Source organism: Palaeococcus ferrophilus DSM 13482 (genome assembly GCF_000966265.1).
In the GTDB taxonomy this organism is placed as follows: Archaea; Methanobacteriota_B; Thermococci; order Thermococcales; family Thermococcaceae; genus Palaeococcus; species Palaeococcus ferrophilus.
Genome location: NZ_LANF01000014.1, coordinates 1 through 57,156, shown reverse-complemented (window position 1 = coordinate 57,156; position 57,156 = coordinate 1). Strand labels below are relative to the sequence as shown.

The following is a 57,156-nucleotide window of genomic DNA, read 5'->3' as shown; positions in this document are numbered from 1 at the left end:
CTTTTCAGCGGTAGTCTCGATGCCGAACTTCTTGATGATCCCGAGGAGCTCAAGGGCGCGCCTCGTGGTGAGGAGGACGTGTATAGGGCCGTGGTCGTTGAAGCCGTAAACGTTCAGCACTATGTAGTTCGTCGTGTCAAAGTAAGGTTTGTACTTGAAGTAAGCATCCTCGTAGAGGGCGTAGAGCTCGTCGTTGTCCATCAACTGTTGTATCTCGGCCAGAAGGCCTTCCTCCGTGTACATGCTTTCACCCCCATATAGAAACGACGTTGAGGATTTAAAGGTTTTTAAAGGAAGAAAAAAGGGTCAGTTCTCCCTGTACTCGTAGGCCACTCCATCCTCCACGATGACGTAAACGTCGCCATCGTCCCTGTAATGGATTATCGGCCTGTCCAGGAGCTCAAAGGTCTTTCTGAGGTCTTCAAACGACTTCAGGTGCACCTTCTTGTCCACAAACGGCGGTGCCCCCTCCACGGTGTAAGCCTCAAGCCCCGTGTGCCTCTCGCGTGAGGCCGTTATGGTGTACACTCCCCCGAGCAGGGGCGTGAGGAGTATGAAGCTTAGTATCGGGAACAGTATTTTCGCGGTGGCGGTCTTCACGTTGACCCCGAGCACGCTCATCGTGGTTGGCCTTACGCTCGTCTCGGTTACGCTTCCACCCTTGCTCTTCTCCGTGTTGGTGAAGTAGTAGAGGTTAGCCGATACATCCTTGGCAAGGGACATGTCCTGTGAAAAGCTCTCCTCGACCGTGTTGCCCGCGATGATTCCTATGACATTGACCCTGACGCTGTAGGTAACGTCCCTCACAATCCTGCGCATGTCAAGCTGCTCCGATATGGCCTCCGTTTCGTTGGTGAGCTTCAGCATGTCGAGGGTAAAGTCCTTCGAAAAGCCCCCTTTCTCAAGTTCGCCGCTCTCGTAGAGCAGTGGCTCTTCCCAGAGAATGACCTTCTCCTTACCCTTCGTCACGTAGTACGTCACCTTCCCGCTTATGGTGTAGTTCCCTCTGACGACGTCGCCGGGTGTGAAGCGATAGCGGTAGTTCAGAACGAACCCCTCAACGAGGGGCGCGGGGTAGTATTGCCTCGATAGCGTAGGGCCGTAGAGGGTGTTGTTGCCCAGAAGGGCGGTGTGAGTCAGCGTTCCCACCGACGAGTAGCCCGCAGTCTTTACGGTTGTTTGAAGTGTATCCCGGGCCCCAAGGGCCTTCAGGGAGTAAAAGGAGGTAAAGATCAGGAGTACGATGAGTACCCCCACAACCTCTTTTCTCGAAAGGAGTTTCACAATATTTTCCATCCTAATGCTCATAATTCATTTCCTCCAGATTATCTGCTCTCAAACACGTGAACCTTTAGGGAGCTTCCGCTGTTGCCGCAGCCGCCCACCTTGGGGGTTCCCGCCAGAATGAAGTTGCCCTTCTTTCCTATGCCGTCCGTGTGCTCGTTTATCTCAAGCGTGGCAACCTCCCCGTTTGCAAGGTAGAGGTTCCAGACAATCCTTGTATTTCCGTTGTTGAGGACCACCACTGCAACCGTTCCCTTGGACGGCGTATAAGCGGTCACGTTGAAGTGTTCCCCTATGTCCTGGGTTATGCTGATCGCCCGTCCCGCGCCGTTGTTGATGGCGGTGAGCCTCGTGGTGTAGTCCATGGGAGTGTTGAGGGGCAACGATAGGGACGGCGGATCTACTAGGGTGTTATTGACCTCTATCTCACACTCACCGCAAACAGACTCCACCTCAAGCGAGTTGCTCACGATGTCCGTACCCACAACCCTCGCGCCGTCGTTGAGGGGATAGATGCCGCAGTCCGTGAACTCCTGGTTGCCCCCGCCGTTTATCCTTGTCGCTATCGTGACGTTCACGTGTGCCGTCTCGCCGGCCTCGAGGTGGACGCTCCAGAGGAGCTCGTGCGAGTAGCCGTGGGGCGTTAGGGTGTGGGTGCCCTTGCTCGGGGTCACGTCGAGGACGTCGAACTCCCCAGGTATGGTGTCCTTAACCACGAAGTCGTCCTCCTCCCCCGGATTCGTGAGCACTATCTGGAAGGTCCACTCCTGATAGGTGTGGCTCAAGACCGTGGTGTTGCCGGATAGTAGAACCTTACGGAGGGGTGGGTCCTTGACTATCACGCGGATCGGGCACGTCTCAACAACGGCATCCCCCCCGTCCCAGCGTGCGTAGAGTGTCACGGGAATGTAGTACTCGCCCTGCGGAACGGGATCAACGGTTACCAGGCCCGAGAAGCTGTACTCCGTACCGAATGGCACAGCCACCTCAGTCCCATCCTCGCTCTCCACCCACACGTCCAGGCCCGGTGGGAGGCCACTGTAGTCGGGGCTCAACCATATCCACACGTTCCCCCCGCTGAGGAGCATGTTGGTGATGTTGAGAGCGCTAAAAGCGGTGCTCGAGTCAGGGGGAACCTCCACAGTTGCAGCGTAACCTTCCCTGCATGTGAAAGAAAGATACTCGTCATCGTGGGACACCACATCCACCCTTATGGGCCTCTCCGCGGAATAGCCCCTAAAGTTTCCACTGGAGCCCACCACCACAAGGGACCCTATACTCAAAATAAGCAGAATTGCCAGTAATTTCTTCATAAGCCAACAGCCTCCCGGAGTTTGTTAAGTAGCCCTGATTTTCTGCGCCTGTACCGTATTACATCCTCGTTCCCAAGGCCCGATACCGAGTACAGGAACACCAAGAACGCCCCCGTCTCCAAGATATACGCGACGAAGGGAAGGTAGGGGTTCCTATTGTAGAGGTAGGCTATGACACCCTCGGGAAGGATTGGAAGGTATGCGTAGACCTTTATCGTCTCCCTGTAAATCCTCGTGTCCTCTGGGACGTGAACCTTTACCCCAATCCTCTCCTCAGTGTTGCCGGACAACCGGAAATGAGTGTCCGTCGTCACCTCAAAACGCTCCCCCTGGGGAACTATAAAGTAAACGAACGGGTATACAGCGGCATTTTTCAGCGTTATCTCGTCCTCAAAGACGCTTCCCGGAAGGTACCATCCTTCCCTCTGTCCGCCTGCCAGCGTGGAAGAGTACGTGAAGGTTACGTCCCCCCACGACAGCATCATTGAAATCAGTAACAGTGCGATCATGAGGGCACCCGTGGCGGCGTAGAGTGTCTTGAACTTGACCCTGAAGAATAGCTTCCTGCGGTGCCTTGACCTGTGCTTCTTCCCACTCTCGTCCGACGTGATGACAAGGGCCCCCATTATGAGCAGGGCTATGGCGGCGTACAGGGCACTCCCCCTCTGGGAGAACTCGCTTATGTATCCCCCAACGCCCGGAACCTTTATGGGCCGGTCTGCTATAGTGAGCACCGTTCCGGCGACGTCATTCCTCTTTATCGGAGGCGCCCGCCCCTCCTGCTGATCCGTGGCCACGTTAGCGTCGCCCTTGGTTATGTAGCCATCCTCCCCCTCGGCGTATATCCTGTGAACCGTCCATGAGCCCGCCATCTTAAAGACGGCTATATCGCCGGGCGAGCCCTTTGAGAGGGGGTTTATGAAAAACATGTCCCCCCGATTCAGCGTGGGCTCCATGCTGTCAGAGGTAACGTAAGAAACTAGGATTGGCCTGTCAAAAAAGAATCCTATCAATGACACAACGAGAAAAGAGAGCACGATGAGTGTGAAAACGTCACTTAGCTTCATTTTGGTACGCATCCTTCAATATCAATAAACGGGGCAAAGGCCCCTAAAACGAAATCATCTCCCTAAACCTTCAGTCCTGGGGGCACTCGCCAGCTTCTGCGTGGATGCTCATCTGGAAGTTGTGCATCCCCATGTCCATGCCGGTACTGTCAAAGACCATACCGATCTTGACGGGATCGCCGTGGTAGACCGTAAACTGGAGTGTGCTCGCGGTGGTTCCGTTCCACTCACCAACGAAAAGCTCTGCCTGAGGTGGTGCCAGTATGCTGACACATATCGGGTAGTCAGTCTCGTTGTTCTCCCAGAGGTCGTTGCTTACCTCAAACATCTCCTCGAAGACGTAGGTGGTGTTCGGGCTAAGGCCTATGCCCCATCCGCGGCTCTGGTTGTAGTTCGGGTTGGTGTCGTCAATCTTGATGGTGAGCTTACCGTTGCTCAAGTATGCGTAGGGCTGAAGTGGTGTCAGGTCTATGAACTCGCTGTCATCTGCGACGATGGCAACGGTTATGTCCCTGTCAGCCTCGTAGTACCTGAAGTTAGCTCCTGCGCCAACTGCAAGGACCATGCCGACCATAAGTAGTGCAAGTCCCATTAGCTTGTTCATATTAACATCCCCTGTCCGCAGTCCGCCAATTCAGCAGGCTCAGTGCCCAACCTGTAGGCTTCGATGTGCATGCTCTCCTCCCAAACGTCACCAGGGCTGTCGCCGTTGGCGCTCAGGTCAATGCCGATCTTAACCGCATCGCCAGGGTCGACAACAAAGCACACGTCGTCCCTTGCGCTGTCCGAGGCGGTTGCCTCTTCTCCGTCGTACACCGAGTAAACTCCGCCCTCGTGTCCATAGAACTCCACGTGGGTGTTGCTCGAGGTGATCCTAACGACTATCGGGAACTCCTCCCAGAGGTCGTTGCTTACCTCAAAGACCTCGTCGAAGTTGTACTCGCTGGCCGGGCTTATACCCATGCCGTAGCCCTCTCCCGGATAGTTCGGGTTGTTTACCGAGAAGTCAACTACGAGAACTCCTCCATCGTTTATGTAAGCGTAGGGCTGGAGGGGGGTTAGGTCGATGAGCTCATTGTCATCGGCGACGATGTTCCAATGTACACTTCTGCTGGCGTTGTAGTCGCTGAAGTTAGCGCCGACGCCGAGCACAAGGCCCGCGGCCACTAGAAGGCCAAAAATACCAAGTGCCATTTTTTTCACGATTTTTTCCTCCCTTGAAATTCAGGGTGTCTCACAAAAACTTTCCCAATTAAGGGAGGCTTCCATGAGGCACTCGGACTAGGGTTGCCCCTCATGATATATAGACAATTCCAGCTTACTCGGGTGGTAACCATTCATTACTCCCCCACCACAACCTTGTAGTTCCTTCTACGGTTCACAATGCCAACGATCAGGTAAACAACGGAAGCTCCAAGCAGGGGCATGTTATCTATGACCAGTGCGGCCACGGCAAATATCAGGGACATACCTATGTAGAAGCTGCTCCAGCTGATGTCGTTCTTCTTGACCATTTCCATGTAAACGGTAACGTTCTCGGGTACCTTAACGAGGGTAACAACACCGGAATGGTAGGAGATTATGCCCTCCCTCTCCATCTTGGGTATGTGCGTCTGAATAAGGCTCACGTATATGCTCTTCCTGTGCTTCCGATCCGTGTTTCCTTCCTTCTCGGCGATGAACTCCACGGCATCCCGGAGCTCGGCCTTCCCCTCCTTACTCTGGAGGTACTCTATTAGGAGCATGCGCCTCTCATTGCCCAGGATGGTTGTACTCTTCAAATTTTCACCAGCCGGTAATGTCTGCGATTGTTGAAGTTTAAAGTGAACGTCACCTCTCCGTTTTTCACCATCTCCCTGAGAACCCTCTCCACCTTCTGACGGGAGACCTCAATCCCGCGCTCGTTCAGGAGACGGGTGATGAAGGAGACTGGAAGTTCGTCGTTCTCGCTGAGAATTTTCCGTATCTCATATGCTATCCCCACAATAAACACCCCCTTCGTGATGTGGCGTGATTAGAAGACAAATTATCTCATATCGAAAGAACTTGTCGTGTAATAAACTACAGCATCATACTATAAAAGGGTTCGCATAGAGTTCGATTTTCGAGTTTGAGGAACATTAAAGCAGAATTTTGAACCCGGGCTTAGATATCGGGACATAACTGTTCAAAGGCAATCTGAACGTGTTTCCCAATACGGGGTTAGGGAATAGGTTTTGAAATACATGGATATTTTCCAACGCATCCCAAAACAGGCCACACCAACAGGCCATACCCCCATAAACTGAGAGAAGTTATACCCAAAAAAAACGGCCTTGGCATAATATACTCCATAGAGTAATAAGAACCCCGTGGTATCCATAAGGTTTCAAAATCGTTTTTAGAAAAAGCGGGCGGGCATTAACAAGAGAATGCCAAAAAATTTCCCGGGGAAGGCAGGAGAACGTTTTGATTATTTCACTTCAACAAATAATGTACGGAATGGTTGGAGGGTATTCAAAAGTGTGACTTTTAAAGGAATTCCCGGCGGGAATGTTGTGGTAGCCCCGCGGGGATTCGAACCCCGGTCCCCGGATCCAAAGTCCGGGATGATTGACCACTACACCACGGGGCTGCCCCTTCGTTAGGTAATGGGAGAAACTTATAAGCTTTGCTTTGAGGTGTGGAAAAGAAAAGGGCTGCCTGCGGCCCGAGGGATACGGCACCGGAGAGTGAGCTCTTCAATCCTCGTTCTTCCGGTTCATGGCCTCTTCCCAGGTGAGTATCATGTGGGTGAAGGTTCCCTCGTCCTCCTCCGCTATACCGCGCTTTATCTCGGAGACGTGGGCGTACTTGGCCCTGAACTGCTCGAGGATGTAATCAACGGCCTTCTCCGGGTTGGCCTTCTCACCGCAGGTGTAGACGTCGAGAGCTGCATAGCCCTTCTCGGGCCAAGTGTGGACTGAGATGTGGCTTTCCGCCACGATAACGACGCCGCTCACACCCGTGGGTGAGAACTTGAAGAAGTAGCTCGACTTCACCTCCATGTTGCTCACTTCGGCCGCTTTAAGGAATATCTCCCTTATCTTTCCTGCGTCTCCCAGAATCTCCGCGTCGCACCCAGCGGCCTCGACCACGTAGTGAAACCCTATCGTGTCTATCATCGTGACCACCTCCTGTGACCTAAGTTAAAGGCTCGGAAGTAAGCTTTTAAATTTATCGTTTTTGGGAGTTGGTCGGAGATAACATGAAATGAACATCAGCTTTCGGCCCAGAACAATAACTCCCCAATAATAACCGATTATTTCAAAATCGGCCAGTTAATCACGAAAAAAAAGCAAAGAACTCCGTTCAAAACGAGGCTCTCTGAGAGTTTATGGGAGCGATGTAGAGGGTGTAAAAAGCCCGCAGCTTCCTCGTATGCTCTTCAACCCATTCGCCGCTCACTTTTCTCCGCGCCAGGCCCTCCTTCAAAGCCGCTTCCGCGACGGCCCTGGCCTCCCTCGGGTAGACATCGGGGTGGAGCGGCGAGGGGATTATACGCTCCTCCGAAGGCTCCTCCACGGTTGATGCTATAGCCTCCGCGGCGGCGAGCTTCATGGACGGGCTTATGCGCGTGGCTTTAACGTCCAGGGCCCCCCTGAATATCCCCGGGAAGCCGAGAACGTTGTTTATCTGGTTGGGGTAATCGCTCCTCCCCGTGGCGACGACCCTTGCACCTGCCCTCTTGGCCCTCCCGGGGAGTATCTCTGGCTCCGGGTTGGCGAGGGCAAAGACTATCGCGTCATCCGCCATCGAGCGAACCATGTCCTCGCTCACCAGCCCACCGACACTAACCCCTATGAAAACGTCTGCCCCGGCCATCGCCTCCTCTATGCCTCCCTCAACGTCGTGGACGTTGAACTCCGCAATCTCGCGTTTGTAGGGGTTGAGATCGCCCCTGGAGCGGTTGATAATCCCCCTCCTGTCCGTCATCACGATTTCCCTCACGCCAACGTCGTGGAGGAGTCTCGCTATGGCTATGCCCGCAGCGCCGGCACCGCTTACGGCCACCTTGATATCCCCAAAGCGCTTCCCCACGAGCTTAAGAGCGTTTATGAGGCCAGCAAGGACCACAACGGCAGTTCCATGCTGGTCATCGTGAAAGACGGGTATATCGAGCGCATCCTGGAGTCTCTCCTCAATCTCGAAGCACCGGGGAGCGCTTATGTCCTCGAGGTTTATGCCACCGAAGGAGGGGGCTATGCGCTCCACAGTCCCGACGATAGTGTTAACGTCCCTGGAGTCAACGAGTATGGGAAAGGCATCAACCCCCGCGAGGGCCTTGAAGAGGACGCACTTGCCCTCCATCACGGGCAGGGCGGCCCTGACCCCTATGTCCCCAAGGCCGAGGACGGCGCTCCCGTCCGTGACAACCGCGACCGTGTTGTTTACGGCCGTGTACTCCCCATAGTCCTCACCCCCCATTATCGCCCTGCAGGCCTCCGCAACGCCCGGGGTGTAGGCGAGGGTGAGGTGCTCCCTGGTTGTGAGCTCCACTTTGGGTATCACTTCTATCTTCCCGTTTCCGGGGAAGTTGTCCCTGTGATAGGAAAGCGCGCGCCTTTTAAGTTCATCAGAGGACACGGAAGTTCACCTGCGCAATCTTTTTATCACCCAAGATTTTAAATAGTTGCCAGCAACACCTTGACCAGAAAGATAAAAAGGTTTATCCCCAAAGGACAACCACATCGAGGTGGAAGTATGAGACGCGAATTCCTGAATAAACTGGCCCGGATGGAACACAAACAGATGATAATCTACCCTCTCGCGGTCTTTGTTTTGGCTTTAATCGTTCTCGCGGTAAAGCCCCCCGGACTTGGAATAGAGCTTCAGGGGGGTGTAGTCGTCACGGCCCAGGGGGTAAACGACAACCCCGATGCAATAGCGAACTACATACACGACCAGACTGGTTATGACGTTAGGGTTGAGCGCTTTACGAGCCTTGGGGGAAGCGGCGTGAACGTCTACGCCCCGGCAGGAAGTTCAGCCGCTGAAATAATCAAGGCACTGCAGGAGAAGTACCCCGAGGCGAGCTACGCCCAGAGCGAGGTTCAGCCGAGCTTTGGGGCGATGGCCCAGAGGCAGAGCATAAAGGCCATAGGTTACGCCTTCCTTGGAATGGCCGTCGTGGTGTTCCTCTTCTTCAGGATATTCGTGCCCTCGATAACGGTCATATTCTCCGCCCTCTCGGACATGGTGATAGCCCTGGCCCTCATGAGCGTCACCGGAATAGACCTGAGCCTCGCCACAATCGCGGCCCTCCTCATGCTCATAGGTTACTCAGTTGACAGCAACATCCTCCTAACCACGAAGCTCCTCAGGAGAAAGGAGAACACCGTTGACGAGGCGTATCTCTCCGCCGTCTCCACGGGCTTTACAATGAGCACCACGACCCTCGGTGCCCTCTTCTCACTCTGGCTCGTCTCCACCGCCCAGGTTGTGGATGAGATAGCCGCGGTGCTCATCTTCGGTCTCCTGGCGGATTTCATGAACACGTGGGTTCTCAACGCCGGAGTTCTGAAGTGGTACCTTAAAAGGAGGGGAGAGGAATGAAGTGGTCTAAAATACTCTTCAACTGGCGCGTCATGCTCCTCATAATATTCCTCATCGGCTCTTTCACCACAATACTCTCGCAGGGGCTCACCTTCGGTCTCGACATAAGCGGTGGAACCGCCATAACGGTAAGGCTTGACAAACCCGTTGACCAGGACACCATGGAGAAGGTTGTCACCTCGCTCGAGAACAGGATCAACCGCCTCGGTGTGGCCGATGTCAAGGTCGAGCCCTGGGGCAACGAGTACATAATAGTCAAAATCGCCAACACCAGCGCCGAAACGGTTGAGAGCATAAAACAAACCATAGAGAAGCAGGGCGTCTTCTACGCGGCCTTCAACGGCGAGGTGTTCGCCACGGGACAGGACATTGTGCAGGTCTTCGCCTTCAGGGTGGAGCAGAGCGGAAGATGGAACGTCCCCTTCCAGCTCTCCCAGAGTGCCGCCGAGAAGTTCGCCCAGCTCGCCCTTGGAAAGCCCAACTACCCCGTGGACATGTTCCTTGACCCACCGGTTAACTCCCTCTTAGTGGTGAGCCCGAGCGTTCACGACTCAATGCTCAACGACTTCAACACCGCCGCTCCGGATGCCCTCCCCCTCCCGGAGCGCGTGAAGAAGGCCTTCAACATTGACACCCTCGTCTACACCAACCAGAGCGCCGAGGAGATAGCCAAAGCGGCCGAAGGGAAGGAGCTCGTGGTGCTCGTTGGGGTTGACGGAGACCTTGAAAAGGCGCTCAAGGAGAAGGGGCTCAACGTCAGGGTCGTCGAGAGGAAGGAGGGCGAGACGGATAGGGAGCTTGTGGCGAGAACCCTCGGCCTCTACGGCCCGTACAGTGTCAGCGAGAGCCTCACCACCGGCCAGGCCTCAACCAACGTCGAGATAACGGGTTCCTCACCCAACGTTTTCCTCGCCCAGCAGGAGGCCAGCGTCATAGCGGTCGTTCTCGCGAGCGGTTCACTTCCGGTAAAGGTTCACGTTGAGGGCGTTCAGTTCATATCGGCCGAACTCGGTGAGAACTTCAAGAGGCAGGTTCTCCTCGCTGGCTTGATAGCCCTCCTCGTCGTCGGTGGAGTGGTTTACGTACACTACAGGCGCTTCAGGATAGCCATACCCGTTCTCTCGACGAGCCTCAGCGAGGTCATAATAATCCTCGGTATAGCCGCGCTCATCAAATGGAACCTCGACCTCCCGAGTATCGCGGGTATCATAGCGGCGATAGGTACGGGCGTTGACCAGCAGATAGTCATAACGGACGAGCTCCTCGGAGGGACGAGGGAAGGAAGGATAACCAAGAGGAGCGGCGTCATGAAGAGGATGGGAAGGGCCTTCTTCGTCATCATGGCCTCGGCAACGACCACGGTGGTGGCGATGAGCTTCCTCTTCAAGTTCTTCGTTGGGGGACTGAGGGGCTTCGCCTTCACCACGATACTCGGCGTCCTGATAGGAATCCTCATCACGAGGCCGGCCTACGCCGAAATCGCCAAGGTACTCATAGGGGGGAAGAGGTGAGTAGATGTTCGTGGTGATCATGGGGGCGGGGAGGGTTGGCTTCCTCGTCTCCAAAATGCTGGAGAACGATGGACATGATGTGACGCTCATCGAGAGGAACAGGGAGATAGCCAACGAACTGGCCAACGAGATAAACGGTCTCGTGATAAACGGGGACGCAACGGACCAGAGCGTGCTTGAGGAAGCCAACATAAGGCAGGCGGACGCCTTCGCAGCGCTCACAGGGGAGGACGACGCCAACATACTCGCGTGCATACTCGCCAAGAACATCAACCCCGATATAATCACCATACTCAGGGTCAGCAACATCCAGAACAAGAGGGTCTTCGAAAAGGTGGAGGATCTGAAAAAGTACTTCGACTACATCGTCTCGCCCGAGGAGATGGCGGCGAACTTCATAGTGAGAACCATAACCACCCCCGGCTTCAACAGGGTGATGATACCCAAGGAAGGAGCAGAAATCGTCGAGTTCAAGATAGACGAAGGCAGCGATGTCTCGGAGAAGCTAATAAAAGACCTCAAGCTCCCGAAGGACTCGCTCATCGTGGCGGTCTACGACGACAAGGGCAACCTTGTGATACCCTCCGGTGACACGAAGCTCCCGCAGAAGGGCCAGGTAATAATCTTCGGAAAGGACAACGCCCTCGAGGAGATAAAGAAGCTCTTCGAAAAGAAGAAGGAAGAGTAACCTTTTAACCTCTTTTCTCATATTCATTATTATGCTTAAGTGCACGCGCTGTGGAAAAACGTACCGCGAGTTCCGCACGGTCTGCGACTGCGGGGGAACCCTCGAGGTGGTAAACCGCTTTGAGGGACCCTTTGAGGCGCTCGTTGGACGGGAACCAGATATAAGGAGATATCGGGCTTTTCTACCCGTTAAGCATCTCCCCGACCTTCCCGTCCCTGTTACTCCGCTCGTGGGTCCATTCAAACTCGAGTACGTCACGCCAACGGGCTCCTTCAAGGACAGGGGGAGCTTCGTTACCGTTGGAAAGCTCAGGGAGGATGGCTTTAGGGAGGTCTACCTGGACTCCTCGGGCAACGCCGCCATAAGCATGGGGGCATTCGGGAGCAGGGAAGGCCTGAAAGTCCACGTTTTCATTCCCTCAGGAACCAGCGAGGGGAAGAAGGCGGTGCTCAGGGCACTGGGCGTTGATGTTCACGAGGTGGACGGGGACAGGATGGAGACCCACAGGGTGGCGAGGGAGCACGAGCCATACGTTTCCCACTGGTACAATCCCTATTTTCTAGAGGGGACGAAGACAGCGGCGTTTGAACTCTACGAGCAGCTCGGAAAGGTGGAACAGGTGTTCGTGCCCACGGGGAGCGGGAGCCTATTCCTCGGCCTCTACAAGGGCTTCAGGGAGTTGAGGGGAATGGGGGCCATCGAGGAACTCCCCAGGCTCGTGGCCGTTCAGGCCGAGGGGTTCGAGAGCCTCTGCGAGAGGAGCGAGAGGGTTAACAGACTGGGGGAAGGCATAGCCATACCTGAACCGCCGAGAAAGGAGGAAATGGTGAGGGTCCTAAGGGAAACTAACGGTTTCTGCGTCTCCGTCGGGGAGGAGGAAACGCGGAAGGCACTCAAGGAACTGTACTCAATGGGGCTCATAGTGGAACCGACCTCCGCCCTGGCCTACGCCGCCTACCTGAGGGAGGGAGAGCGCGGAAGGGTAGTCGTTATGCTAACGGGCTCTGGGCTCAAGTCGTCATTTCCATGAAAACTTCGAAAGGTATTTGAAATGAGCTTCACCTTTCCGAAGCTTTTTTAAAGGGCATAAAATATTTAAACTCGTTGGAGCAGCCAGAAATGGTGTGCATTTTCACCCTCACAGGAGATGATGTTCATGGAGGACGTAATTAAGCAGATCGTCGAGGCCGAGAAGGAAGCAGAGAGGAGGATCGAGGAGGCCAAAGGAAAAGCAAAGCTCATCGTCCAGGAAGCCAGGGAAGAGGCAAAGAAAATCGAGAGGGACATCGTGGAGGAAGCGCAGAAGAAGGCCGAGGTCATGATCGAGGAGAAGAAACGCGAGGGGGAGGAAGAGGCCAAGGCTCTTCTCGCCCAGGGTGAGAAGGAGATTGATGAACTAAAGGTCAAGGCCATTGAGAACTTTGAGGTCGCGCTTAACGAGGCCCTAAAGGTCGTAAGAGGGATCTGACATGTTCAGGCCCAACGAGATGCTTAAACTCGAGGTAATAACCTTAAACCGCTATAAGGACTCCCTCCTCACGTATCTCCACGAAACCGGAGTTGTGGAGCTCAGAGAGGTGAGCGTGGAGGTTGCCCAGAAGGACACCCCAAACGAGTTCTACAGGAAGGCCGCTTCCTACAGCATAGGGCTCTCGCGCCTCGTCGAGTTCCTCGGTTCCTTCAAGGAGGAGAGCGGCGGGGGAATCAAGGGGTTCATATTCCCCGAGGAGCCCAGGAAGGAGAACTACAGGTACAGGGGCATAGAGGCCATCATAAAGGACGTGGAGGCGTTTCTCGAGGAGGCCGAGCCGGAGATAAAGAGCCTCGAAGGAAGGATAAACGCCGTCAGCACCGAGATAGACAGAATAAAAACCGAGATAAACATCCTTGAACTTCTCGCGGAGCTCAACATTGATGTCTCCTACCTCCGGGGGACGGATTTCCTTGAGATAGTTGCCGGAACCGTCGAGAAGGACAAGTACGGACCCATGATTGACGAGATAACCAGAGCGCTCGAGGGTAAGGTCGCCTACGTGAGCAGGGAAACCAAGGGGGCCTACCTGGTTGTGATAGCCACCCTCAGGAGGGACTTCGACAGGATAAACCCGATTCTCGCCAAGTACTCCTTCTCGAGGCTCGAGGTGCCCGAGGGTAAGGGAACCCCCAGAGAGCTCATCCGCGAGCTCGAGGGAAGACTCGGGGAGAAGGAGAGGGAACTCGACGAACTCAGGAAGGAGGGTAAAGAACTCGCCAGGAAATACTACGACAGGCTCGCATTCTACCAGGAGATCACGGAGAACGAGAGGGAGAAGGCCAACGCCCTCGGGATGCTCGCGAGAACCAACATGACCTTCGCCCTCAGGGGCTGGGCGCCCAAGGAGGAGGTGTCAGCCATAGTTGAGGGCATAAAAAAGCTCACGGACGGAAAGGCCTACATCAAGACCAGCGAGCCCGACGTCGAGAAAGAGCTTGACGAGATCCCCATAAAGCTCAAGAACCCAGGATGGGCCAGGCCCTTCGAGATGCTCACGGAGATGTTCGGCGTTCCCAAGTACAACGAGTTCGACCCAACGCCCATACTGGCATTCACCTATTCGTTCTTCTTCGGCTTCATGCTCACGGACTTCATGTACGGACTGCTGATGGGAATTGTGGCGTTCCTCCTCGTCAAGGGACACAGCCGCTTCAACGACGGAACCTACAAGTTCGCCAGGGTAATGCTCTGGAGCGCCGTCTTTACAATGCTCATGGGAATAGTCTTCGGGAGCTACTTCGGTGATGCGCTCATAAAGGTAGGAAACGCCCTCGGATTCAGCGTGCCCTACGCCATAGACGCCATGCGCGGGGCCCTCACAGTGCTCATCATGGCGCTCGCAATAGGTCTCGCCCACCTCTTCGTGGGCTACACCATGGGCTTCATCAACAGACTGAAGAACGGCGATACGATGGGAGCCCTAACGGAGCAGCTCTCCTGGATGCTCATAATCCTGGGAGTTACGCTCCTCGCACTCAGTACAGTGAACGCACCGCTTAAGAGCGCGGGGATGGGGCTATTCGCCATAGGTTTCCTCCTCTTCGTGGTGGCGGAGCTCAGGAGCGACCTGCCCGTGCTCATGAAGCTGCTCATGACGATATCGGACTTCTTCGGCTTCGTGGGCAACTGGCTGAGCTACGCCCGTCTCATGGCCCTCGCGCTCGCGACCTCTGGAATAGCCATGGTCATCAACATACTCGTGGGAATGATATGGGGCGTCAAGCTCGGGCCCGTGCCCCTCGGAATCCTCATAGGGCTCGTGCTCTTCGTGGGCGGTCACATATTCTCGACCGCCATAAACGCCCTCGGAGCCTTCGTTCACGCTTTACGTTTGCACTACGTTGAATTTTTCAGCACCTTCTACTCCGGAGAGGGTAGGAGGTTTGAGCCCTTCAGGGCTAAAAGAAAGGTTTCAAAACTAGAGTTGGAGGTGTGAAAAATGGACCCGATAGTTTACGTTGCACTTGGTGCGGCACTCGCCGCCGGCATAGCAGGAGCCGCCTCATCATTCGGTGTCGGTGTCGCGGGTGCGGCAGCGGCAGGAGCTGTTGCAGAGGACGAAAAGAACTTCAGGAACGCCCTCATCCTCGAGGGTCTTCCAATGACACAGAGTATCTACGGTCTGATTACGCTCTTCCTCATACTCCTCGTCTCGGGGATACTTGGAGGAGGCTTTAAGTTCGCGGAAGCCACCAGCGAAAACCTGATTAAGAGCGCCATACTCCTGGGAGCGGGTCTCACCGTCGGCCTCACCGGTCTCTCCGCCATCCCGCAGGGTATCATCGCGAGCGCCGGCATAGGTGCCGTCAGCAAGAACCCCAAGACCTTCACCCAGGGAATCATCTTCGCCGCTATGGCCGAGACCATGGCCATCTTCGGTCTCGTCGGTGCCCTCATCATGATCGTTACGGGAGTCGGCTTCTGAGGCCGCTCCCAAAACACAATTTTGGGAGGAAAGGCAATGGAAGGGGCAAAGCTCATCATCGAGGAGATCAACAGGGAAGCGGAGCAGAAGATCAAATACCTCCTCGACGAGGCCCAGAAGCAGGCTGAGGAGATAAGGCACGAGGCCGAGGCGAGGGGAAAGGCCAAGGCCGAGTGGATACTCAGGAAAGCCGAGACCCAGGCGGAGATTGAAAAGCAGCGCATAGTCGCGAGCGCAAGGCTCGAAGCAAGGAAGAAAAAGCTTGAGACTCAAGAGGAGCTCATAAATGAGGTCTTCCAGGGCCTCAAGGACAGGCTTGCTTCCCTCCCGGATGAGGAGTACCTTGACACCGTAAAGGCCCTCCTCCTCGAGTCGCTGAGGGAACTCGAGGCGGATTCCGTTGTCCTGCACTCAAACGAGAGAACGCTCACGCTCATAAAGGAGAAGAGCAGGAGCATCAAGGCTTACATCACCAGGAACCTCGGCCGGAAGGTTGAGATAGAGCTTGGGGAGCCCATCCACACCATGGGGGGCATCCTCGTCGAGAGCGCCGACGGCAGGGTCAGGGTTGATAACACCTTCGAGGCCAGAATTGAGAGGCTTGAGAGCGAACTGAGGGCAAGGATAGCCAAAGCCCTCTTCGGGTGATGAAAGTGGAAGTCGGAACGATAACAGCAATCCTCGATACAACCCTCGCCGTGATATTCACATGGGTGGGCTACAAGACCAGCGCGCTCATCTACAAGTACACGCCCTACTCCTACCCGAACGCAAGGATAAGGGCCATGGAGGCGAGGCTCTTCACAGAGCACCGCTTTGGAGAGCTGGCGGAGAGCAAGAACCTCGAGAACTTCGTGGTAAACCTTGAGGACAGCGACTACAAGGCCTACCTGGCCAACCTCGGGGAACTCAACGCCGAGACCATAGAGCGAGCCCTTGATGTGGCCCTCGCGGATACCTACTCCCTCATGCTCAAAATCATGCCCAAGCGCGTTAACGCCTTCTTCGGCCTTCTCCTCGAGGGATGGGACGTCAGGAACATAACCAGCGTCGTCAAGGCCAAGATGATGGGGGAGGTTGCCAGGGACTACGTGGTCGAGCTGGGAACCATGGTCGAGAAGGTCAAGGCGATGGCGGAGGCAAAAACGCTCGAGGAGATACTCGTGATACTCGAGGGGACGGAGTACGAAGGGCCCTACCAGAAGCTGCTGCTCAAGGAGATAAGCCTCGAAGAGTTTGAAACCGAGCTTTACAGGCTGTACTACACCAAGCTCCTGGACTACGCCACCTCAAAGAAAGGGGAAGAGAGGGTTATCTTGGAAGAGTTCGTTAGGCTCAGCATTGACAGGCTCAACGTCCTCACCATCCTCAGGGGCAAGGCCAAGGGACTGAGCGCCGAGAAGATAAGGCCTTCAGTAATAGAGGGCGGAACGCTGAAGGGCAGGGCACTCGAGACGCTTATGAACGTTGAAGACCTCAGCATGGCGCTTGCGGAGCTCGACTCGACGAAGTACGGCCCGCTTCTCAGGGAGAACAGGGAGGCCCTCGAAACCGGCGACCTCGGGGCTCTCGAGAAGGCCTTCGACAGGTTCATCATGGAGAGGATGAACGAGCTCACGCGCTTCTACCCGCTGAGCGTTGCGGTAGCCCTCAACTACATCCTGCTCAAGGAGAGGGAAATCAGGAAGCTCAAGGCCATAGCAAAGCTCCTCGAAGACGGCATAAGGGCGGAGAAGATAAAGGAGATAGTGGGTGAGATGGCATGAAGATCGTCCTGATGGGGGATAGGGACACTGCCCTTGGCTTCAAGCTCGCCGGCGTCCACGAGGTTTACGCCTTCGAGGAAACAGCACTCGAAACCGACAGGGCAAGGAACAAGCTGAAGGAGCTTATAGAGCGCGAAGACGTCGGGATAATCCTCATAACCGAGAGACTGGCCGATAGGATCGGCCTTCCGGAGGTAACCTTCCCAATCATCCTTCAAATACCCGATAAGTTTGGCTCCCTCTTCGGTGAGGAGCAGATTAAGGAGATCGTTAGAAGGGCAATAGGTGTCGAGATAAAGAGGTGAAGAAAGATGGGAAAGATAATTCGTGTTACCGGGCCCCTTGTGGTTGCTGATGAGATGAGAGGCGCCAGGATGTACGAGGTCGTTAAGGTGGGTGAACTCGGACTCATCGGAGAAATCATCCGCCTCGATGGAGACAAGGCCATCATCCAGGTTTACGAGGAAACGTCTGGCATAAGGCCGGGCGAGCCGGTTGAAGGGACCGGGGCTTCGCTGAGCGTTGAACTCGGTCCCGGACTGCTCACGGCAATGTACGATGGAATTCAGAGGCCGCTCAACGTTCTCAGGGAGCAGAGCGGGGACTTCATAGCGAGGGGTCTTACCGCCCCGGCCCTCCCGAGGGACAAGAAGTGGCACTTCACGCCCAAAGTTAAGGTCGGCGACAAGGTCGTTGGTGGAGACGTTCTCGGTGTGGTTCCCGAGACAAGCATCATCGAGCACAAAATCCTCGTGCCCCCGTGGGTCGAGGGTGAGGTAGTCGAGATAGCTGAGGAAGGGGACTACACCATCGAGGAGGTCATTGCAAAGATCAAGAAGCCCGACGGAACCATCGAGGAGCTCAAGATGTACCACCGCTGGCCCGTCCGTGTCAAGAGGCCCTACAAGAACAAGCTCCCGCCGGAGGTCCCGCTCATCACCGGACAGAGAGCCATAGACACCTTCTTCAGCCAGGCCAAGGGTGGAACCGCGGCCATTCCGGGCCCCTTCGGTTCAGGAAAGACCGTCACCCAGCACCAGCTCGCCAAGTGGAGTGACGCACAGGTGGTCGTTTACATCGGCTGCGGTGAGCGCGGTAACGAGATGACCGACGTTCTTGAGGAGTTCCCGAAGCTGAAAGATCCAAAAACCGGGAAGCCGCTCATGGAGAGGACGGTTCTCATAGCAAACACCTCAAACATGCCGGTTGCAGCACGTGAGGCGTCCATCTACACAGGAATCACCATAGCGGAGTACTTCAGGGACATGGGCTACGACGTGGCTTTGATGGCCGATTCAACCTCGAGGTGGGCGGAGGCCCTGCGTGAGATATCCGGCCGTCTCGAGGAGATGCCCGGTGAGGAAGGTTATCCCGCGTACCTCGCCTCGAAGATAGCGGAGTTCTACGAGAGAGCCGGCAGGGTCATCACCCTCGGAAGCGAGGATAGGGTAGGAAGTGTCTCGGTCATAGGAGCCGTTTCACCGCCCGGCGGTGACTTCAGCGAGCCGGTTGTGCAGAACACCCTCCGTGTCGTCAAGGTATTCTGGGCGCTGGACGCTGACCTCGCGAGGAGGAGGCACTTCCCTGCCATCAACTGGCTCACCAGCTACTCACTCTACGTTGACTCAATCCAGGGATGGTGGGAGAAGAACGTTGACCCCGAGTGGAGGATCATGAGGGACAGGGCAATGGCGCTCCTCCAGAAGGAGGCCGAGCTCCAGGAGATAGTCAGAATCGTCGGTCCCGACGCTCTCCCCGAGAGGGAGAGGGCCACGCTCCTCGTGGCGAGGATGGTCAGGGAGGACTACCTCCAGCAGGATGCCTTCGACGAGGTTGACACCTACTGCTCACCCAGGAAGCAGGTCACCATGATGCGCGTCATCCTCAACTTCTACGACAAGACGATGAAGGCCGTTGACATGGGCGTCCCGGTCGAGGAGATAGCCAAGCTCCCGGTCAGGGAAGAGATAGGCCGTATGAAGTACATCGCGAAGGTTGAGGACGTTGAGGCCCTCATAGGGAAGACTGACGAGCAGTTTGAAGAGCTCTTTAAGAAGTACGGGGCGTGAGGAAAATGGTCGGAAAGGAGTACTCCACGATAAGCAAGATTTACGGTCCTCTGATGGTCGTTGAGGGCGTTAAGGGCGTCGCCTACGGTGAGGTCGTAGAGGTAGAGGTCGAGGGCGGAGAGAAGAGGAAGGGACAGGTTCTCGAGGCCAGGGAGGACATGGCCATCGTCCAGGTCTTTGAAGGAACGCGCGACCTCGACGTTAAGACGACCAGCGTCCGCTTCACCGGTGAGACCCTCAAGGTTCCCGTTTCGATGGACATGCTCGGAAGGGTGTTCAACGGTATCGGCAAGCCCATTGACGGCGGCCCGGAGATAATCCCCGAGGACAGGCGCGATGTCCACGGCGCCCCGCTCAACCCCGTCGCCCGTGCTTACCCGAGGGACTTCATTCAGACGGGTATAAGCGCCATAGACGGAATGAACACCCTCATCCGCGGCCAGAAGCTCCCGATATTCAGCGGTTCTGGATTACCGCACAACATGCTCGCGGCGCAGATAGCAAGGCAGGCAAAGGTCCTCGGTGAGGAGGAGAGCTTCGCGGTGGTCTTCGCCGCAATGGGTATCACCTACGAGGAGGCCAACTTCTTCAAGAAGAGCTTCGAGGAGACGGGTGCAATAGAGAGGGCGGTGCTGTTCCTCAACCTCGCGGACGACCCGGCCATCGAGCGTATCATCACCCCGCGTATGGCCCTCACCGTGGCTGAATACCTTGCCTTCGACTACGACATGCAGGTGCTCGTTATCCTCACGGACATGACCAACTACGCGGAAGCACTTCGTGAGATTTCGGCAGCGAGGGAGGAGGTTCCCGGAAGGCGCGGCTACCCCGGTTACATGTACACTGACCTTGCCACCATCTACGAGCGTGCCGGCAGGGTGAAGGGAAGGAAGGGAAGCATCACACAGGTGCCCATCCTCACGATGCCAGATGATGACATCACCCACCCGATTCCGGATTTGACGGGCTACATCACCGAGGGACAGATAGTCCTCAGCAGGGACCTCCACAGGAAGGGTATCTATCCCCCCATTGACGTGCTCCCCTCCCTCAGCCGTCTGATGAAGGACGGTATCGGTAAGGGAATGACAAGGGATGACCACCCGCAGCTCAGCCAGCAGCTCTATGCAGCGTACGCCGAGGGCAGGTCATTGAGGGACCTCGTCGCGGTCGTCGGTGAGGAGGCATTGAGCGAGACCGACAGGCTCTACCTCAAGTTCGCCGATAGGTTCGAGAAGGAGTTTATCGCCCAGGCCTACGACGAGGACAGGGGCATCTTCGAGACCCTCGACCTTGGATGGGAGCTCCTCTCGATACTCCCGGAGAGCGAGCTCAAGCGTGTCAAGAAGGAGCAGATACAGAAGTACCACCCCAAGTACAGGAGGAAGGCCTGACCTTCCCCACTTTATTTGGAGGGGTGATGAATGGCAGAGATACTCAACGTCAAGCCAACGCGTATGGAGCTGCTGAAGCTCAAGAAGAGGGTAGCCCTGGCCAGGAAAGGTCACAAACTCCTCAAGGAGAAGCAGGATGCCCTCATAATGGAGTTCTTCACGATATACGATGAGGCGCTCCAGCTCAGGGGGGAGCTCAACAGGAAGATGGAGGAGGCCTTCGAGGTTCTCAGAATGGCCGAGGTCGAGGTCGGCGTCAGCAAGCTCAAGGAAATCTCCCTAGGCGTTAAGCCCAACAGGGAGATCGAGATAAAGAGACGGAACGTCATGGGCGTCCCGGTTCCCCTCATAGAGTCCGAGGGCTTCAGGCGCTCCATGGAGGACAGGGGTTACGCCTTCGTCTCGACGACCGCCAGGGTTGACCAGGTGGCCGACAAGTTCGAGGAGGTTCTTGAGCTGGCCGTCCGTCTGGCGGAGGTGGAGGAGACCCTCAAGAGGCTCGCGAAGGAGATAGAGAAGACGAAGAGGCGCGTTAACGCACTCGAGTACATCATCATCCCGCGCATGGAGAACACCGTCAAGTTCATCAAGGGAAGGCTCGACGAGATGGAAAGGGAGAACTTCTTCAGGCTCAAGAGGGTCAAGGCCCTCCTCGAGGCCAAGGCCTCGTGACTTTTTCTTCACAAACTTTATGAAAGCGACTGTTTATTTCCAACCATGCCCGAGCCCGACGAGATAATAAACAGGGAACTCATGCGCATAAACCTCCATCTCCCGAGACAGCGGAAGAGCCTCTCGGCCCTGTTGAGGGAGGAGGACCCCTCCGTAAAGCTCAGGGATGGAAGCGAGCACCACTTCAGGAGACAGGAGCTCGAAAGGCTCTCCGAGATAATAGACGAGAGCGAGTGGGACAGGCTTTTGCTCCCCATCCCCCTTGAGGTGAGCACGCTGTGGCACGGCTACTTCAGGGTCAGGGGGAGGCTCGAGGTAGAGGTCATCGAGAAGCTCCTCGGAACCTACGACTTCCTCGAGGAGAAGAGTGAAATAACCCTCCCGCGCTACCTGCTCCCAAGGATAAGGCGCGAGCTTCCCACGACGACCACCTACGTGTTCATAATGGAGTGATGACTATGGACGACGAGAGGGTGCTCCTGAACTACTACGCGATGACGGTTCCAAACGTCACGGTTTTAGCCGGGAGCATACTAGGGCTGCTCTTTCTTCTCCGGGTGGATTTAAAGCTGGCCCTTGGAGCCTTTTCAACGTTCTACGGGCTCTCCCTAACGATAATACACCTCATAGTTAGAGAACAGTTCGGAAGGCTCAGGCTCTACAGGCTGGTGTTCCTGTTCTCTGTCTCCCTCATCCTCATGGGACTAATCCTAGTGGCCTCGAGGTTCATGTGACCATTTCGTTTAGCAAACCATTTATACCATCAGGGCCAAGTTTTAATGGTGGTGACATGGGAAAAGGTCACTGGATTATCCCCATACTCCTCATGCTCCTCATAACACCCTTCGTCGCGGGCCAGTTCGGGGAGTTTAAGGTCTCGGGAAAAATCCTCATAGTCCGTGGCGATTCTCAAAACGGATACCTCACGTTTAAAAACGAGGAAAACGCCGAATTCAGCGTGGTTTCTTTCATAAAATACAGGGTTCTTGATGCTGAAGGGGGAGAAGTTGAGGGAATAGACTTCAAGCTCTTCCCCGATAAAGCCACGAACTGGAGAACGGATGAGGAGAGGGATATAGCGTACGCAATAACCGTCCCCGGGAATTTCAAAGGGGGCAACTACACTATAGAGGCCACCCTCTGGGGATTCGACACCGCGGGAAAGCTCCACGTCATGACCGCCCTGATACCCCTGGAGGTGAGGGAGTACCCCCTCGAGGTTCTCGATATGGGCTCCTACATAGAGGGCAAGCCCCGGGAGGAGATGAAGGCCTTTACCGGGAACAGGCTCGTGGGCTACGCGCGCGTTAGGAACTATCTCAGCTCTCCCGTGGAGGTCGAGGCCAGTATTGAGCTCTCGAAGGACGGAAAGAGCCTTCTCTCCCGCTCCGCCAGATTCAACGTCAGCGGTGAGGACTTCCTAAACCTCGGTATCGAGGTGCCCTACACCCTCCCCGACGGCAACTACACCCTAACCTTCTCCATCTCCCACGGAAACAGGACGTTCAGGAGCGTTGAGGAGTACCACGTCACCTTCGGGGTCGAACTGACGGGTGTGGGCGTGAGCTACCCCCAGGTTCTGGAAGGGGCTGAGAACGAGCTCTACGTCTACATGTACTCCGAGAGAACCATAGGAGCCAACGTCACCATAACCGTTGGGAACGAAAACTTCAGGAGGGAAATCGAGCTCAAACCAAGCAACAACATAGTCCTGACGTTCAAAACGCCACCGCAGCCCATCGGCGAGGTGAACTTCAGCGTCGAGCTCTCCCACGGTGAGCGGGTTCTCGGGAGAGCGGCCGGAAGCTACCTCGTCATCGGCATGCCCTCCATAGGTGAGGTTGACGTCCTGCCCTCGGGGGATAGGGTGGCCCTCCTGGTCACCCTGGAGAACCCGAACGCCTTCCCCATCGAGGCCACCCTCCGCTACCTGCTCTACACCGGGAACGGCATACTCACGGAGGGCAGCAGGGAGCTGACGCTCCAACCGGGGGAGGAAAGGGCGAAAATAGAGGAGGAGGTTCCAGCGGGGGTCGAGGTTCACTACACCATCTATCTCGAAGAGCTCGGAAGGAGCGAGAGGAAGGACGGCAGCTTCAGAATAGTGCCCCCAACGTCGAGCACGAGCACAACCACCTCGCGTACAAGCACTACACGCACAACCACCTCAAGCGTGGCCACCACCCACTCCACACCGTCGAACACCACCACGACGGTTCCAGAGGAGGGCAGCTCGGGGGGAGCTTTGATCCTCCTGGTGCTCCTGATAGTACTGGCCCTCGTGGGGGCGTACCTCTACACCAGGCCGCGCGAGAGGAGGAGGGAGCGGCCGAAACCGAAGCGCCGTTCACCCCTCGGGAAGTTCAAGAGGCCAAAGATGCCCCAGTTCAGGGAGCTCAAAAACCTTCCCAAGAAACGCTAACGTTTTAACCCCCACCCTCAACATTACCCTAGGTGAGGGGGCTGGGGCTTTCCGCAAGGAGGAAGTTCCGCCCACCACACCGGGGCCGCGGTGCCGCAAGGCACCGGCCGAGAGGCCGGGCAACGGCGCAGAAACGACACGGCCTCCGGGGGGTGTGAATGAAAGCGGCGAAGGAACCCGGCGACGGGTTTCGAGCTAACCCGCAGACGATCCCGGAGGATGCGGTGAAACGGCCGTCCCGCGGGGTGCAAGGCCGAGAAAGGGGCGATGAAGTCCCGGTGCGAGCCCCGTGGTAGGCCGCTCAGTCGAATGCCCCATAGTACAGAAGGCGGGCTACAGCCCCCTCGCCTCACTTCCGGAGAAGAGAAAAAGAGAGGTTCACGTGGTGGAGCTCTCCTCGTCGTCGTAGAGCTCTTTTCCAACGGTTATCTCGTCCTCAAAGCCCCTTGAACCCTCAAGCGTCTGTATCCTGAACATGTAGCTCTTGTACCAGTTGTGCTTCGGCAGGGTTTTGATGGGTATGAGCTGCCATGCCCTCGTCTCCTCCGCGTAGCCCCAGTTGACGTACTCGTTGAAGTTCCTTATGATGTCCGTGATGACAACGTTGAACTCGTTGAGGAGAACCCTCTGTATCTCGCGCCACTTGTCGAGGGAGCTTTCGCGCCTCGTTATGCCGAAGTAGCCGGCGCATCCCGGTCCCTTGAGGGTCGCTATACCCCTTCCCACGAAGGAGCGGATTGCATGAACCGTCTCGGGCGGGTCGGTTATGAAGGTGTCGAACTTGTGGAGCGCGTAATCAGGGAGGGGCTTCCTGAGGTCGAAGGTGAACATCTCTATGTTGCTGTATCCTATCTCGTCCGCTACCTTCTCGATGAACCTCACGAGGCGCTCGTCTATATCCAGAACGGCTATCCTCTTTGGAAGTCCGGAAAGCATGAGGGCCACGCTGGTCAGGTCGTCGTCCCCTAAAACGAAGACCTCCTTGTTCTCAAGGTCGCCGCGGGTGTGCATTAGGGCTATCCTAGCCACGGTGGTCTCGGGGGTAACGTAGGCCTGGTCGAACTGGTGGGCCGGCTCGGGTCTGTCCCTGGTTATCTCCTTGAACTGCTCGAGAAGGTCGCTGAAGGCGTCGAGCTCGACCGTCTTTCCCCCGCAGTGGGAGCACGTGTAGTCCTTCCTCTCCCCTATTCCATAATTCTCCACCAGCTCCTTCCCGCTCTGGGTCAGGAGCACGCGGTTGTCCTTGAAGGCGACGTAGCCCCCTTCGCTGAGGGCCCCCAGTATCGCCACCACGAGCGGGAGGGGCTCCTCGCTCAGGTCAACTACCCTCCAGATGTCATCGCTCGCGAGAACCGCGCTCAGAACGTTCTCAACGCTTCTCTCGTAGACAGGGATGCCAGTCTTCTCCTTAACCCTCTCCATCACATCTCTCACGTTACCACCCCCAAGTTCTCAAAAACCGTGCAGTAGGGTTTTAAAGGCCCCCCCATTTAAGCTTTTTGGGGAGAGAAAATGCTGAAGCCTGTTGGGAATGATTTCATCAAGAGCTACCGGGTGAGAAACTCGCTCAAGGCCCTCGAGAGGGTGAGGGATGCCATAGGAGAAGAAGCGTACGAGCGCTTCAGGGCCCTGCTTCACTACCGCCTAAGGGGAGAGGACTTCGACCGCTCGCCCGTTGGCGTCAAGGTGGCCCTGGCGTTCTCGGGAGGCTCGGACAGCACCGCATCCCTAAAGGTTCTCCGCTGGGCTGGCTTTGACGTCGTCCCCGTGATGGCGAGGCTTCCCCAGATGAGGGAACCCGTCCTCGTAAGGGCGCAGCTCGAGGGGGCCGTTATCGTGGACGTTCCAGGGTACCTCGACGTCATAGGGGCGCAGGTGAGGAAGAGGGCCCCCATATGCGGGCGCTGCCACTCCATGGTGATGGGGGCCGTTAAGGGCTACGCGAGGGAGAGGGGCATAAAAATCGTCGCGAGCGGCGACCTCCTGACGTTCGGGAGCCTCTCCATATACCCGGAGGGGGATATGGTGAACCTCAACTTCCCGGCGTTCCTGGCCATGGACAAGAGAGAGGCCATATCGCTCCTCGGGAGGAAGTACTCCCTCGGCTTCGGCTGTCCCCTCTGGAAAGCGGCTTCAAGGGAAGCCAGAGTGCTGAAACGCTTCGGAATCCAGAGGGTCATGAGGGAGCTCAACGCGGGCGCGATAGACGGCGAGATTGCGAAGGCCCTAATACTCGATATACTCAAGCCCTAAAGCACTACCCATTCCTGACCCAAAAGGTTTAAATCTGTCTTCTCCAACCCAAAATCAGGTGATGAACTCATGGTCACTAAAGAGGAAGTTGAAAACGTCGTTAAGGGAATTATTGACGAAAAGTACCTCAAATCCCTCGAGGTTGACGACAAGGGCAACGTAACGGTTACGCTCGCAAAGGACACGCCCGATGTTGACAACGCCCTCATAAAGCTCCATTCGGAGATAGGGAAGCTCGAGGGTGTCGGGCTGATAACTATCAACAGGGAGCACGAGGTCAGGGAGGAAGGCGGAGTGGAGATTACCAAGGAGGCTGTCCTCGAGAAGCTCAAGGAGGTCATTGACCCTGAGATAGGAATTGATGTTGTAAACCTCGGCCTCATTTACGAGCTGAGGATCAACCCCGACAACACCGTGTACGTTAAAATGACGATGACGACCCCCGGCTGCCCGCTCACAATGTGGATTCTGAGGGCCGTTGAGGACAAGGTGCTCGAAATCCCGGGCGTTAAGGATGCCGAGATTGAACTCACCTTCGACCCGCCCTGGAGCCCGGACATGGTGAGCGAGGAGTACAAGAAGAGGCTCGGCCTCATGTGAGGCAAAAATAAGTAATCGTGCCCTAAAATGTCCATCAGCGTCTCTTCTTTTCATTTTAAAGCAAAAGACTGAAGCAGCTTCCTTAAAAGGCGAAAGGTTTATATTCTGGATGCGTGACTATAATCCGGTGATGTTGCCATGGCGTGGAAGGTTACGGTTGACCAGGACACCTGCATTGGAGATGCCATCTGTGCCAGCCTCTGCCCGGACGTCTTCGAGATGAACGACGAGGGCAAGGCTGTCCCGATAGTTGACACTACCGACCTCGACTGCGCCCAGGAGGCCGCCGAGGCCTGCCCGGTCGGCGCTATAACCCTCGAAGAGGCCTGAAGGCCCTTCTTTTTCTTCTATTGTCCCCAGCTTAGAAGCTCCCTATAGTTTTTGAAGTTGTCCACGGAGGGATAAAAAGAAATGGGGGTCATTCGAGCGTCAGGTTGAACTTCTTCGCCTGCTCCAGCACATACTCCCTTATCTCCCTCGCCTTCGGAAGTTTAGCGACTATCTCACCGTTCTCGATGAGCGGCTTGAGGAGAGGTTCGACCTTCGCGCCGCAGACAGGGCACTTCTCGAGCTTCCTATCCGCGGGAACGCGGTGGTAGTGGCCGTTCTCACAGCGGTATATCTGCTTCCTTCCGCTCAGTTTGCCGCGCTTGGTCATCGGCTTTCCTTCTACCTCAACTATGTCCAGGGAGAAGTCAACCGGCTTGGCGCTCGCTATGCTTCCGCCAACTCCAAAGGCATCGGCAACGTCGGCGAGTTCTTTTAAGCTCTCCTCGTTCAACCCGCCGCTGAGGAAGATTTTAACGTGTTTGTAGCCCCTAAGATCAAGCTCCCAGCGGACTTCCTCCACTATGCGCCTGAAGTTGCCCCTCCTTGAGCCTGGAGTGTCGAGCCTTACCGCGTTGAGCCTCTCCCCGAGGGCCTCCGCGGCCATCAAAGCTTCAAACTTCTCGTCGTAGAAGGTATCAACCAAAGCGGTCCTCGGAACCTCCGGGGGCATTACCTCATCGTAGTACTTCCAGGCCTTCACCTGGTCGCCGACCGTTATGATCAGCGCGTGGGGCATCGTTCCAACGGGTTTTTCCCCTATCATCTCGGCCCCGAGAACGCCGGAGACGCCGTCGCACCCGCCGATGAAGGCAGCTCTGTCTATCATCGGAGCGATGGCCGGGTGCATGTGCCTTATCCCGAAGGAGTAGACGGGCTTGAACTTGGCTGCTATCTTGGTTCTGAGTGCGGCGGTGGCTATGCCGCTCGCCTGGCTGAGCATGCCGAGCAAAGCAGTCTCGTAGATTCCGAACTCCTTATAATAACCTTCTATCTGGAGAACCGGCTCGTAGGGGTGGAATATTGTGCCTTCAGGCATCGCGTAGACGTTCACTGGGAGACCTTCAAGAAGCTTTGCAACCTCTTCGACCCCCGCCAAGACGCCCCACTTCCAGCCGTGCGGTAACGAGGTCGTCGAGACGTCGGCGAAGACCTTTTTGTGAATGCCCTTCTCCTCAAGAATTTTCTTCGTCCTGATGAAGTAGACGTCGGTGGTTCTTCCAGTCCTGATATCCTCTTCATGGGCGATGTAGAAGTCGCGCATTTTTAATATCACCCAACTGGGGATATAACCCTAAAGTTTTTAATGTTATTCTGAGATTCCACTATTAGAGGTGTGGCAGATTATGAATATAGTAGATCTTATCAAATTAGGAATAGACGATGGCCTAATAAAAATAGTAGAAGGAAATAGAATCAGTTATACTATTCAAGGGAAATCATATAATTTCAGTGATCCCGAAGAAAAAATTAGAGCTGCCACTTATGTGAAGTTAGTAAAATTTTATAAATATCCCCCAAATCGAATTGATTTCGAAGTTGAACCTCCGCAGAGAGAACCAAAACAGCCCGCTGATATAGTTGTCTTTGAGGATGACTCTCATGAAAAAGCTTTCATTGTAGTAGAATGCAAGCCTGGTTCTTCTGAAGAAGAACTTCAAATAGCAAAAAAGGAGGGACTTGGAAACGCTAACCTTCTCAATGCTAAGTATCTACTTGTTGTTTGTGCTGATAAGGAGTATGCTTATGATGTTTCCACCCACCCAAGTACTTGGAAGTCTCTAGACAAATACCTAATTCCCCAGGTTCCTGTCCAATACGGGCGCCCTCCAAAATATAGATACAAAAAAGGTGAACTCTTTTTTGATTTACAAGAGGTTAGCCTCAAGGATCTGAGAAGTGTTTTTAGACGGTGTCACAATCTGCTTTGGGAAGGAGGCAAACGAGATCCTACTGAAGCGTTTGATGAGATGAGTAAACTCATGTTTGCCAAAATCTATGATGAAACGTTCACAAAAGTTGGAGACTATTATAGATTTCAAATTGGACTAAATGAAGATCCAAAAAGTGTCGCTGATCGTATACGAAAATTATACGAGGAAGTTAGGGAAAGTGAACCCGATGTTTTTGGAGATCCTATTAAAGTCTCTGACGAGATTATATATGAAGTTTGTAAAGTTCTTCAAGGAATTTCATTAACGAAGACTGACCTTGATGCAAAAGGAAGAGCTTTTGAGGAATTCTTAGGGAAAATATTTAGGGGGGACTTTGGCCAGTATTTCACTCCTCGTGAGATTGTAGAATTCATGGTTAAGTTCATAGACCCTGACTTTAATGAGTTAATTATTGATCCTGCTTGTGGAAGTGGGGGTTTCCTCCTGTATTCTATCAAGCACATCATGGATAAAGCTATTAAAGCGTATGGGAAGGATCCCTCTAGGGAGATAATATGGAGTTTTTCACATAACAATGTGTTCGGGATAGAAATCAATGATAAGATTGCCAGAATAGCAATGATGGACATGAAACTACATGGAGATGGACATACAAATATTGAATGCAATGATGCACTTGATGATTTTGAGAAATTTGATAAACGAAAAGATATAAGGCCCAACAAATATCATGTTCTTTTAACTAATCCACCATTTGGTTCAAAGATAAAGCGATCAGTAAAACATTATTTTGTAAAATATGAACTTTCAAAAAATGATAAAGGTAAATTGAAGCCCTCAGAAATGTCAGAGATTCTTTTTATCGAAAGGAGTCTTGACTTACTTAGGCCTGGAGGCAGGATGGGTATCATCTTGCCCGATAGTGCATTTACCAATAAAAACAACATTAGAGTTGTCAAATATATCATGTCACGAGCCAAGGTTTTAGCAGTTATAAGTTTGCCGGAACATGCATTTGTACCTTTTGGTTCCCAGCCTAAGACTAGCATCCTTTTTCTAGAAAAACTAAGGGATGGGGAAGATATTGAAGATTATCCAATATTTATGGCACATATAGAGAATATTGGATATGATTCGACTGGTCGCGCGGATAGAAATGACCTCCCGGAAGTACTAAAGGAGTGGGAGAAGTTTAAGCAGGACTCTAGTGGGTATCCCTCCCATAAACACGTTTCGAGCAAACTCTGGTTTACTAAAGTCATGTCGTCTCAGGTTGGAACAAAATTAGATGTTGAGGCATATGGTAAGGAATATGTAGATATTCTAAACAAAATTAATTTACTGAAAGCACAGGGCTTCATAGTAGCTCCGTTAAAAGATATTACTACAGATATATTCCCTGGAATCGGTCCAAAGAAAGACGACTATATAGATACTCCTCGCTCAGGGATACCTATAATAAAAACTGCCTCAATCCGAAAGATAAAAGATCGGATTGGTATCATAGAATGGGACAAGGTTTCATTTGTTAACCGTTCCAAATATCGTAACTCAAAGAAATTCCTCCAGAAATATGACATACTGTTGCAGTCTGTAGCACATTCTAAAAGATACATTGGTGATAAAATTGCGATTATTTCCGAGATTCCGGAGAAATATAAGAAGGTTTTGGCTTTAAGTAAGTTCTTGATACTACGACCAGATATCAATAAAGTGGATCCATATTATTTGTACTTATACTTACTATCCGAATTTGGACAAATACAAATCAAACATTACATTCGCGGCATGAGTGCGGAGATTTATAAGTTTGATATAGAGAATTTACTTGTGGTGTTACCACCTAGAAGTACTCAAGAAGAGATAGCAAGCAAGTTCCTAGAGACAATAGATGAAGTGCACAGATTGGAGTATGAACTAGAGAATAAAAAAGATCAGTTGAAAAAGTTACTCCAAGTATTTTAAAGTCTTGCTTTTCATCTTTTTCATCTGTACTTTTTGCAGAACTTCCCCTCACCCCAACCTGAAAGGCACCTCCGCTTCTTCTCCCCTCTCGATTCTGTGGAGCTCCCTCCTGTAGGCCTCAAGCGGTTTGTCCTCTACCTTGAGGTAGCCTGCGAAGGTCTTGGGCCTCCTCTCAAGCTCGTCGAAGAACTCCGGATACCGTTTGTCCCTGACTATGTGGTGGTCGAGGATTACCTCGGCGTTCGTCTCGCGGATTATCTCGTTGAGATTCTTAACGCCCGTCTCCCAGGAGCCAGCCGCCCTCGGGCCGAGGTAAGTCGGTGGCCCGCCGGTTATGAGAAGATCGGGGTTCTTCTCGACTATCCACTCGACGGCCTTCCTGTTCAGCAGCTGGATGTCGCTCGCGTGGATTATCCTTTTGCTCCCGTCGTCGATAAGAACCATGATCACGAAGCCGAGCTTGCTCCCTTCGCCCCCGTGCGGCACTGCCGGTGAGAACTCCAGGGTAACCCCGCCGAGGTCGAAGGCCCTCCCGTCGGCGAATTCTATCTCCTTGGCTATCGGCTCGGCGTTCTTTAGGAAGGCCCAGGCACGCTTCCTCTGGCTGAAGTTTATGTTCTCCCTCGGGTGCTTGATGAAGAGGAGCTTTCCGGTGTAGATTTCCCTCGCAAAGGCTTCGCTGGAGCTCTCGTAGAGGCCCTCGAAGAAGGGAGTGTGGTGATCGTAGTGGTAGTGTGAGATGGTCACGACGTCGGCCTTTCTTGCGTAGCCCTGGAGCTTCTTCCGCATCTGCTGGAGCATTCTGAGTTCGATTTCCGCAGGGGGGAGGCCGTAGCGCTTTGGGCCGAGTGCCACTCCGGGGTCTATGAGGATCTTCACTCCAGACGCCTCGACGAAGGTTGCCAGACTCCTGACGCCGAGGCTCTCCGAGGCGAGGGGGATTATGCGCATCGGGTTCACCTTAAATTCAATTTCCCCTCCAGAGATTAAAGTCTTACTCCACCATGCACACACAAATACCCCCATGGCCCAAATGGGCATTTTGGAGCGCTAGCGGTCGAGAGAACGCCCCTACTACCCTGAGAGGGGCTTTCCACCAATGGGAAAAGCTTTATAAGTGAACCGTGGAGCTATATCTAAGTAGAGGGTCCATAGTCCTCTCAAAATCAGCTTTAGTGAAAATAACCTTTTCACAGCCGAATAAACGGAGGGATAAGAGATATGAGCTGGACAACTCCCAAAAAAGCGATTATGGTTGCCGCGAGTGCGGAGGGCGGTACCAAACTCAACGCCTTTGACAACGCGCTCCTCAAGATGGGTATAGGTAACGTTAACCTCGTTAAGCTGAGCAGCGTCATACCCGCGCACATAGAGTGGGTCGAGAAGATGCCGGAGATACCCATTGGAATGCTCCTGCCGACTGTCTATGCGCACATCGAGAGCGACGAACCCGGCTCAACCATAAGCGCCGCACTTGGCGTCGGCATAAGCGAGAACAACGAGGGCGGCCTCATCTACGAATACTCGGGCTACTGCACCAAGGAAGAGGCCACGGAGATGGTGAAGAAGATGGTGGAAGAGGGCTTCAGGGTCAGGGGATGGAAGCTCAAGGAGTTTAAAGTCGTCGTTTCGGAGATAACGGTCAGGGACAAGCCCGCCGCAGCCCTCGCCGCCGTCGTTATGTTCCCCTACTGACCTCTTCTCAAACTTTTTAAGCAAACCGGCGTAGAAGTTTCAGAGGTGATGATGATGCACTTCATTGAGTGGTACCCCCTCGGATACGGTGTCGCCTTCAAGGTCACCGGGAGGCTCTACGAAACCCAGACCAAATACCAGAGGCTCGAGATATACCAGACGGAGGGATTTGGAAAGCTCCTCGTTCTCGACGGGACAGTTCAGCTCGTCGAATTGGGTGAGAACAGCTACCACGAGCCCCTCGTTCACCCCGTCATGCTCTCCCATCCAAACCCGAGGAGGGTCCTCGTCATCGGGGGCGGCGATGGAGGGACCCTCAGGGAAGTTCTAAAGCACGAGAGCGTTGAGAAGGCCACGATGGTGGAGATTGACGACGGAGTCGTTGAGGCCTCCCTCCTCTACCTCGATGTCGCGAAAGACCTCCTTGAGAGACTGATCAAGAAGGAAGAGCCGCGGGCGGAGCTCATAATCGGTGACGGAGTCGAGTACATGAGAAACTCGAAGGAGAAGTTCGACGTCATAATCGTTGACTCAACCGACCCCGTTGGCCCGGCGAAGCTCCTCTTCTCCGAGGACTTCTACCGCGACGCCTACAACGCCCTCGGCGAGAGGGGGCTCTACGTTACCCAGGCGGGAAGCGTTTACCTCTTCACGAATGAGCTCCTCGATGCCTACAGGAACATGAAGAAGGTCTTCGACAGGGTCTACTACTTCAGCTTCCCGGTAATAGGCTACGCCTCCCCCTGGAGCTTCCTGGTTGGAGTGAAGGGAGATATCGACTTCACGAGGGTAGACCTCGAGAGGGCCAAGGGGCTTGACCTCACCTACTACGACCCGGAGAGGCACGAAACCCTCTTCCAGATGCCGCGCTACGTGAGGGAACTCATAGAGAAGGAGGAGTGACTTTGAAGGCGGTCTGCCCCCTCTGCGGCAGGGAGTACGAGGGGATAATCCCGCCCAAATGCGAGTGCGGTGGGAGGCCCCGCTTCACCTACGACTACTCGAGGGTGAATCCCCGGGCCTGGAAGAGGAGAAAACCGGGGGTGTGGAGGTACAAGGAGCTCCTGCCCCCCGCTAAAAAAATCATCAGCCTGAACGAGGGAGGCACGCCCCTATTTAAGGCAAAGCTTGGGGAGGAGCTTTCCCTCAACGTCCACATCAAGGACGAGACGAGGAACCCCACGGGCAGCTTCAGGGACAGACTTGCGAGCGTTGCGGTTTCATACGGCCTCACTTATGCGGAGAACGGTTTCATAATAGCGAGCGACGGCAACGGGGGCGCTTCCCTGGCAGCCTATGCCGCCAGAGCCGAGAAGGAGGCTTTCGTGGTCATACCGCACAAGGTTGATAGGGGAAAGCTCATTCAGATGATAGCCTTCGGGGCCAGGATAATACGCTATGGAGACAGCGTGGACGATGCCATCCCCTACGCCTCCGAGCTCTCCCGGCTAAACGGCCTCTACGATGTAACGCCCGCCAACAACGCCGTTGGGATTGAGGGGCAGAAAACACTTGCATTCGAGCTGTGGGAGGAGTTAAACCCTACCCACGTTCTGGTTCCCACGGGAAGCGGAACACTCCTCTACTCCCTCTACAAGGGCTTCAAAGAGCTCCAGACCCTCGGGCTTGTGGAGGAGGTTCCCGAGCTCATAGCAGTTCAGACGGAGAAGTGCTCCCCCATAGCGGCCGTCCTTGAAGGAGGAAAGTCTAAAAGGGAGTTCACCAAGGCACTGGCCCTCTACGTTAGGGAACCGCCCTTCCTCGAGGAAGCCGTCGAGGCCGTTCGGGAGAGCGGTGGAAAGGCGGTGGTCGTGCGAGAGGAGGAGCTCGACGTTGGGGAGAAGAAGCTGGCCCGCGAGGGGGTGTTCGGTGAGTACGCCTCCGCCGTCGTGGTTCCCGCCCTCATGAAGCTCAGCGAGGGAGGCTACTTCGAGAGGGACGACCGGATAGTCCTCCTGGTTACGGGGTCCGGCCTGAAGAGCTTCCAGGAGGAGAGGGAGCGCTCGATGATAAGCGGAACAAAACTCGAGATACTCCGCATCCTTGGAGAAGGCGAGGCCTACGGCTACGAGATATGGGAGAGACTGGAGAAACCCATGAAGTACCAGGCAGTCTACCAGCACATCAGGGAGCTGGAATCCCTGGGTCTCATCGAGGAAAGCAGGAGAAAGGGCCGGAGGATATACTACCGCCTCAGCCCCAAGGGGAGGAGAATCCTCGAGAACCTCGAGGGATAGGCAATTGACATGCCCATGTCAACGTAGGCTTTTTAAGCATTACTTTTCAACCATTTCCAATCACAAAAGTCTTAAGTTTTGGAGCTCAAACTCCCGCTATTCGGAGGTGCTGATATGGACAAGGTTTACCTTACCTGGTGGCAGATTGACAGGGCGATATTCGCGCTCGCCGACGAGCTTAGAAAGAATTTCATGCCCGACGTGATAGTCGGAATCGCGAGAGGAGGACTTATTCCGGCTGTGAGGCTCAGCCACATCCTCGGCGATGTGGAGCTCAAGGTCACGGACGTCAAGTTCTACCGCGATATAGGGGAGAGAAGGGAGAAGCCCGAGATAAGGATACCCCTTCACGGTTCGCTAGAGGGCAAGAAGGTGGCGATAGTGGACGACGTGAGCGACACTGGCAAGACGCTCGAGGTGGTCATTGATGAGGTCAAGAAGGCCGGTGCAAGCGAGGTAAAGGTCGTGTGCCTCTCAATGAAGCCGTGGACCTCGGTGGTTCCTGATTTCTACGTTTTCAGGACGGACAAGTGGGTGGTCTTCCCGTGGGAGGAGTTTCCCGTGGTGGTGAGGGAGTAGTTGGATAATTTATCCGACAATTTTCCCGTCTCTTCTTTATAACCTAGCGTTCAAAACACCTCGTTAAAATTGGCAGGGTGTCAACTCCGGGGGAGCAAACCTTTTAGGAGTCAAACCCCCTCCTAATGTTACCCATCATTCTACACGTATAGGGGGCATTACATTGATAAAATGACGGGGTGTTAATATGGCAGTTGAAAAAGTGATGAAACGAGACGGGAGAATTGTGCCGTTTGATAAAAGCCGTATAAAGTGGGCCATCAAAAGGGCAATGCTCGAAGTCGGGGTCCACGATGAGAAGCTTCTTGACAGGGTTGTTAGAAGGGTCGTCAGGAGGGTTAACGAACTCTACGATGGACAGATCCCAAACATCGAGAACATTCAGGACGTCGTCGAGCTTGAGCTCATGAGGGCCGGCCTCTTCGATGTCGCAAAGGCGTACATCCTCTACCGTAAGAAGAAGGCCGAAATCCGCGAGGAGAAGAGGAAAATTCTCAACAAGGACAAGCTGGACGAGATAGACAAGCGCTTCTCCCTAAATGCACTCCGCGTTCTCGCGAGCAGGTACTTGATAAAAAACGAGAAGGGTGAAATCATCGAGAGCCCCAAGGAACTCTTCGAGCGCGTTTCAACTTTGGCCGTTATCTCCGACGTTCTCTATGACGAGAGAGTCTTTGACAAAAACGGCTCCCACGAGCAGGACCTGAATGCCCTCAACAAATATCTGGAGAACCTCGACGAGTACGACGGAAAGTTCTCCATAGGGAGGTTCAAGCTAAACAAGTGGCACTTTGAGAGGCTTCTCAATCTCTACCGCGAGCTCGCTGAAAAGGGCCAGATGAAGGTCTCTATTGACGAGCTCCTCAGGATGCTCGAGGAGGGTACCTTCGACAGGTATGAGGACGAGATAGAGGAGTACTTCAGGCTCATGACGGGCCAGTACTTCATGCCCAACAGCCCCGCGCTCATCAACTCCGGAAGGCCACTCGGGATGCTCTCGGCGTGCTTCGTAGTTCCGATAGAGGATGACATGGAGAGCATCATGAAAGCGGCCCACGACGTGGCCATGATACAAAAAATGGGCGGTGGCACGGGTTTGAATTTCTCAAAGCTCCGCCCCGAGGGCGATATAGTAGGAACCACCACCGGAGCAGCCTCCGGCCCGGTCTCGTTCATGCACCTCATAGATGCAGTCAGCGACGTCATAAAGCAGGGGGGCGTGAGAAGAGGGGCCAACATGGGCATCCTCGAGGTGTGGCATCCCGACGTTGAGAAGTTCATCCACGCCAAGGAGAAGAACACCGGAACCAACGTGCTGAGCAACTTCAACATAAGTGTAGGCCTCTGGGAGGACTTCTGGGAGGCCATAAGGGAGGGCAAGCGCTACCCGCTCACCAACCCGCGCACGGGTGAGAAAGTCAAAGAGATAGACCCGAAGAGCCTCTTCGAAGAGCTCGCCTACATGGCCTGGGCCAAGGCTGACCCCGGTGTGGTCTTCTTCGACGTTATAAACAGAAGGAACGTTCTGGAACCAGCTAAGGGCGAAAAAATCCGCGCCACCAACCCGTGTGTCGTTGGGGATACGAGGGTTCTCACTCCTGAGGGCTACATCAAAGCGGAGGAGCTCTTCAGCCTCGCGAAGGAGAGGGGTAAGAAGGAAGCCGTTGCAGTGGAGGGAATAGCTGAGGAAGGAGAGGCCTACGCATACTCGGTGGAAGTCCTTCTGCCCGGTGAGGAGGAAATCAAGTATGAAACCGCCCATGGAAAGGCTCTCGCGATAGCGGACCCCGTAGCTGTCCCCGCCTACGTCTGGAAAGTAGGGAAGAAGAAGGTCGCAAGGGTCAGGACAAAGCAGGGCTACGAGATAACCGCGACGCTCGACCACAGGCTCATGACCCCCGAAGGCTGGAAAGAAGTCGGTGAGCTGAAACCGGGGGATGAAATACTCCTTCCGCGCTTTGAAATCGAGGACGACTTTGGAAACGAGAGCATAGGGGAAGACCTCGCCTTCGTCCTCGGATGGTTCATAGGGGACGGCTACCTCAACGTTAACGACAGGAGGGCGTGGTTCTACTTCAACGCCGAAAAGGAGGAAGAGACCGCGTGGAAGATCAGGGAGATCCTCGCTAAGCACTTCGACATTAAGGCCGAACCCCACCGCTACGGCAACCAGATGAAGCTCGGCGTGAGGGGAGAAGCCTACAGGTGGCTTGAGAGCATCGTTGGAAACAACGAGAAGAGGGTACCCGAGGTAGTCTACAGGCTCAAGCCGAGGGAAATAGCCGCGTTCCTGAGAGGGCTGTTCAGTGCCGACGGCTACGTGGACAACGATAATGCTATCAGGCTTACATCAAAGGACAGGGAGCTTCTCAGAGAGGTTCAGGATATCCTTCTACTCTTCGGAATACTCTCCAAGCTTTACGAGAGACCCTACCCAACCGAGTTCAACTACACGACCAAGGACGGAAAGGAGAAAACCTACAGGGCTGAGGGCTACTACGAGCTCGTCATAGCGAACTACAGCAGGAAGCTCTTCGCCGAGAAGATCGGCTTCGAGGGCTACAAGACTGAGAAGCTGAACCTTCAGAAGACGAAGATCGACGAGCCGGTGGTTAAGGTTGAGAGCGTTGAAGTTATCGGAGAGGAAATCGTCTACGACTTCACCGTTCCGAAATACCACTCCTACATAAGCAACGGCTTCATGAGCCACAACTGCGGGGAAGAGCCGCTCTACGAGTACGAATCCTGTAATCTGGCGAGCATAAACCTCGCGAAGTTCGTCAAGTACGAGAACGGCGGAGCGTACTTCGACTGGGACGAGTACGCCTACGTGATCCAGAAGGTGGCGAAATACCTCGACAACGCCATAGACGTCAACAAGTTCCCGCTCCCCGAGATAGACCGCAACACCAAGCTCACGAGGAGGATAGGCGTTGGCATGATGGGCCTCGCGGATGCCCTCTTCAAGCTCGGCATAGCCTACAACAGCAAAGAGGGCTTCGACTTCATGAGAAAGGTCACCGAGTACCTGACATTCTACGCCTACAAGAGGAGCGTTGAAGCCGCGAAAGAACGCGGACCCTTCCCGCTCTACGAGAAGACCAGGTATAAAGACGGTGAACTGCCGGTTGAAGGCTTCTATCACAGGGAGATATGGAACCTTCCGTGGGACGAGCTCGTTGAGGACATCAAGAAGTACGGAGTTAGGAACGGAATGGTAACGACGTGCCCGCCGACCGGGAGCGTCTCGATGATAGCCGACACCTCCAGCGGAATCGAGCCCATTTTTGCCCTCGTGTACAAGAAGAGCGTCACAGTGGGAGAGTTCTACTACGTTGACCCCGTCTTCGAGTCGGAGCTCAAGAAGCGCGGCCTCTACAACGATGATATACTCAAAAAGATAAGTGACAACTACGGCTCGATACAGGGGCTCGAGGAGATTCCCGAGGAACTGCAGAGGGTCTTTGTTACCTCTATGGACATTCACTGGCTCGACCACCTCCTTGCCCAGGCGAACATCCAGCTCTGGCTGACTGACTCAGCGAGCAAGACCATAAACATGCCGAACGATGCCACCGTTGAGGACGTTAAGGCCGCATACCTCCTCGCCTACAAGCTCGGCTGCAAGGGTGTGACGGTTTACCGCGACGGCTCTCTATCAGTTCAGGTTTACAGTGTCGAGGGAGAAAAGAGACAGCGCGTCAAGGCAAAGCCTAGCGAGTACGCGGTGGAGAAGCTCAGGGCAGTGGTTGAGGCGGAGCCATGGCTCTCGAAGTTCATAAACGTCGAGGCCATACTTAACGGCACCAACGGGAAGGAGAAAGCGGAGAGTACCCTCACTTTCTCAATAAGCACCGCAGCAGCCCCGAAGAGACACGAACACCCGCACCACGCGGAGAAACCCGAGATCTCCGAGGGGAAGATACAGGAGCTCCTTGGGGTGGCCTACTGCCCCGTCTGCTACGAGAAGGACGGGGAACTCGTTGAGCTCAGGATGGAGAGCGGCTGCGCCACCTGCCCGAGGTGCGGATGGAGCAAGTGCGTCATAAGCTGAACCTTTCCTTTTTGCTTCCCATCCTTCTTTGAGGTCAATACTTCACGGGGGGTTAGCATACATCTTTGAGCTACCTCTATGTCCTATCATGGGCATCCTCGACCGTAGGGTGTTCGTCAATACACCTCTACAACCACGATTATTTCGGCCAAAATGGCTAAACATTAAAGTTTATTTGGGCAATGGAGGGTAAATAAAAGTGTTTTCGAGAATCCGGGAGGTTAAAGGCTTCTGTGAACTCAAAGCTTTTATATAATTTCATTCTTATAAAATACGGTGGTTTCTATGAAAGGATGGTGGGGAAGAATCCTCAGGGTTGACCTAACCAACAACAAGGTTTGGGTGCAGGAGTATCCCGAAGAGGTCGCGAAGAAGTTCATAGGCGGTAGAGGTCTGGCCGCTTGGATTCTCTGGAACGAAGCTAAAAACGTTGACCCGCTCGGACCGGACAACAAGCTCGTTTTTGCCTCTGGCCCGTTCAACGGTCTCCCGACCCCGAGCGGCGGTAAGATGGTCGTGGCAGCGAAGAGCCCGCTCACCGGCGGTTACGGTGACGGTAACCTCGGGACCATGGCAACCGTCCACCTCAGGAAGGCCGGCTACGACGCTATAGTCGTCGAGGGCAAGGCCAAGAAGCCGGTCTACCTCTACATCGAGGACGATAACGTGAGCATACTGAGCGCCGAGGGCATCTGGGGCATGGGCACCTTCGACACCGAGAGGGAGCTCAAGAAGATACACGGCAAGAGCGTGGGAATCCTTACCATAGGGCCCGCTGGAGAAAACCTCGTTCGCTACGCCGTTGTCATGTCCCAGGAGGGCAGGGCCGCCGGAAGGCCCGGTATGGGTGCCGTCATGGGAAGCAAGAACCTCAAGGCCGTCGTCATAAAGGGAACCAAGGAGATACCCGTTGCCGACAAGGAGAAGCTCAGGGAGCTCAGCCAGAAGGCCTACAACGACATACTCAACTCACCCGGCTACCCGTTCTGGAAGAGGCAGGGTACAATGGCTGCCGTCGAGTGGACCAATGAGAACTCCGCTTTGCCAACCAGAAACTTCCAGGATGGCTCCTTCGAGTTCGCAAGATCAATAGACGGCTACACCATGGAGGGAATGAAGGTCAAGCAGCGCGGCTGTCCCTACTGTAACATGCCCTGTGGAAACGTCGTCCTCGATGCCGAGGGAGAGGAGAGCGAGCTAGACTACGAGAACGTCGCCCTTCTCGGCTCAAACCTCGGCCTCGGAAAGCTCAACGAGGTCTCGGTTCTCAACAGGATTGCAGACGACATGGGTATGGACACCATAAGCCTCGGTGATTCGATATCCTTCATCATGGAGGCCAGGGAGAAGGGTCTCCTTAAGGAAGGGCCAACCTTCGGCGACTTCAAGAAGGCCAAGCAGCTCGCCCTTGACATCGCCTACCGCAGGGGAGAGCTCGGAAACCTCGCGGCCGAGGGTGTCATGAGGATGGCCCAGAAGCTTGGCGATGACAGCTTCGCCATGCACGTCAAGGGCCTTGAGATAAGCGGTTACAACAGCTACATCTATCCAGCGATGGCACTCGCCTTCGCCACCAGTTCTATCGGTGCCCACCACAAGGAGGCATGGGTCATAGCCTGGGAGATTGGAACGGCTCCAATAGAGGGTGAGCACGCAAAGAAAGTCGAGTACAAGATAACCTACGACCCGGAGAAGGCCGCCAAGGTCATAGAGCTCCAGCGCCTCAGGGGCGGTCTCTTCGAGATGCTCACCGCGTGCAGGCTCCCGTGGGTTGAGGTCGGTCTCAGTCTCGACTACTATCCGAAGCTCCTCGAGGCCATCACCGGCGTCAAGTACACCTGGGATGACCTCTACGCTGCTGCGGACAGGGTCTACGCCCTCATAAGGGCCTACTGGGTCAGGGAGTTCGGAGAGAAGTGGGGCAGGCACATGGACTACCCGCCGAAGAGGTGGTTTGACGATGCCCTCAAGAGCGGACCGTACAAGGGCCAGCACCTTGACAGGGAGAAGTACGACAAGCTTCTCAGCGAGTACTACAAGATGAGGGGCTGGGACGAGCGCGGAATCCCGAAGAAGGAGACCCTCCAGAAGCTCGGCCTCGAAGAGGTCATACCTGAGCTGGAGAAGGTCACCAAGCTCGAGTGATTCCTTCCTTTTCTTCTCCAAATGTTTTTATTTCCCAAGCGAGAAGCTTCAGTGGTGATGCTCATGGTCAGGATAAGGCTCATGGGTGCCTTCGCACACCTCGCCGGTGCTAGGGAGCTACACGTCAGGATAGATGGGAAGAAGGAGGTTGATGAAATACTCCGCGAGGTTATCCCGAGGTACGAGGAGTTCCATGACAGAATAATCATGATAAACGGCCACCCCGCGAGGGGAGATGCTGAGGTAGAGGACACCGACGAGATAAAGGTCATGCCCGTCCTCAGCGGAGGGTGATACCCCGCTTATGCTCATATTCCCCGCTCCCACACTCTAAAAACATTCAGTATTTTTTACCCCTCCCGAGAGGCGGGATAATCAAATGAGGACCATTAAATGGCAGTTCTGCGCGAATGGGGTTGTACCCCAGCAAAAGTTTGCTCTCCGGGTAATTTTTTTAACATATTTATGTCAAAATAAACCTTAAAAACTCCAAATTTTTACATTTTTCTGACAAGGTGATAAAGATGAGGTGGAAGGTTAGGGTCATCGTGCGGCTTAAGGAAGGCCTCAACGACCCCGAGGGAAGGGTCATTGGAAACGCCCTGAGGAACCTCGGGTTCAGAGTGGAGAACCTGCGCGTTCCAAAGTACTTTGAGTTCGAACTTGAGAGCGAAAAGCCCGAGGAAGACGTTGAGGGGATGTGCAGAAAGCTCCTCGCGAATCCCCTCATCCACGAGTGGGAGTACAGCGTAGAGCCGGTGAGCTGAGATGGTGAAGTTTGCCGTCGTTGTCTTCCCGGGAACCAACTGCGACTTCGAGACGGAGAGAGCAATAAGGGAGGCTGGAGGGGAGGCGGAGCGCGTGTGGTACAAGAGCTCTTTGAAAGACTTTGACGGCGTCGTCCTTCCCGGCGGCTTCAGCTACGCGGACTACCTGAGGGCCGGAGCGATAGCTGCTCGTCAGGAGATAATGGAGGAGGTAAAAGAGTTCGCCCGTGAGGGAAGGCCGGTTTTAGGGATATGCAACGGCTTCCAGGTTCTGACGGAGGCAGGCCTCCTCCCTGGCGCGCTGAGGCCGAACAAAACTCCGCGCTTCATCTGCAGGTGGGTGCATCTCAGGGTCACCGACGCTGAAACGCCTTTTACTCAACTCTACGAACCCGGGGAGGTCATAAGGATGCCGATAGCCCACGCCGAGGGCAACTACTACGTTGATAATCCATCAAAGGTTAGAGTTGTTTTCCAGTACAGCGACGAGAAGGGCAACATAACTGATGAAGCCAATCCCAACGGCTCGCTCCTCAATACAGCGGCGGTGGCTAACGAGAGGGGCAACGTCCTCGGCACGATGCCGCACCCGGAGAGGGCGAGCGACCGCTTCCTGGGCAGTGAAGATGGCCTGAGGCTCTTCAGGAGCATGGTGGAGTGGGCGAGGAGGTGAAATCATGTTCCCCCACGAGGAAAGGCTCATTCGCGAGAGGCTCGGAAGGGAGCCGAACGAAGTGGAAAAGGCAATGCTGGAAGTCATGTGGAGCGAGCACGCATCATACAAGTCGAGCAGGCCGTTCCTTAAGCTCCTCCCAACGGAGAACGAGCACGTTGTCCTCGGCCCCGGGGAGGACGCCGGGATAGTGAGGTTCGACGATGAAACCTGGATAGCGGTTGGAATCGAGAGCCACAACCATCCGAGCGCCGTTGAACCCTACGGCGGTGCCGCCACGGGTGTCGGCGGCATCGTGAGGGACATACTCTGCATGGGTGCAAGGCCCATAGCGCTCCTCGATCCAATACGCTTCGGGCCGCTTGAGAAGGAGAGGAACCGCTACCTCTTCCAGGGAGTCGTGAAGGGCATAGCGGACTACGGCAACAGGATAGGCGTGCCGACCGTTGGTGGGGAGACGGAGTTCGACGAGAGCCTGGATAACTACACGCTCGTTAACGTCGCCTGCATTGGAATAATGAGGCCAGAGCACTTCGTCCACAGCTACGTTGAGGAGGCTGGGCTGAAGCTCGTCCTCGTCGGCAACAGAACTGGAAGAGACGGAATCCACGGAGTTACCTTCGCGAGTGAAGAGCTGAGTGAGAACGCTGAGGAGGAAGACCGCTCCGCGGTTCAGATTCCCGACCCGTTCACGGAGAAGCTCCTCATCGAGGCAACGCTTGAAGCCGTCCACACAGGGAAGGTCAGGGCCCTCAAAGACCTCGGCGGCGGCGGGCTTACCTGCGCCTCCTCGGAGATGGCAGGGAAGAAGGGCTTTGGCGCGGTAGTATATGCGGACCGCGTCCCCCTCAGGGAGCCAAACATGACACCTACGGAGGTAATGATATCCGAGAGCCAGGAGAGGATGCTCTTCGCCGTTAGAGAGGAAGACGTCGAAGAAATCGGAAAGATTTTCGAGAAGTACGGCCTTGAGTGGACCGTTATCGGGAAAACCATTGAGGAGCCGCGCTACGTTGTCTATTGGAACGGGGAGAAGGCCGCGGATCTACCAATAAGCCTCCTCGCGGATGTTCCGACGCTCAAGTGGGAGATGAGACCCTACAGCATCGAAAGGGACGTGAAAACACCGGAGATAAGGTTTTCAGAGGCTTTCGAGCTGGTCTGGAAAAGTCCCAACGTGGTTAGCAAGCGCTGGGTGTGGGAGACCTACGACCACGAGGTTCAGGGGAGGACTGTTGTGAAACCCGGCTCTGACGCGGCCGTGCTCAGGATCAACGAGCGCTACGGGTTAGCGTTCGTGGCCGATGGAAACCCGAACCACAGCCACCTCAACCCCTACCACGGGGCGATGGGGGCCGTGGCTGAAGTTGTCAGGAACCTCGTGAGCGTGGGTGCCGAGCCCTTGGCTTTGGTTGACAACCTCAACTTCGCCTCTCCGGAGAGGCCCGAGGTCTACTGGAGCTTTAAGGAGACGGTTAAGGGGCTGGCTGACGCGGCAAGGGCCTTTGGCCTAGCGTACGTGAGCGGAAACGTCAGCTTCTACAACGAGGTCGTTGACAGGCCCATAAAGCCGACTCCGGTGGTCGCTGCCCTCGGAAAGGTCGAGCTTGAGAATATACCTGGCTTCGGCCTCGAGAAGGGCCTTCTCATAGGGATCGTGGGGGTCACGAGGAGGGAGCTCGGCGGTTCGGAGCTCTACGCGAGGCTCGGCCTTGAGGGTGGCATCGCTCCCAGGGTGAACCTTGAGGAGGAGAAGGCCAACGCCGAGGGAATCCTCGAGGCAATAAGGAAGGGCCTCGTTAGGACCGTCCACGACGTTAGCAGGGGCGGAATAGCGGTGGCCCTGGCGGAGATGGCCGTTTGGGGTGGCACGGGCTTCATTCTCGACCTCTCGAAGGTTCCAGCTGAAGCTTCGAACCCGCTTGAGGTTGCCTTCAGCGAGAGCCACGGGCGCTACATAGTGACCTTCCCCGAGGAGAACCTCGAAGTGCTTAGGGCAATCTTCAAACACTTCGCCGTCATCGGCAGGGCCGGCGGAGATAAAGCGATCTTCCTCTGGGGTGGAGAGGAGCTCCTCATGAAGCCCGTGTCTGAGCTTAAGGAGGTTCACGAGTCCCTTCCCGAGAGGATAGGGGGCTAGCCGAGGAAGCCCCTCATCGCAGCCAGCTCGAGAACCGGGCCCTCGAACCCCTTCCAAACTTTTTTCGTGCCCTCAATGTACTCCGCCACTCCCTCGACCTTCCACTCATTGTAGAGCTTCACCAGTCCGTCGAGACCGAGGCGCTGGGCGATTTCGGGGTTGAAGAACCTGAGGGCAAACTCGATGTCGTCGTAGAGGCCCCTATACGTCTCACCGAGCTCTTCAAGCTCCCGCTCGGAGAGCACCCCTAATCCCAGAACCTCCGGGGGAATTCCAATGGAGTACAGGGCCGCGGTGAACTTTATGGCCCTCGGGAGCGCCACGCCGTCCACCTCGCGGGTGTAGCCGAACAGGCCTATGTGGAGCTTTCTCTTCCTCCTTGGGGGTATCATCCTTGCAACACGCCTTATATGCGGGGCAAGGAGCTTTACCTGCCTCCTGTACTCCTCCTCGTACTTCTCGAGGACCCTCAGCTTGTCCTCCTCGACGGGCTCCGCATTTTCCCTTCTGCTCTCGTTGATCCTCTCCACCGCCTTTATGACGTCCTTCGGGGAGTTGTCGTATTTGAAGGAGCTCTGAAGGGTGAAGGTCTGCGCGCTCGGGTATTCCCTGAGGACGGCATCAACGTTTTCCGGGGTCAGATGCCCCCTGAAGGGCGCGCTGCCAACACCGATTATCGGATAGATTCCAACGCTCATCTCCTCCTCAAGCTCCGCCAGCCTGTAGAGGGCGTATTTATCGTACACAACCGCGCTTATAAGACCGTAGTTCATCGCCGGGTCGCTCCTTGCCAGAAAGACGCGCTGCTCCTCAAAGGGCTTCCCCTGAATGTACTCCTCGAGGATTGAGGCGGAGTTGAGTATGGCCTCCTTGGTCTCGAAGAGCGGGATGACGCCTATCTCCCTGGGCTCAAAGTCGCCTATCCATTCGTTTATTTTAACGTCAAAGACGCGTCTGTACTGCAGCCCCGCGACGAACTTTCGATAGAGCTCATAAACCCTCTCTATCTCCTCAGGGGCCGTCGTCATGGGGAGTATCACCTCAAAGATAGGGGGGCTGGACTCCCCGTAGAATATCCTCGCGTAGTCCGCAGAGCGGGGGATGCCCTGAAGCGTCTCCATGAGGAACTTGGCCTCGGACCTCTCAATCCCCGGGTTCGGCACCCTTGGAGTTAAACGAAAGTCCTCACCAAGCCTCTGGGAGGTGAAGAACTCGGGATGGGACTCAAGAAGCTTTTTTACGACGAAGCTGTCCACTTCCTTACCCTCGAAGTCCCACATCTGCTCCTCGATTCCAAGAACGCTGAAGGCGTAGAACGCCTCCGTCACCTCGTCCTCCCCCTCAAGGAGGGCGGAGCGGGCAAAGAAAGGGACAAAAACGTTGTCCGGGTGCTGAGTGCTCATTGTTCTCGGTATCATTATGACCACCAGAATAGGAAAAGAAGGAAGGAATTTAACTTTTATCGAAGATTCATTGACATATTGACAATCACTTGCCGACGGGGTAGTTCGGTGCCTCGTTGGTTATGGTGATGTCGTGCGGGTGGCTCTCGATGTAGCCCGCGTGCGTTATGACCACGAACTCTCCCCTCTCCTTGAGCGCCGGAATGTTTTTCGCCCCAACGTAGCCCATTCCTGAGCGGAGACCGCCGACCAGCTGGTAGAGAACGTCGCTCACGCTTCCCTTGTATGGCACGACACCCTCAACCCCCTCGGGCACGAACTTCCTCGTCTTCATGTGGCCCTTCTGGTAGTACCTCTCGGCACCTCCCTTCATCATGGCCCCGAGGGAGCCCATACCGCGGTACTGCTTGTAGCGCCTTCCGTTGATAACCACTTCCTTGCCGGGGGCCTCCTTTGTCCCAGCCAATAGAGAGCCAAGCATTACCGCATCTGCCCCAGCGGCTATGGCCTTAACTATGTCGCCAGAATAGCGTATTCCCCCGTCCGCTATCACGTGAAGGCCGTATTCCCCGGCCCTGTCTGCCACGAGCGCTATGGCGGTAACCTGGGGGACGCCAACGCCCGCAACAACGCGCGTGGTGCATATGCTCCCCGGTCCGATTCCTACCTTGACCGCATCGGCAAAGGCTAAGTCGTCCACCGCCTTTGGATTGGCGATGTTGCCCACTATAAGATCGGCGTCAACGGCATTCCTTATCTCCCTCATCGCCCTTATCGCCTTGAGGTTGTGGGCGTGGGCGGTGTCCACGACTATAACGTCAGCCCCAGCCCTGTCAAGGGCTTTCGCCCTCTCGAGGTCGAAGGGACCGACTGCAACTGCAACAACCAGGTCACCGTTATCATCCCTCACCGCGTTCCGGTACTTCCTCCTCTTGGTGAGGTCGCTCATCGTTATTAGGCCAACGAGTCTCCCCTCGCTATCAACGACGGGGAGGCGGTCAATCTTGTTCTCAAACATTATCGAGAGGGCCTCCTCCACCTCGACGTTCTCCGGGACGGTTATTAGCTCCCCAGTCATGGCTTCTCTAACCTTCTGGCCCTCTTTGACGGCTATGTCCTTCTTCGTGATGATTCCCACCAGCTTCCCGTCCTCCACGACCGGGAGACCGTCTATGTCGTTCCTCTCCATCAGGAAAAGCGCGTAGTCGAGGGTCTCGTCGGGAGAGATCGTTATGACGTCCTCGACTATGAAGCGCTCCGCCCTCTTCACCCTCCTGACCATCTCCGCCTGCTCCTCGATGCTCATGTTCCTGTGGATGACCCCCAAACCGCCTTCCCTGGCCATCGCGACCGCCATCTCCCACTCGGTGACGGTGTCCATGGCGGCGCTCAAAATGGGGATGTTGAGCCTCACGTTGGGCGTTATCCTGGTGGAGACGTCAACGTCCTTGGGCTCGACCTCGGTTGCCTGCGGTATCAGAAGAACGTCGTCGAAGGTGTACCCCTTAATCGCGTTAACAAGTTTCTGTTCAAATTTTCCCATATCTGCCGGACCTCCACGTCCTTTTTAACATGAACATGAGGAGGGTTTTTAAGGGTTTCCACGACGGTTCTCGAACCCCATTCCCCTCCAGGCGAAGCCCCTCAAACCCCATGGGGCCCTCCACAGAACTTTACAAACGCAAAGCTTTTAAGCAAATGTGCACGTTCGGACACGGTGATGCAAGATGAGAAGGCTCAAAATAGCGCTCTCCTACCTCGCCCCCGTGCTGCTCATCGTGGCACTCCTCGCGATGGCAGGATGACAAAAATCCCAAAGGGTTCCCTACCTTAGCCGTCATATTTTCAAAATATCCCCATTTTTCTATTCAAATGACGACAAAATTCGGGAAAATTTAATTAGGAGTCGCGCCAGCACTATGCTGGTGATTACCGTGAGGAGGGAGTGGGAAACCCATCTCTAAGGAAAAAGGTAGGAGCTTTTCTGAAGAGGTTATCGGAGAAATTTTGAAGGAGGGTCTTTACTGGTCCGCCATGGGGCGGCCCGAAGAGGTGCTCCCCTTCCTGAGGGGAAGGCTTTTGAGGAACGCAAACGGAAGCAGGGAAAAAGCGGAGAGAGTTCTGGATTCACTCAAAGACTTCTACGAAGATGTCAGTGCTTCAGGCAAGGTAAGGCGGGAGCACCTGCTCCTCCTGGAGGCCTACGAAGCCTCGATACGTAAACTCATAGAGGGGTAGGTTTATAACCCCTCCCCCCAACCATTCTCGGGGATGATGAGGGAGATTTCGCCCGAACGATGAGGAGACTCGCATGGGCTGACCCCTTAAAGGTACCACTCGTCGAATTTTGCCACGTTGAGCCTCTGGAGAACCTTCATAACTCCAAGGGCGATTCCATCTATTTCTATGCCGCCTTCACCCTTATATGCGTCCCCCACCACGAAGACATCATCCAGCGGGAGCTCGAGGTGCTGGCCCGATGCGACGCGGTTAACCGGGTTGCCGTCGAGGTAAGTCTGCACCATGACGACCTCCCCGTCGGGGAAGAGCTCCTCAACGTCCCTCAAACCTAGCTCGCGCTCCTTCCGGATGTTCCTGCTCCTGAGGGCGTGATGGGCCATGACGAGCGTATAACCCTTCGGTGCGAGCTCCGGCGAGAGTGAGGAGGGTTCGTTGTAGCCGTTTATTCTCTCCGCGTCGAGAGTGAACACCACGGTGTTGCCTATCCTCGGTTTCCCCGGGAGGGCGATGTTGTACTTTATGCCCTCGCTCGGCCTCAGGGAGTCGAGCTTCCTCAGGTAGTCCCCATCAAAGTGCTCCCTTCCAACGAGCTCAACCGTCTCTCTAATCCCCGCGTTTGAGATGAGGACGTCGTAGGGGAACTCCTCGTTCTCCGATGTCAGAACCCTCTTCCTCTCCACGTCCACCTCGACTACCCTCTTCCCCGTGAGTATCCTCCCCCCATAGGCCTCAACGCGCTCCGCTATGCCCCCCGTGAGCGCCTTACATCCTCCCCTTATCAGACCCGGCCCGCCCCAGCGGAGGGCGGCCTTTATCTCCTTCGCGAGCTCCACCGCGGGAACGTCGTCGCCGGTCAGGCTAACCGCCCACCCGAGGAAGGACTCTATAAACCTCATAACGAACTCGTTCTCACCTACGCTCTCCGCTATCCACTCCCTCGCGCTAATTCCCTCGGGGGGGAGCTTCCCGCGCTTTACATCGGCCATGAGTTTCATGGCCCTTGCCCTCTCGCGCCAGCCCAGGTACTTCCACCCCTCGCGGTAGTGGAAAGTCCTTCCGTCATAGCGTATGAGCCCCTTGGGGTCGGAGTTGACTATCTCCACGTCGGCCCCTATGAGGCGGAGCAGGTGGGCGAGGGGCCCGTCCGAGCCGTGGGGGATCATGTGGAACGCCCCCGTGGAGAGGCCGAAGCCCATGTATTCTATATTCGTGCACCTGCCCCCTATGAAGGGCGATTTCTCAAGGACAACCACCTCATGACCCCCCCGGGCCAGGAAGGCCGAGGCGAGGAGTCCACCAACACCCGAGCCGATGGTTATGACCTTCATTTTATCACCTCCTAACAGGGTTGCCAAAGGGGTCTATCAAGCCAGCCCTTATGAGCGATGAGCTTATCTTCTCCCCTATACCGCTCCTGATTATGGGTATCCTCTCGATGGCGAGGGGTTTGAGGCCGTGCTCCTCCCTGGCGCGGTTTACGAGGAGGGCACCCTTGTAGGTCTCCTCGCTCACAACTATGGCCTCAAGCTCCCGAAATTCAACCGTAAATCCGAGGGCATTGTGGATTTTTATGATGCGGTAGTTTTGATAACCGTTCACCTCAAGGAACTTGAGGAGGTCCCTTAGACGGTGGGGGTAGGGGAGTATCCTCTCGGCGTAGGGCTTGTCCTTTACCATCTCGTCCGAGGTCAGGCCTATGTAGACGAAGCGCCCCACCTCGAACGCCCTGCGGAGAAGCGCCTTATGGCCAAGGTGAAGGCGGTCGAAAGTCCCTCCAACGACAACCTTTCTGTACTTCCCCATGCTCCCACCGCGCAAAATTAGAGGACTAAACCAATAACTTTTTTTGTCCCCGCCTAAAAAAACTTTGGGGGTGAAAGGGTGAGAAAGGCCGCACTGTTAATCATGGGTATCCTCCTTCTCTCGGCACTGAGTGTGGGAGGCGTGAGCGCTTATTCGCCGCAGCCCCTCTTCGACATGACCGTCCACATAACCGTGTCGGAGTCGGGCTCCGCAGTCTTCAGGATAAGCGTCAAGCTCGTAGACAAGGACGAAAGGACGGAGCTCGAATCAATCGCCAAGAACAACGGTACGGAGGAGGCCAACAAAGCCTTCGAGAACCTCCTCTACAGCATGGTCTACCGCCAACTCAAGGATGAAGTTACCGAGCGCTATCCCGACGCCCATATCGTGATTCCCGCGGAGGGGCTCGTTAAAATCGGGGACAACTGGACCGCAACCGTCACATTCAAGTGGTACAACTACCTTGTTGAGGATGGCAAGAAACTCCAGACCGCTTTCTACGGCCCGCTCCGCTTCACCTACCGCAACGTGGTCTACTCCTACATGTGGAGTCGCCTCTACCTGACGCTACCGAGGGACGCCTACGTCCTCAACCTCGCCCCCGTTCCGAAGGACTTCACCGACAACGTCGCTTACTGGGAGAACGGGGACTTCCTCCCGATAGTCGTGATAACCTACGACGCGTCCCTCTACGAGGAGCTGCAGCAGAACAAGACCGCAAGCGAAAACCAGACCTCTGGGAACTTCGTAACCTGGGGCGAGTTCCTCAACTCCACCAGGAAGGCAATAACCCTTCAGTACGACTGGAGCGGCTTCATGAAGTTCAACGCCACCTTCGAGGGGGCGCCCGTTAACGAGTACATAGAGAAGCGCCTCGTGGAAGAGTTCGAGAAGAACATGGGCGCCACAGGACTCTCAGTGAATGCGGGGGAGAACAGGATAGAGGTAAGGGGCGAAATAAAGCCGCAGGTGGACTACCGCGAGAGCCTCTTCACCAAGGAATGGAACGTGACCGTTACCTTCCCCTTCAGGTTCGACAGCGTCTCGATAGCCGGGGAGCACAAGGAAAGCAGGGTAAACGGGTACTCCGTGAACGTGCTCTACGCGGAGGAGAAGAACACGAAGAAGCTCATAGTAGCGGGCCTCGTCGTTGCGGGCCTGATCCTGGGTGCGCTCCTCCTCACAGGGCGCGAGGAGAAATCGAGGAGAAGGGAGAGGGCACCCAAGACCAAGAGGGGCAGCGGGCTGCCGAAGAAGAGGTGACCCTTCCTCCCAATTTTTTGAAAGAACTGGAACCACCAATAAGCTTTTTTAGCGTTCCGCGACATTCCTACGGAGGTGGTGGTGTGAGTTTGGATGCTTTTTTCTACCCGTCGAGCGTGGCCGTCTTTGGATCGTTCAAGAAAGGAGCGATAGCATATGAAATCCTGAGGAACATCGTCGAGGGAGGCTTCGATGGGAATATCCTCCCGGTGAACCCGAAGGGTGGAAGGGTTGAAATCGCGGGGAAGAGCTTTGAAATCGGGGAGAAGCTTGAAGAGCCCGTTGATACCGCCATAATCGCGGTTCCAGCTAAAATCGTCCCTGATTTAATTGACGAAATCGGGCCGCTCATCAGGGGGGCCGTTGTAATCTCCGCGGGCTTTTCAGAGGTGGGCAACGGGGAGCTTGAGCGCGAACTGGTCCAGAGAGCCAAAAAGCACGGCGTGAGAATAATCGGCCCCAACTGCGCGGGCATCTTTGGAGTTCATGGAAGGTTCTTCGGCTCCTTCGAGGTTCGCGTTAAGCCCGGCGGATTAGCTTTGATCAGCCAGAGCGGGGCCTTCGGTGGTGCGGCGTTGGCCATGGGCAACGATGAAGGGGTTGGCTTTTCCGCCTTCGTCTCCTACGGGAACGCCGCTGATCTCAACGAGAGTGACTTTTTGGAGTACTTTGCCGACGATGAGAACACGAGGGCAATAGCCCTCTACATCGAGGGGGTGAAGGACGGGAGGCGCTTCCTCAAGGCGCTCCGCTACGCCTCATCGAAGAAGCCCGTCATAGTGCTCAAGGCAGGAAAGAGCGCGAGCGGTGCGAAGGCCGCTGCCTCGCACACGGGTTCTCTCGCGGGGAGCTATGAAATCTACCGCGCGGCCTTCAAGCAGGCTGGCGCCATAGAGGTCGAGGAGATGGAGGAGGTCTTTGATGCAGCCAAAGCTTTTGAGATGTACGCCAAAGCCGGGAAGAGGGTCGCTGTCATCACGAACTCCGGAGGGCCGGGAGTTTTGGCGACGGACAAGCTCGAAAGGCTCGGCCTTGAGATAGCCAAGCTGGGCGAAGAAACGGTTGAAGCCCTTAGGTCGTTCCTCCCGTCCCAGTGCTCCGTGAAGAACCCGATAGATTTGATAGCCGATGCGGACTACGAGCGCTACAGGAGAACAATAGAAATAACCTGCGGAGACGAGAACGTTGATTCCCTCCTGGTAATCTGCGTGCCGCCCATATTCATACCGAGCGAGGAGATAGCGAGGGCCATCGTTGAGGCAAACTGCTCCAAGCCCATAATCGTTAACTTCATGGCCGGGGAGCTCGTTAGGGAGGGTGTTGAACTGCTCGAGAAGCACGGCATCAAGAACTTCCCAACACCGGAGAAGGCCGCAAAAGCACTTGCATGGCTTTCCAGAAGGCGAAATGGTGCGGGGGAGGGGATTTGAACCCCTGAACCCCTGCGGGAGCGGATCTTGAGTCCGCCGCCTTTGACCAGGCTCGGCAACCCCCGCGTGTGCGAGGAACGCTCCCGGTTTCAATTGTTTTTGGAAGTTTTTAAAAGCCTTTCCATCTGGGGGCAGGAGTCGGGCAAGTCACAGCAAGGACTCTTGCCCCCTAAGGTACCCCCTGATTCTGAAACCCGCCAGTTTGAAGGGGTAAAGGGGAAGACTGAAGCCCAACAAACTCCCAGCAGGTGAAGGTTCCCCTTTTTGAAAGCCTTTCCATCTGGGGGCATTAGCCTGATTTGAGTCTGCGAGTTTTCGTGCCCCCTAAGTTACCCCCTAATTCTGAAATCAACCAGCTTAACCATCGCCCGGTGGGAGAGCTGTCTGGGGGCCGAATAATCCCACCAGAAAGGAATCCGTTTGAAGGGGTAAAGGGGAAGCCTGAAGCTCAACAAACTCCCAACAGGCGAGAATTCCCCTTTTCGAGGGGCAGTTTTCTGAGAGGTTTCAGCAATCCAACGTGCCCCTTACGTTAACCCCTAATTCTGAAATCCACCAGTGGGAAGGGGTAAAGGGGAAGCGGGAAAATAACAATCGCCCAGCGGACAGAGAAAGTCCTGGCAACTCCAAGCATCCCTTAAGCCAACCTCAAACCCGAAGTCCCCGTGAGTGTCCCGACCGCGGGAAAGGTTTTTAACCACCTCCCCCAGCTATCAACCATGCCCTACCTTTACGAGAAGAACTTCGAACTGCAGAAGAGGCTCGCTATGGAGAAGCTCGAGGAGGCCCTCAGGCTGGGGCTCGTGGATGAGGATGTTATCCCCCTGCTTGAGAAGCTAAACTCAAGGGAAGAGTACTTCACGACCTCCTCGTGCTCCGGAAGGATAACCGTCATGCAGATGCCCGACTTCGGCGACAAGGTGAACGCGAGGTGGCTCGGGAAGTGGCACCGCGAGATCGGCCTCGAAGAGGTCCTAAATGCTGTGAAAAAGCACGACGGCGGGATGCTCTGGCTCATGGTGCACTCCCCGATACTCCACGTGGCTTCGAGAACGCTTGAAGACGCGGTGAGGCTCCTCAACGTCGGCGTTCTCAGCGGCTTCAAGAACTCGAGCATAAAGAGCGTGAGCCACAAGAAGCTCGTGGTGGAGATACACTCCACCGAGCGGCTCGACATCCCGCTGGGAGAGGACGGTGAGCTCTGGGTGGGAGAAGATTACCTAGCCCGGGCGGTGGAAATGGCCAACCGCCAGCTGAGGAGGGCCAAGGGGAAGCTGAAGAAGCTGGAGGAGAACGTGGAGAACCTTTGAAGCGCATGGTAAACTTTATAAAGGCTCGCCATAAAGGGAATTCAGAAATTTACGATAACCAAAAACCCCATTTCTGGAGGTGGAGTGAATGGAAAGCTTTAAAGTGCCTGTCTGCACGTCATGCGGAAAGGAGATTAGCCCAAGGGAGAAGGCCACGCACTTCGTGTGCCCCAACTGCGGTGAGGAGGTCATATGGAGATGCGAAAGCTGCCGCGTGCTCGGGGTGACCTACAAGTGCCCCAAGTGCGGCTGGGAGGGCCCGTGAATTAAAAACGGAGGTGTAAGAAATGAGCGACTTCAACCTCGTTGGCGTTATAAAGGTCATGCCGACCGACCCGGATGTGAACCTCGACGAGCTCGAGGAGGCCATTAAGAAGGTCATTCCCGAGAAGTTCGGCTTCCAGAAGGTCGAGAGGGAGCCGATAGCATTCGGTCTCGTCGCCCTCAACGTGTACCTCCTCGGTAAGGACGCCGAGGGATACTCCTTCGACGAGGTTGCCGAGGCCATTGAGAAGCTCGAGAACGTCGAGAGCGCCCAGGTAACCACCGTTACCAGGTTCTGAATTGCCCGAAAGGGCATTTTAACCCTTTTCTTAAGCAGAATTCTCTTAAGTAGAAAAAGGGGCTCAAAGCCCCATCCCGATGTTGAGAACCGTCGTCCCTATGCTCTTGAGCTCATCCAGAATTGCCCTGAGCTCCTCGTCCCCGATTTTTGAGTAGAGCTCGTCGAAGCGTGCCTTCGCCTCCTCATGACCCTCTTTAAAGCGGGCAAGCTCCGCTATGGCCCTGAAGAAGCTGGCGTATTCCTCGTGCCCCTCGAAGGCCTCCACGAAGAGATCCATGTTCTCGTAAACCGGGGCGTACTCCTTGTCCGTTATGAGCGTCTCAATGTACTGCCTCAGTGCATCGAACACGAACAGGAAGAGCTCCTCGCTGGTCTCGAGGGCCTTGGCCATCGCCATGGCGATGTCTTTGAAGGCGTCCCTGTACTGGCCCCTCTCGAGCTTCACCTCGCCCCTTATGAGGAGCGCGTTCACCTCCACCTCCGTGTCCCTCGGGTTCCTGAGAACCTCCTCGAGGAGAGCGAGGGCCCTCTCATCGTCCCCCGCCTCGTGGTGGAAGTGGGCCAGGTCAACAAGGGTTATCATGTGGTTGAGATCATCGCCGAGTTCCCTGAACAGGGCGCTAGCGGCTTCCATCTTCCTTATGGCCTCCTCGAGGTCATCCAGCTCTTCGTGAACCAGGGCCATGCGGGCCAGCGTGAGGGCCTCCTCCTTCCTCTCCCCTGAGGCCTTTTCCAGCTCGTACAGCTCCTCAAAAGTTTTGAGGGCATCCTCGTAAAAGCCGAAGTGCTCGTAAGCGTCGGCCAGGTAGTAGAGGGCCTCGGCATAGCGCTCGCTTCCCCTGGCCCTCTCCACTATGCCCCTGTAGGCGTTGAAGAGCCTCTCTTCCTCCTCGAGGTGGGCGTAAACGTGGGCCACCTCGTGCGCCAGGTCGTAGCTCCAGCACTCAACCGCGAGCTTCTCAAGCTCTTTTAGGGTTTCCCTGAGCTTATCCTCGTCCTCGACGCCCTCAAGGTAATCGTCAAACAGTTCAAGCACCTTTTCGCAGTCCTTCTCGGCCATGGCCTTCTCAAACTCCTCCATTCGTATCACCGGAAGGCACTAGGTGAGAGAAGTTAAAAAGCTATGCCCCTCCAAAGGTTTATTAGGTTCCCAAGAAAAGGAACCATGGGTGAGGAGAAGGCTGAAAAGGCCGGGGGTGATTTAATGTTCGGATTTTTGCGTAAGAGACGGGAGGAAGATTTGGGCCCCTTCGTTTACCTCAGCGAGCCCACGATACTCTACAACACCAGGACGGAGAAAGCTATAGTGAGTATCATCGAGGAGGAGCTCGGGGCGGAGAATATTCTCGTGCCCTCAAGCTACGGCCTCCGCTCGACGTTCCACATGATAGGCAAAGCCAAATCACTCGTCGCGGTCGCGGTGATGGGGAAGCTGACCGCGGGTGTGGTTGCCGAGATTGAGGAGGCCGAGAAGAGAGGTGTGCCCGTTTACACGCTCGAGGTGGCCAGGAAGGGTGAGGATTTGGAGTATGCCCTCGTTGAGGGTGTTCCGGAGGGGCTTGAAAGACTCTCCATGGAGGAAACGGACCGCTTCTACAACGAGTTCCGCGGGGAAGACCTGCCTAAGGTCACGGACATATTCTTCGGCAAGGGCAGAAGGAAATGGTAAAAGCTTTTTACTTCCACAACAAACCAATTTTTAGGTGATGCGAATGAGAAAACTGGCGATATTTTTGATACTTATGGTTCTCCTTCCGATGGTGAGCGCCTACGAAATAGAGAGCCTCACGTGGGGAGGGGACAAGTACGACGGCGCCGTCTTTGTCCAGCCCGCGGGAGGGGCTGTGTTCCTCGTGGGGTCGAGCGAGAGCTTCACCCCTGACAGAGCCCTCTTCGCCACGGCCATCAAGGACGGAAAACCCCTTTTCGCCCGCGTTTACTACACGAACGCCCCGGTGTGGGCCAAGGACGCGGTCTTCCACGACGGCTACGTTTACGTGGTAGGTGAGATGGGTGACTCGACCTTCAACAGAGCGGACGGCTTCATCGCCAAGCTCACCCTCGACGGCGACCTCGTTTTCTTCAAATCCTT

At 55.2% G+C, this 57,156-nt stretch carries 56 protein-coding genes, 2 tRNA genes and 1 other RNA gene (1 of these 59 only partly in view); 39 read left to right on the top strand and 20 right to left on the bottom strand.

Translation table 11 applies throughout. The features are described 5' to 3' along the window. The 11 genes from PFER_RS08305 to PFER_RS08255 all read right to left on the bottom strand — a co-directional run. Window positions 1-243 carry the start of an HD domain-containing protein gene (locus tag PFER_RS08305; RefSeq protein ID WP_048151079.1) on the bottom strand. The gene continues 528 nt to the left of window position 1, outside the view, so the window shows 243 of its 771 coding nt (coding positions 1-243); the start codon lies at window positions 241-243; the stop codon falls past the left edge of the window. A gap of 63 nt (window positions 244-306) precedes the next feature. After that, window positions 307-1,308 (bottom strand): DUF5305 family protein, encoded by a 1,002-nt coding sequence (locus PFER_RS08300; protein ID WP_048151077.1) that lies wholly within the window; start codon window positions 1,306-1,308, stop codon window positions 307-309. A gap of 17 nt (window positions 1,309-1,325) precedes the next feature. Then, window positions 1,326-2,543, bottom strand: coding sequence for a hypothetical protein (locus PFER_RS08295; RefSeq protein WP_211255082.1), 1,218 nt, complete (start codon window positions 2,541-2,543; stop codon window positions 1,326-1,328). Between the two features lie 50 nt (window positions 2,544-2,593). After that, complete coding sequence (locus PFER_RS08290; protein ID WP_048151074.1) at window positions 2,594-3,664, bottom strand: signal peptidase I; 1,071 nt, start codon at window positions 3,662-3,664, stop codon at window positions 2,594-2,596. 70 nt (window positions 3,665-3,734) lie between these two features. Then, window positions 3,735-4,268 carry a DUF1102 domain-containing protein gene (locus tag PFER_RS08285; protein WP_048151072.1) on the bottom strand — a complete coding sequence of 178 codons (534 nt, stop codon included), beginning with the start codon at window positions 4,266-4,268 and terminating at the stop codon, window positions 3,735-3,737. Further along, window positions 4,265-4,858 carry a DUF1102 domain-containing protein gene (locus PFER_RS08280; protein ID WP_048151158.1) on the bottom strand — a complete coding sequence of 198 codons (594 nt, stop codon included), beginning with the start codon at window positions 4,856-4,858 and terminating at the stop codon, window positions 4,265-4,267. The genes PFER_RS08285 and PFER_RS08280 overlap by 4 nt, the downstream gene beginning before the upstream one ends. 146 nt (window positions 4,859-5,004) lie before the next feature. After that, window positions 5,005-5,445, bottom strand: a complete 441-nt coding sequence (locus PFER_RS08275; RefSeq protein WP_170218359.1) for a DUF7344 domain-containing protein — start codon at window positions 5,443-5,445, stop codon at window positions 5,005-5,007. Beyond that, the gene (locus tag PFER_RS08270) at window positions 5,442-5,648 is read right to left on the bottom strand and encodes a hypothetical protein (protein WP_245612513.1); all 207 of its coding nucleotides are present in this window, start codon (window positions 5,646-5,648) and stop codon (window positions 5,442-5,444) included. Before PFER_RS08270 ends, PFER_RS08275 begins: the two co-directional genes overlap by 4 nt. 554 nt (window positions 5,649-6,202) lie before the next feature. Further along, a tRNA-Gln gene (locus PFER_RS08265) sits at window positions 6,203-6,278 on the bottom strand. Between the two features lie 106 nt (window positions 6,279-6,384). After that, complete coding sequence (gene speD / locus PFER_RS08260; RefSeq protein WP_048151153.1) at window positions 6,385-6,804, bottom strand: adenosylmethionine decarboxylase; 420 nt, start codon at window positions 6,802-6,804, stop codon at window positions 6,385-6,387. 190 nt (window positions 6,805-6,994) lie between these two features. Next, entirely contained in the window at window positions 6,995-8,269 is a 1,275-nt protein-coding gene (locus tag PFER_RS08255) for an NAD(P)-dependent malic enzyme (protein ID WP_048151066.1), read from the bottom strand. 72 nt (window positions 8,270-8,341) lie between these two features. Between PFER_RS08255 and PFER_RS08250 the strand changes: the two genes are divergently transcribed. The 17 genes from PFER_RS08250 (at window position 8,342) to rnpB (ending at window position 24,067) form a co-directional block, all read left to right on the top strand. Further along, entirely contained in the window at window positions 8,342-9,238 is an 897-nt protein-coding gene (locus PFER_RS08250) for a protein translocase subunit SecF (RefSeq protein ID WP_281175719.1), read from the top strand. Further along, complete coding sequence (locus tag PFER_RS08245; protein ID WP_048151061.1) at window positions 9,235-10,749, top strand: preprotein translocase subunit SecD; 1,515 nt, start codon at window positions 9,235-9,237, stop codon at window positions 10,747-10,749. Before PFER_RS08250 ends, PFER_RS08245 begins: the two co-directional genes overlap by 4 nt. 4 nt (window positions 10,750-10,753) lie before the next feature. Further along, complete coding sequence (locus PFER_RS08240) at window positions 10,754-11,437, top strand: potassium channel family protein (protein WP_048151057.1); 684 nt, start codon at window positions 10,754-10,756, stop codon at window positions 11,435-11,437. A gap of 31 nt (window positions 11,438-11,468) precedes the next feature. Next, window positions 11,469-12,467: a pyridoxal-phosphate dependent enzyme gene (locus PFER_RS08235; RefSeq protein WP_048151054.1), complete on the top strand. Its 999-nt coding sequence runs from the start codon at window positions 11,469-11,471 to the stop codon at window positions 12,465-12,467. Window positions 12,468-12,593: 126 nt separating this feature from the next. Further along, complete coding sequence (locus tag PFER_RS08230) at window positions 12,594-12,905, top strand: V-type ATP synthase subunit H (RefSeq protein ID WP_048151051.1); 312 nt, start codon at window positions 12,594-12,596, stop codon at window positions 12,903-12,905. 1 nt (window position 12,906) lies between these two features. Then, window positions 12,907-14,907: a V-type ATP synthase subunit I gene (locus PFER_RS08225; RefSeq protein WP_048151049.1), complete on the top strand. Its 2,001-nt coding sequence runs from the start codon at window positions 12,907-12,909 to the stop codon at window positions 14,905-14,907. A gap of 3 nt (window positions 14,908-14,910) precedes the next feature. After that, window positions 14,911-15,396 (top strand): ATP synthase subunit K, encoded by a 486-nt coding sequence (locus PFER_RS08220; protein WP_048151047.1) that lies wholly within the window; start codon window positions 14,911-14,913, stop codon window positions 15,394-15,396. A gap of 36 nt (window positions 15,397-15,432) precedes the next feature. Continuing rightward, window positions 15,433-16,044 carry a V-type ATP synthase subunit E gene (locus tag PFER_RS08215; protein ID WP_048151044.1) on the top strand — a complete coding sequence of 204 codons (612 nt, stop codon included), beginning with the start codon at window positions 15,433-15,435 and terminating at the stop codon, window positions 16,042-16,044. Between the two features lie 5 nt (window positions 16,045-16,049). Then, a complete protein-coding gene (locus PFER_RS08210) occupies window positions 16,050-17,162 on the top strand; it encodes a V-type ATP synthase subunit C (RefSeq protein ID WP_048151042.1) in 1,113 nt (370 codons plus the stop codon). Next, entirely contained in the window at window positions 17,159-17,467 is a 309-nt protein-coding gene (locus PFER_RS08205) for a V-type ATP synthase subunit F (RefSeq protein ID WP_048151040.1), read from the top strand. Before PFER_RS08210 ends, PFER_RS08205 begins: the two co-directional genes overlap by 4 nt. A gap of 6 nt (window positions 17,468-17,473) precedes the next feature. Then, window positions 17,474-19,231 (top strand): ATP synthase subunit A, encoded by a 1,758-nt coding sequence (locus PFER_RS08200; protein WP_048151037.1) that lies wholly within the window; start codon window positions 17,474-17,476, stop codon window positions 19,229-19,231. A 5-nt stretch (window positions 19,232-19,236) separates the two neighbouring features. Next, window positions 19,237-20,625 (top strand): ATP synthase subunit B, encoded by a 1,389-nt coding sequence (locus PFER_RS08195; protein WP_048151035.1) that lies wholly within the window; start codon window positions 19,237-19,239, stop codon window positions 20,623-20,625. Between the two features lie 30 nt (window positions 20,626-20,655). After that, the gene (locus tag PFER_RS08190; RefSeq protein WP_048151033.1) at window positions 20,656-21,297 is read left to right on the top strand and encodes a V-type ATP synthase subunit D; all 642 of its coding nucleotides are present in this window, start codon (window positions 20,656-20,658) and stop codon (window positions 21,295-21,297) included. A 45-nt stretch (window positions 21,298-21,342) separates the two neighbouring features. Then, complete coding sequence (locus PFER_RS08185) at window positions 21,343-21,750, top strand: DUF61 family protein (protein WP_048151030.1); 408 nt, start codon at window positions 21,343-21,345, stop codon at window positions 21,748-21,750. Further along, window positions 21,750-22,031: a hypothetical protein gene (locus tag PFER_RS08180; RefSeq protein ID WP_245612511.1), complete on the top strand. Its 282-nt coding sequence runs from the start codon at window positions 21,750-21,752 to the stop codon at window positions 22,029-22,031. The genes PFER_RS08185 and PFER_RS08180 overlap by 1 nt, the downstream gene beginning before the upstream one ends. 56 nt (window positions 22,032-22,087) lie before the next feature. Further along, window positions 22,088-23,719 (top strand): hypothetical protein, encoded by a 1,632-nt coding sequence (locus PFER_RS08175; RefSeq protein WP_048151026.1) that lies wholly within the window; start codon window positions 22,088-22,090, stop codon window positions 23,717-23,719. A 32-nt stretch (window positions 23,720-23,751) separates the two neighbouring features. After that, an RNA gene (rnpB, locus tag PFER_RS11890) (RNase P RNA component) lies at window positions 23,752-24,067 on the top strand. A gap of 30 nt (window positions 24,068-24,097) precedes the next feature. Here rnpB and bpsA read toward each other — a convergent pair. Next, the gene (gene bpsA, locus PFER_RS08170; RefSeq protein WP_048151023.1) at window positions 24,098-25,153 is read right to left on the bottom strand and encodes a N(4)-bis(aminopropyl)spermidine synthase; all 1,056 of its coding nucleotides are present in this window, start codon (window positions 25,151-25,153) and stop codon (window positions 24,098-24,100) included. Window positions 25,154-25,231: 78 nt separating this feature from the next. On the opposite strand from bpsA, the gene PFER_RS08165 reads away from it, so the two are divergent. The 3 genes from PFER_RS08165 to PFER_RS08155 all read left to right on the top strand — a co-directional run bounded on the left by PFER_RS08165 (window position 25,232) and on the right by PFER_RS08155 (window position 26,902). Next, a complete protein-coding gene (locus tag PFER_RS08165; RefSeq protein ID WP_048151020.1) occupies window positions 25,232-25,972 on the top strand; it encodes an ATPase in 741 nt (246 codons plus the stop codon). Between the two features lie 69 nt (window positions 25,973-26,041). Beyond that, a complete protein-coding gene (locus PFER_RS08160) occupies window positions 26,042-26,572 on the top strand; it encodes a metal-sulfur cluster assembly factor (protein ID WP_048151017.1) in 531 nt (176 codons plus the stop codon). A 138-nt stretch (window positions 26,573-26,710) separates the two neighbouring features. Beyond that, entirely contained in the window at window positions 26,711-26,902 is a 192-nt protein-coding gene (locus PFER_RS08155) for a ferredoxin (RefSeq protein ID WP_048151014.1), read from the top strand. Between the two features lie 88 nt (window positions 26,903-26,990). On the opposite strand, the gene PFER_RS08150 is transcribed toward PFER_RS08155, so the two are convergent. Further along, entirely contained in the window at window positions 26,991-28,163 is a 1,173-nt protein-coding gene (locus PFER_RS08150) for a nicotinate phosphoribosyltransferase (RefSeq protein ID WP_048151012.1), read from the bottom strand. An 82-nt stretch (window positions 28,164-28,245) separates the two neighbouring features. Between PFER_RS08150 and PFER_RS08145 the strand changes: the two genes are divergently transcribed. Beyond that, window positions 28,246-30,759, top strand: coding sequence for an N-6 DNA methylase (locus PFER_RS08145; RefSeq protein WP_052696209.1), 2,514 nt, complete (start codon window positions 28,246-28,248; stop codon window positions 30,757-30,759). A 48-nt stretch (window positions 30,760-30,807) separates the two neighbouring features. Here PFER_RS08145 and PFER_RS08140 read toward each other — a convergent pair whose 3' ends face one another. Next, window positions 30,808-31,710, bottom strand: a complete 903-nt coding sequence (locus PFER_RS08140) for an MBL fold metallo-hydrolase (RefSeq protein WP_048151010.1) — start codon at window positions 31,708-31,710, stop codon at window positions 30,808-30,810. Between the two features lie 270 nt (window positions 31,711-31,980). Here PFER_RS08140 and PFER_RS08135 point away from each other — a divergent pair, with 270 nt between their 5' ends. The 10 genes from PFER_RS08135 to purL all read left to right on the top strand — a co-directional run bounded on the left by PFER_RS08135 (window position 31,981) and on the right by purL (window position 45,049). Then, window positions 31,981-32,454: a pyruvoyl-dependent arginine decarboxylase gene (locus PFER_RS08135; protein ID WP_048151007.1), complete on the top strand. Its 474-nt coding sequence runs from the start codon at window positions 31,981-31,983 to the stop codon at window positions 32,452-32,454. Window positions 32,455-32,508: 54 nt separating this feature from the next. Continuing rightward, window positions 32,509-33,357, top strand: a complete 849-nt coding sequence (speE, locus tag PFER_RS08130; RefSeq protein ID WP_048151003.1) for a polyamine aminopropyltransferase — start codon at window positions 32,509-32,511, stop codon at window positions 33,355-33,357. 2 nt (window positions 33,358-33,359) lie between these two features. Beyond that, entirely contained in the window at window positions 33,360-34,691 is a 1,332-nt protein-coding gene (locus tag PFER_RS08125) for a pyridoxal-phosphate dependent enzyme (RefSeq protein WP_048151001.1), read from the top strand. A 114-nt stretch (window positions 34,692-34,805) separates the two neighbouring features. After that, on the top strand, window positions 34,806-35,270 hold the full coding sequence (locus PFER_RS08120) for a phosphoribosyltransferase (protein WP_048150998.1): 465 nt from the start codon (window positions 34,806-34,808) through the stop codon (window positions 35,268-35,270). Between the two features lie 187 nt (window positions 35,271-35,457). Continuing rightward, complete coding sequence (locus PFER_RS08115) at window positions 35,458-39,324, top strand: adenosylcobalamin-dependent ribonucleoside-diphosphate reductase (RefSeq protein WP_048150995.1); 3,867 nt, start codon at window positions 35,458-35,460, stop codon at window positions 39,322-39,324. Window positions 39,325-39,609: 285 nt separating this feature from the next. Then, window positions 39,610-41,469, top strand: coding sequence for a tungsten-containing formaldehyde ferredoxin oxidoreductase (for, locus tag PFER_RS08110; RefSeq protein WP_048150992.1), 1,860 nt, complete (start codon window positions 39,610-39,612; stop codon window positions 41,467-41,469). 63 nt (window positions 41,470-41,532) lie between these two features. Continuing rightward, entirely contained in the window at window positions 41,533-41,763 is a 231-nt protein-coding gene (locus PFER_RS08105; RefSeq protein ID WP_048150989.1) for a MoaD/ThiS family protein, read from the top strand. A 230-nt stretch (window positions 41,764-41,993) separates the two neighbouring features. Then, a complete protein-coding gene (gene purS / locus PFER_RS08100; RefSeq protein ID WP_048150986.1) occupies window positions 41,994-42,236 on the top strand; it encodes a phosphoribosylformylglycinamidine synthase subunit PurS in 243 nt (80 codons plus the stop codon). 1 nt (window position 42,237) lies between these two features. Further along, complete coding sequence (gene purQ, locus PFER_RS08095) at window positions 42,238-42,909, top strand: phosphoribosylformylglycinamidine synthase I (RefSeq protein WP_048150983.1); 672 nt, start codon at window positions 42,238-42,240, stop codon at window positions 42,907-42,909. 4 nt (window positions 42,910-42,913) lie between these two features. Next, window positions 42,914-45,049, top strand: coding sequence for a phosphoribosylformylglycinamidine synthase subunit PurL (gene purL, locus PFER_RS08090; protein ID WP_048150981.1), 2,136 nt, complete (start codon window positions 42,914-42,916; stop codon window positions 45,047-45,049). On the opposite strand, the gene ppcA is transcribed toward purL, so the two are convergent. Together ppcA and guaB are read right to left on the bottom strand one after the other, a co-directional pair. Then, window positions 45,046-46,467, bottom strand: coding sequence for a phosphoenolpyruvate carboxylase (gene ppcA / locus PFER_RS08085; RefSeq protein ID WP_048150978.1), 1,422 nt, complete (start codon window positions 46,465-46,467; stop codon window positions 45,046-45,048). The genes purL and ppcA overlap by 4 nt on opposite strands. 70 nt (window positions 46,468-46,537) lie before the next feature. Next, entirely contained in the window at window positions 46,538-47,995 is a 1,458-nt protein-coding gene (guaB, locus tag PFER_RS08080; RefSeq protein WP_048150975.1) for an IMP dehydrogenase, read from the bottom strand. Between the two features lie 491 nt (window positions 47,996-48,486). On the opposite strand from guaB, the gene PFER_RS08075 reads away from it, so the two are divergent. After that, a complete protein-coding gene (locus PFER_RS08075) occupies window positions 48,487-48,690 on the top strand; it encodes a hypothetical protein (protein ID WP_157255164.1) in 204 nt (67 codons plus the stop codon). Between the two features lie 86 nt (window positions 48,691-48,776). On the opposite strand, the gene PFER_RS08070 is transcribed toward PFER_RS08075, so the two are convergent. After that, the gene (locus tag PFER_RS08070) at window positions 48,777-50,021 is read right to left on the bottom strand and encodes a phytoene desaturase family protein (protein WP_048150970.1); all 1,245 of its coding nucleotides are present in this window, start codon (window positions 50,019-50,021) and stop codon (window positions 48,777-48,779) included. Between the two features lie 4 nt (window positions 50,022-50,025). Continuing rightward, window positions 50,026-50,496 (bottom strand): phosphopantetheine adenylyltransferase, encoded by a 471-nt coding sequence (gene coaD / locus PFER_RS08065; RefSeq protein WP_048150967.1) that lies wholly within the window; start codon window positions 50,494-50,496, stop codon window positions 50,026-50,028. 78 nt (window positions 50,497-50,574) lie between these two features. Between coaD and PFER_RS08060 the strand changes: the two genes are divergently transcribed. After that, the gene (locus PFER_RS08060) at window positions 50,575-51,759 is read left to right on the top strand and encodes a hypothetical protein (RefSeq protein WP_048150964.1); all 1,185 of its coding nucleotides are present in this window, start codon (window positions 50,575-50,577) and stop codon (window positions 51,757-51,759) included. 89 nt (window positions 51,760-51,848) lie between these two features. Continuing rightward, the gene (locus PFER_RS08055) at window positions 51,849-53,189 is read left to right on the top strand and encodes an acetate--CoA ligase family protein (RefSeq protein ID WP_048151148.1); all 1,341 of its coding nucleotides are present in this window, start codon (window positions 51,849-51,851) and stop codon (window positions 53,187-53,189) included. On the opposite strand, the gene PFER_RS08050 is transcribed toward PFER_RS08055, so the two are convergent. Then, window positions 53,168-53,255, bottom strand: a tRNA-Leu gene (locus tag PFER_RS08050). The two genes, PFER_RS08055 and PFER_RS08050, sit on opposite strands and share 22 nt — an antisense overlap. A gap of 653 nt (window positions 53,256-53,908) precedes the next feature. Between PFER_RS08050 and taw3 the strand changes: the two genes are divergently transcribed. The 3 genes from taw3 (at window position 53,909) to PFER_RS08030 (ending at window position 55,062) form a co-directional block, all read left to right on the top strand. Further along, window positions 53,909-54,499 carry a tRNA(Phe) 7-((3-amino-3-carboxypropyl)-4-demethylwyosine(37)-N(4))-methyltransferase Taw3 gene (taw3, locus tag PFER_RS08040; RefSeq protein WP_048150958.1) on the top strand — a complete coding sequence of 197 codons (591 nt, stop codon included), beginning with the start codon at window positions 53,909-53,911 and terminating at the stop codon, window positions 54,497-54,499. Between the two features lie 88 nt (window positions 54,500-54,587). Then, on the top strand, window positions 54,588-54,764 hold the full coding sequence (locus PFER_RS08035) for a zinc finger domain-containing protein (protein ID WP_048150955.1): 177 nt from the start codon (window positions 54,588-54,590) through the stop codon (window positions 54,762-54,764). A 22-nt stretch (window positions 54,765-54,786) separates the two neighbouring features. Further along, on the top strand, window positions 54,787-55,062 hold the full coding sequence (locus tag PFER_RS08030) for an elongation factor 1-beta (protein WP_048150953.1): 276 nt from the start codon (window positions 54,787-54,789) through the stop codon (window positions 55,060-55,062). A 63-nt stretch (window positions 55,063-55,125) separates the two neighbouring features. Here PFER_RS08030 and PFER_RS08025 read toward each other — a convergent pair whose 3' ends face one another. After that, window positions 55,126-56,145 carry a tetratricopeptide repeat protein gene (locus tag PFER_RS08025; protein ID WP_048150950.1) on the bottom strand — a complete coding sequence of 340 codons (1,020 nt, stop codon included), beginning with the start codon at window positions 56,143-56,145 and terminating at the stop codon, window positions 55,126-55,128. 84 nt (window positions 56,146-56,229) lie between these two features. Here PFER_RS08025 and PFER_RS08020 point away from each other — a divergent pair, with 84 nt between their 5' ends. Together PFER_RS08020 and PFER_RS08015 are read left to right on the top strand one after the other, a co-directional pair. Continuing rightward, window positions 56,230-56,733, top strand: coding sequence for a hypothetical protein (locus tag PFER_RS08020; RefSeq protein WP_245612510.1), 504 nt, complete (start codon window positions 56,230-56,232; stop codon window positions 56,731-56,733). Window positions 56,734-56,767: 34 nt separating this feature from the next. Next, window positions 56,768-57,156: hypothetical protein (locus PFER_RS08015; RefSeq protein ID WP_157255162.1), on the top strand; the 389-nt coding region annotated here is incomplete at its 3' end.

Bases quoted from the DNA above. Each gene is read 5' to 3' on its own strand.
- PFER_RS08300 (WP_048151077.1), bottom strand. From the start codon at position 1,308: ATGAGCATTAGGATGGAAAATATTGTGAAACTCCTTTCGAGAAAAGAG.
- PFER_RS08290 (WP_048151074.1), bottom strand. From the start codon at position 3,664: ATGAAGCTAAGTGACGTTTTCACACTCATCGTGCTCTCTTTTCTCGTT.
- PFER_RS08285 (WP_048151072.1), bottom strand. From the start codon at position 4,268: ATGAACAAGCTAATGGGACTTGCACTACTTATGGTCGGCATGGTCCTT.
- PFER_RS08280 (WP_048151158.1), bottom strand. From the start codon at position 4,858: ATGGCACTTGGTATTTTTGGCCTTCTAGTGGCCGCGGGCCTTGTGCTC.
- PFER_RS08245 (WP_048151061.1), top strand. From the start codon at position 9,235: ATGAAGTGGTCTAAAATACTCTTCAACTGGCGCGTCATGCTCCTCATA.
- PFER_RS08240 (WP_048151057.1), top strand. From the start codon at position 10,754: ATGTTCGTGGTGATCATGGGGGCGGGGAGGGTTGGCTTCCTCGTCTCC.
- PFER_RS08235 (WP_048151054.1), top strand. From the start codon at position 11,469: ATGCTTAAGTGCACGCGCTGTGGAAAAACGTACCGCGAGTTCCGCACG.
- PFER_RS08230 (WP_048151051.1), top strand. From the start codon at position 12,594: ATGGAGGACGTAATTAAGCAGATCGTCGAGGCCGAGAAGGAAGCAGAG.
- PFER_RS08225 (WP_048151049.1), top strand. From the start codon at position 12,907: ATGTTCAGGCCCAACGAGATGCTTAAACTCGAGGTAATAACCTTAAAC.
- PFER_RS08220 (WP_048151047.1), top strand. From the start codon at position 14,911: ATGGACCCGATAGTTTACGTTGCACTTGGTGCGGCACTCGCCGCCGGC.
- PFER_RS08215 (WP_048151044.1), top strand. From the start codon at position 15,433: ATGGAAGGGGCAAAGCTCATCATCGAGGAGATCAACAGGGAAGCGGAG.
- PFER_RS08205 (WP_048151040.1), top strand. From the start codon at position 17,159: ATGAAGATCGTCCTGATGGGGGATAGGGACACTGCCCTTGGCTTCAAG.
- PFER_RS08200 (WP_048151037.1), top strand. From the start codon at position 17,474: ATGGGAAAGATAATTCGTGTTACCGGGCCCCTTGTGGTTGCTGATGAG.
- PFER_RS08195 (WP_048151035.1), top strand. From the start codon at position 19,237: ATGGTCGGAAAGGAGTACTCCACGATAAGCAAGATTTACGGTCCTCTG.
- PFER_RS08190 (WP_048151033.1), top strand. From the start codon at position 20,656: ATGGCAGAGATACTCAACGTCAAGCCAACGCGTATGGAGCTGCTGAAG.
- PFER_RS08185 (WP_048151030.1), top strand. From the start codon at position 21,343: ATGCCCGAGCCCGACGAGATAATAAACAGGGAACTCATGCGCATAAAC.
- PFER_RS08180 (WP_245612511.1), top strand. From the start codon at position 21,750: ATGACTATGGACGACGAGAGGGTGCTCCTGAACTACTACGCGATGACG.
- PFER_RS08175 (WP_048151026.1), top strand. From the start codon at position 22,088: ATGGGAAAAGGTCACTGGATTATCCCCATACTCCTCATGCTCCTCATA.
- PFER_RS08165 (WP_048151020.1), top strand. From the start codon at position 25,232: ATGCTGAAGCCTGTTGGGAATGATTTCATCAAGAGCTACCGGGTGAGA.
- PFER_RS08160 (WP_048151017.1), top strand. From the start codon at position 26,042: ATGGTCACTAAAGAGGAAGTTGAAAACGTCGTTAAGGGAATTATTGAC.
- PFER_RS08155 (WP_048151014.1), top strand. From the start codon at position 26,711: ATGGCGTGGAAGGTTACGGTTGACCAGGACACCTGCATTGGAGATGCC.
- PFER_RS08150 (WP_048151012.1), bottom strand. From the start codon at position 28,163: ATGCGCGACTTCTACATCGCCCATGAAGAGGATATCAGGACTGGAAGA.
- PFER_RS08145 (WP_052696209.1), top strand. From the start codon at position 28,246: ATGAATATAGTAGATCTTATCAAATTAGGAATAGACGATGGCCTAATA.
- PFER_RS08140 (WP_048151010.1), bottom strand. From the start codon at position 31,710: ATGCGCATAATCCCCCTCGCCTCGGAGAGCCTCGGCGTCAGGAGTCTG.
- PFER_RS08135 (WP_048151007.1), top strand. From the start codon at position 31,981: ATGAGCTGGACAACTCCCAAAAAAGCGATTATGGTTGCCGCGAGTGCG.
- speE (WP_048151003.1), top strand. From the start codon at position 32,509: ATGCACTTCATTGAGTGGTACCCCCTCGGATACGGTGTCGCCTTCAAG.
- PFER_RS08120 (WP_048150998.1), top strand. From the start codon at position 34,806: ATGGACAAGGTTTACCTTACCTGGTGGCAGATTGACAGGGCGATATTC.
- PFER_RS08115 (WP_048150995.1), top strand. From the start codon at position 35,458: ATGGCAGTTGAAAAAGTGATGAAACGAGACGGGAGAATTGTGCCGTTT.
- for (WP_048150992.1), top strand. From the start codon at position 39,610: ATGAAAGGATGGTGGGGAAGAATCCTCAGGGTTGACCTAACCAACAAC.
- PFER_RS08105 (WP_048150989.1), top strand. From the start codon at position 41,533: ATGGTCAGGATAAGGCTCATGGGTGCCTTCGCACACCTCGCCGGTGCT.
- purS (WP_048150986.1), top strand. From the start codon at position 41,994: ATGAGGTGGAAGGTTAGGGTCATCGTGCGGCTTAAGGAAGGCCTCAAC.
- purQ (WP_048150983.1), top strand. From the start codon at position 42,238: ATGGTGAAGTTTGCCGTCGTTGTCTTCCCGGGAACCAACTGCGACTTC.
- purL (WP_048150981.1), top strand. From the start codon at position 42,914: ATGTTCCCCCACGAGGAAAGGCTCATTCGCGAGAGGCTCGGAAGGGAG.
- ppcA (WP_048150978.1), bottom strand. From the start codon at position 46,467: ATGATACCGAGAACAATGAGCACTCAGCACCCGGACAACGTTTTTGTC.
- guaB (WP_048150975.1), bottom strand. From the start codon at position 47,995: ATGGGAAAATTTGAACAGAAACTTGTTAACGCGATTAAGGGGTACACC.
- PFER_RS08075 (WP_157255164.1), top strand. From the start codon at position 48,487: ATGGGGCGGCCCGAAGAGGTGCTCCCCTTCCTGAGGGGAAGGCTTTTG.
- PFER_RS08070 (WP_048150970.1), bottom strand. From the start codon at position 50,021: ATGAAGGTCATAACCATCGGCTCGGGTGTTGGTGGACTCCTCGCCTCG.
- coaD (WP_048150967.1), bottom strand. From the start codon at position 50,496: ATGGGGAAGTACAGAAAGGTTGTCGTTGGAGGGACTTTCGACCGCCTT.
- taw3 (WP_048150958.1), top strand. From the start codon at position 53,909: ATGCCCTACCTTTACGAGAAGAACTTCGAACTGCAGAAGAGGCTCGCT.
- PFER_RS08035 (WP_048150955.1), top strand. From the start codon at position 54,588: ATGGAAAGCTTTAAAGTGCCTGTCTGCACGTCATGCGGAAAGGAGATT.
- PFER_RS08030 (WP_048150953.1), top strand. From the start codon at position 54,787: ATGAGCGACTTCAACCTCGTTGGCGTTATAAAGGTCATGCCGACCGAC.
- PFER_RS08025 (WP_048150950.1), bottom strand. From the start codon at position 56,145: ATGGAGGAGTTTGAGAAGGCCATGGCCGAGAAGGACTGCGAAAAGGTG.
- PFER_RS08020 (WP_245612510.1), top strand. From the start codon at position 56,230: ATGGGTGAGGAGAAGGCTGAAAAGGCCGGGGGTGATTTAATGTTCGGA.